This window comes from Alicyclobacillus pomorum DSM 14955, from assembly GCF_000472905.1.
Classification (GTDB): domain Bacteria; phylum Bacillota; class Bacilli; order Alicyclobacillales; family Alicyclobacillaceae; genus Alicyclobacillus_A; species Alicyclobacillus_A pomorum.
This window is the reverse complement of sequence record NZ_AXAR01000001.1, coordinates 1-57,671: the sequence shown is the minus strand read 5'-3', so window position 1 is coordinate 57,671 and position 57,671 is coordinate 1. Positions and strand designations below refer to the sequence as shown.

41 protein-coding genes, 1 rRNA gene and 1 pseudogene (1 of these 43 running past the window's edge) are annotated in these 57,671 nt (G+C 52.6%); 13 read left to right on the top strand and 30 right to left on the bottom strand.

The features are described 5' to 3' along the window. The 4 genes from YWK_RS0100215 to YWK_RS17580 all read right to left on the bottom strand — a co-directional run. On the bottom strand, positions 1-1,232 hold the 5' portion of the coding sequence (locus tag YWK_RS0100215; protein WP_026963181.1) for an ABC-F family ATP-binding cassette domain-containing protein. The gene continues 691 nt to the left of window position 1, outside the view; 1,232 of the gene's 1,923 nt are visible here — the first part of the coding sequence; its start codon is at positions 1,230-1,232; its stop codon lies off the left edge, out of view. Positions 1,233-1,363: 131 nt separating this feature from the next. Continuing rightward, positions 1,364-2,305 (bottom strand): alkaline phosphatase family protein, encoded by a 942-nt coding sequence (locus YWK_RS0100210; protein ID WP_026963180.1) that lies wholly within the window; start codon positions 2,303-2,305, stop codon positions 1,364-1,366. 150 nt (positions 2,306-2,455) lie between these two features. After that, positions 2,456-4,477 carry an ABC transporter ATP-binding protein gene (locus tag YWK_RS0100205; RefSeq protein WP_026963179.1) on the bottom strand — a complete coding sequence of 674 codons (2,022 nt, stop codon included), beginning with the start codon at positions 4,475-4,477 and terminating at the stop codon, positions 2,456-2,458. Beyond that, positions 4,474-6,303, bottom strand: coding sequence for an ABC transporter ATP-binding protein (locus YWK_RS17580; RefSeq protein WP_035465640.1), 1,830 nt, complete (start codon positions 6,301-6,303; stop codon positions 4,474-4,476). Before YWK_RS17580 ends, YWK_RS0100205 begins: the two co-directional genes overlap by 4 nt. A 434-nt stretch (positions 6,304-6,737) precedes the next feature. Between YWK_RS17580 and YWK_RS0100190 the strand changes: the two genes are divergently transcribed. Together YWK_RS0100190 and YWK_RS0100185 are read left to right on the top strand one after the other, a co-directional pair. Then, positions 6,738-7,298 carry an acyl-CoA thioesterase gene (locus tag YWK_RS0100190; protein ID WP_051374814.1) on the top strand — a complete coding sequence of 187 codons (561 nt, stop codon included), beginning with the start codon at positions 6,738-6,740 and terminating at the stop codon, positions 7,296-7,298. Positions 7,299-7,568: 270 nt separating this feature from the next. Further along, positions 7,569-8,357, top strand: a complete 789-nt coding sequence (locus tag YWK_RS0100185; RefSeq protein ID WP_026963177.1) for an ABC transporter ATP-binding protein — start codon at positions 7,569-7,571, stop codon at positions 8,355-8,357. Between the two features lie 155 nt (positions 8,358-8,512). Here YWK_RS0100185 and YWK_RS0100180 read toward each other — a convergent pair whose 3' ends face one another. The 7 genes from YWK_RS0100180 to YWK_RS0100150 all read right to left on the bottom strand — a co-directional run bounded on the left by YWK_RS0100180 (position 8,513) and on the right by YWK_RS0100150 (position 15,903). Then, positions 8,513-9,148, bottom strand: a complete 636-nt coding sequence (locus tag YWK_RS0100180; RefSeq protein ID WP_026963176.1) for a YcnI family copper-binding membrane protein — start codon at positions 9,146-9,148, stop codon at positions 8,513-8,515. 191 nt (positions 9,149-9,339) lie between these two features. Continuing rightward, on the bottom strand, positions 9,340-9,744 hold the full coding sequence (locus tag YWK_RS0100175; RefSeq protein ID WP_156908984.1) for a hypothetical protein: 405 nt from the start codon (positions 9,742-9,744) through the stop codon (positions 9,340-9,342). Between the two features lie 183 nt (positions 9,745-9,927). Beyond that, positions 9,928-10,245 carry a PadR family transcriptional regulator gene (locus YWK_RS0100170; protein WP_026963174.1) on the bottom strand — a complete coding sequence of 106 codons (318 nt, stop codon included), beginning with the start codon at positions 10,243-10,245 and terminating at the stop codon, positions 9,928-9,930. A 214-nt stretch (positions 10,246-10,459) separates the two neighbouring features. Then, positions 10,460-11,968 (bottom strand): S53 family peptidase, encoded by a 1,509-nt coding sequence (locus YWK_RS17575; RefSeq protein ID WP_051374812.1) that lies wholly within the window; start codon positions 11,966-11,968, stop codon positions 10,460-10,462. A 292-nt stretch (positions 11,969-12,260) separates the two neighbouring features. Beyond that, positions 12,261-13,181 (bottom strand): DMT family transporter, encoded by a 921-nt coding sequence (locus YWK_RS0100160; RefSeq protein ID WP_026963173.1) that lies wholly within the window; start codon positions 13,179-13,181, stop codon positions 12,261-12,263. Between the two features lie 319 nt (positions 13,182-13,500). Further along, positions 13,501-14,223 carry an EcsC family protein gene (locus YWK_RS0100155; RefSeq protein WP_026963172.1) on the bottom strand — a complete coding sequence of 241 codons (723 nt, stop codon included), beginning with the start codon at positions 14,221-14,223 and terminating at the stop codon, positions 13,501-13,503. Between the two features lie 210 nt (positions 14,224-14,433). After that, positions 14,434-15,903, bottom strand: coding sequence for an aldehyde dehydrogenase family protein (locus YWK_RS0100150; protein ID WP_026963171.1), 1,470 nt, complete (start codon positions 15,901-15,903; stop codon positions 14,434-14,436). Positions 15,904-16,160: 257 nt separating this feature from the next. Between YWK_RS0100150 and YWK_RS0100145 the strand changes: the two genes are divergently transcribed. The 3 genes from YWK_RS0100145 (at position 16,161) to YWK_RS0100135 (ending at position 19,423) form a co-directional block, all read left to right on the top strand. Continuing rightward, positions 16,161-17,897 carry a phospho-sugar mutase gene (locus YWK_RS0100145; protein ID WP_026963170.1) on the top strand — a complete coding sequence of 579 codons (1,737 nt, stop codon included), beginning with the start codon at positions 16,161-16,163 and terminating at the stop codon, positions 17,895-17,897. Between the two features lie 205 nt (positions 17,898-18,102). Continuing rightward, positions 18,103-18,909, top strand: a complete 807-nt coding sequence (locus tag YWK_RS0100140; protein WP_026963169.1) for a COG4705 family protein — start codon at positions 18,103-18,105, stop codon at positions 18,907-18,909. 223 nt (positions 18,910-19,132) lie between these two features. Next, positions 19,133-19,423: a putative quinol monooxygenase gene (locus YWK_RS0100135; RefSeq protein ID WP_026963168.1), complete on the top strand. Its 291-nt coding sequence runs from the start codon at positions 19,133-19,135 to the stop codon at positions 19,421-19,423. Positions 19,424-19,575: 152 nt separating this feature from the next. On the opposite strand, the gene YWK_RS0100130 is transcribed toward YWK_RS0100135, so the two are convergent. Next, the gene (locus YWK_RS0100130; protein WP_026963167.1) at positions 19,576-27,642 is read right to left on the bottom strand and encodes a glycoside hydrolase family 94 protein; all 8,067 of its coding nucleotides are present in this window, start codon (positions 27,640-27,642) and stop codon (positions 19,576-19,578) included. 197 nt (positions 27,643-27,839) lie between these two features. On the opposite strand from YWK_RS0100130, the gene YWK_RS0100125 reads away from it, so the two are divergent. After that, positions 27,840-28,292: a GNAT family N-acetyltransferase gene (locus YWK_RS0100125; protein ID WP_342664222.1), complete on the top strand. Its 453-nt coding sequence runs from the start codon at positions 27,840-27,842 to the stop codon at positions 28,290-28,292. Between the two features lie 166 nt (positions 28,293-28,458). Here the strand turns inward: YWK_RS0100125 and YWK_RS0100120 are convergent, their stop codons facing one another. The 5 genes from YWK_RS0100120 to YWK_RS21705 all read right to left on the bottom strand — a co-directional run bounded on the left by YWK_RS0100120 (position 28,459) and on the right by YWK_RS21705 (position 33,057). Next, the gene (locus tag YWK_RS0100120; protein WP_156908983.1) at positions 28,459-29,226 is read right to left on the bottom strand and encodes an MltG/YceG/YrrL family protein; all 768 of its coding nucleotides are present in this window, start codon (positions 29,224-29,226) and stop codon (positions 28,459-28,461) included. A 198-nt stretch (positions 29,227-29,424) separates the two neighbouring features. After that, a complete protein-coding gene (locus tag YWK_RS0100115) occupies positions 29,425-30,291 on the bottom strand; it encodes a MurR/RpiR family transcriptional regulator (protein WP_035465639.1) in 867 nt (288 codons plus the stop codon). 320 nt (positions 30,292-30,611) lie between these two features. Next, positions 30,612-31,625 carry an aminotransferase class III-fold pyridoxal phosphate-dependent enzyme gene (locus YWK_RS17570; protein ID WP_245578460.1) on the bottom strand — a complete coding sequence of 338 codons (1,014 nt, stop codon included), beginning with the start codon at positions 31,623-31,625 and terminating at the stop codon, positions 30,612-30,614. Positions 31,626-31,764: 139 nt separating this feature from the next. After that, complete coding sequence (locus YWK_RS17565; RefSeq protein WP_169727108.1) at positions 31,765-32,832, bottom strand: FUSC family protein; 1,068 nt, start codon at positions 32,830-32,832, stop codon at positions 31,765-31,767. Positions 32,833-32,880: 48 nt separating this feature from the next. Beyond that, a complete protein-coding gene (locus tag YWK_RS21705; RefSeq protein ID WP_156908982.1) occupies positions 32,881-33,057 on the bottom strand; it encodes a hypothetical protein in 177 nt (58 codons plus the stop codon). Positions 33,058-33,505: 448 nt separating this feature from the next. Here YWK_RS21705 and YWK_RS0100095 point away from each other — a divergent pair, with 448 nt between their 5' ends. From YWK_RS0100095 to YWK_RS0100085, 3 genes are all read left to right on the top strand, one after another. Beyond that, complete coding sequence (locus YWK_RS0100095) at positions 33,506-35,392, top strand: PrkA family serine protein kinase (protein ID WP_026963162.1); 1,887 nt, start codon at positions 33,506-33,508, stop codon at positions 35,390-35,392. 62 nt (positions 35,393-35,454) lie between these two features. Then, a complete protein-coding gene (locus YWK_RS0100090; protein WP_026963161.1) occupies positions 35,455-36,582 on the top strand; it encodes a DUF444 family protein in 1,128 nt (375 codons plus the stop codon). Further along, a complete protein-coding gene (locus tag YWK_RS0100085; protein WP_026963160.1) occupies positions 36,579-37,973 on the top strand; it encodes a SpoVR family protein in 1,395 nt (464 codons plus the stop codon). The genes YWK_RS0100090 and YWK_RS0100085 overlap by 4 nt, the downstream gene beginning before the upstream one ends. A gap of 86 nt (positions 37,974-38,059) precedes the next feature. On the opposite strand, the gene YWK_RS0100080 is transcribed toward YWK_RS0100085, so the two are convergent. The 3 genes from YWK_RS0100080 to YWK_RS0100070 all read right to left on the bottom strand — a co-directional run bounded on the left by YWK_RS0100080 (position 38,060) and on the right by YWK_RS0100070 (position 41,377). Then, positions 38,060-38,854 (bottom strand): IclR family transcriptional regulator, encoded by a 795-nt coding sequence (locus tag YWK_RS0100080; protein WP_026963159.1) that lies wholly within the window; start codon positions 38,852-38,854, stop codon positions 38,060-38,062. 186 nt (positions 38,855-39,040) lie between these two features. Beyond that, entirely contained in the window at positions 39,041-40,222 is a 1,182-nt protein-coding gene (locus tag YWK_RS0100075; RefSeq protein WP_026963158.1) for a CaiB/BaiF CoA transferase family protein, read from the bottom strand. A gap of 3 nt (positions 40,223-40,225) precedes the next feature. Then, positions 40,226-41,377 carry an acyl-CoA dehydrogenase family protein gene (locus YWK_RS0100070; protein WP_026963157.1) on the bottom strand — a complete coding sequence of 384 codons (1,152 nt, stop codon included), beginning with the start codon at positions 41,375-41,377 and terminating at the stop codon, positions 40,226-40,228. 292 nt (positions 41,378-41,669) lie between these two features. On the opposite strand from YWK_RS0100070, the gene YWK_RS21700 reads away from it, so the two are divergent. Beyond that, on the top strand, positions 41,670-41,807 hold the full coding sequence (locus YWK_RS21700; RefSeq protein ID WP_156908981.1) for a hypothetical protein: 138 nt from the start codon (positions 41,670-41,672) through the stop codon (positions 41,805-41,807). A gap of 89 nt (positions 41,808-41,896) precedes the next feature. Here YWK_RS21700 and YWK_RS0100060 read toward each other — a convergent pair whose 3' ends face one another. The 8 genes and pseudogenes from YWK_RS0100060 to YWK_RS22290 form a co-directional block, all read right to left on the bottom strand. Then, positions 41,897-43,162: a M20/M25/M40 family metallo-hydrolase gene (locus YWK_RS0100060; protein WP_245578459.1), complete on the bottom strand. Its 1,266-nt coding sequence runs from the start codon at positions 43,160-43,162 to the stop codon at positions 41,897-41,899. 214 nt (positions 43,163-43,376) lie between these two features. Continuing rightward, positions 43,377-44,537 (bottom strand): mannitol-1-phosphate 5-dehydrogenase, encoded by a 1,161-nt coding sequence (locus YWK_RS17560; protein ID WP_035465638.1) that lies wholly within the window; start codon positions 44,535-44,537, stop codon positions 43,377-43,379. Beyond that, the gene (locus tag YWK_RS0100050; protein ID WP_026963155.1) at positions 44,534-44,971 is read right to left on the bottom strand and encodes a PTS mannitol transporter subunit IIA; all 438 of its coding nucleotides are present in this window, start codon (positions 44,969-44,971) and stop codon (positions 44,534-44,536) included. The genes YWK_RS17560 and YWK_RS0100050 overlap by 4 nt, the downstream gene beginning before the upstream one ends. A gap of 6 nt (positions 44,972-44,977) precedes the next feature. After that, positions 44,978-47,005 carry a BglG family transcription antiterminator gene (locus YWK_RS0100045; protein ID WP_026963154.1) on the bottom strand — a complete coding sequence of 676 codons (2,028 nt, stop codon included), beginning with the start codon at positions 47,003-47,005 and terminating at the stop codon, positions 44,978-44,980. A 13-nt stretch (positions 47,006-47,018) separates the two neighbouring features. Next, positions 47,019-48,506, bottom strand: a complete 1,488-nt coding sequence (locus YWK_RS0100040) for a PTS mannitol transporter subunit IIBC (RefSeq protein WP_084453347.1) — start codon at positions 48,504-48,506, stop codon at positions 47,019-47,021. A 240-nt stretch (positions 48,507-48,746) separates the two neighbouring features. After that, positions 48,747-49,223 carry a flavin reductase family protein gene (locus tag YWK_RS0100035; RefSeq protein ID WP_026963152.1) on the bottom strand — a complete coding sequence of 159 codons (477 nt, stop codon included), beginning with the start codon at positions 49,221-49,223 and terminating at the stop codon, positions 48,747-48,749. 152 nt (positions 49,224-49,375) lie between these two features. Next, positions 49,376-50,605, bottom strand: a pseudogene (locus tag YWK_RS22295) (MFS transporter). Beyond that, on the bottom strand, positions 50,602-50,760 hold the full coding sequence (locus tag YWK_RS22290; RefSeq protein ID WP_245578456.1) for a hypothetical protein: 159 nt from the start codon (positions 50,758-50,760) through the stop codon (positions 50,602-50,604). The pseudogene YWK_RS22295 and the gene YWK_RS22290 overlap by 4 nt, the downstream one beginning before the upstream one ends. Before the next feature lie 494 nt (positions 50,761-51,254). On the opposite strand from YWK_RS22290, the gene YWK_RS0100025 reads away from it, so the two are divergent. Next, a complete protein-coding gene (locus YWK_RS0100025; protein WP_026963151.1) occupies positions 51,255-51,761 on the top strand; it encodes a hypothetical protein in 507 nt (168 codons plus the stop codon). A 431-nt stretch (positions 51,762-52,192) separates the two neighbouring features. Continuing rightward, entirely contained in the window at positions 52,193-53,617 is a 1,425-nt protein-coding gene (locus YWK_RS0100020) for a Ppx/GppA phosphatase family protein (RefSeq protein ID WP_026963150.1), read from the top strand. Positions 53,618-53,700: 83 nt separating this feature from the next. Here YWK_RS0100020 and YWK_RS17545 read toward each other — a convergent pair whose 3' ends face one another. Further along, positions 53,701-55,830: an RNA degradosome polyphosphate kinase gene (locus tag YWK_RS17545; RefSeq protein ID WP_051374807.1), complete on the bottom strand. Its 2,130-nt coding sequence runs from the start codon at positions 55,828-55,830 to the stop codon at positions 53,701-53,703. A gap of 446 nt (positions 55,831-56,276) precedes the next feature. On the opposite strand from YWK_RS17545, the gene YWK_RS0100010 reads away from it, so the two are divergent. Continuing rightward, positions 56,277-57,254 (top strand): bile acid:sodium symporter family protein, encoded by a 978-nt coding sequence (locus YWK_RS0100010; protein ID WP_026963149.1) that lies wholly within the window; start codon positions 56,277-56,279, stop codon positions 57,252-57,254. Positions 57,255-57,470: 216 nt separating this feature from the next. Here YWK_RS0100010 and rrf read toward each other — a convergent pair. Continuing rightward, positions 57,471-57,587, bottom strand: a 5S ribosomal RNA gene (rrf, locus tag YWK_RS0100005). Positions 57,588-57,671 lie beyond the last annotated feature (84 nt).

The following is a 57,671-nucleotide window of genomic DNA, read 5'->3' as shown; positions in this document are numbered from 1 at the left end:
ACCACGTATTCCACCTCGTCGCGAATATAGTCGATGACCCGCTGCTGCCCGTTCATCTCGTCGTGCTCCTGTGAAAAGTAGCCGATTTTCACGGTGGATCCAATCGTGATAACTCCGCTGTCTGGCGTCAACCGGCCCGCCATCATTTTCATCAGGGTGGTCTTCCCACTCCCGTTGGGTCCCACAATGCCGATTCGGTCATTGCGCATCACAATGTAGCTGAAATCCGGGATCACCGACTTCCCTGCATACGCTTTGGAAACGTGGTCCAGTTCAATCACGGTTCGCCCCAACCGAGAACTTGCCGCGGCAAACTCCAGTGTTTCCGGACCGGTGTCCGGTGTTTGCTCCAAGACTTCGTAGAAGCGTTCCGTGCGTGCTTTCTGCTTCGTACCCCTGGCCTTGGGGCCGCGTCGTACCCACTCGAGTTCATTGCGGAGGAAATTCTGTCGTTTCTCCTCCGAAGCTCTTTGCTGGGCCTCGCGTTCCAGTTTCGCTTCCAGAAACACCTGGTAGTTGCCTGGGTAGCGGTACAACTTGCCCTTATCCAGTTCGAATATCCGATTGACCACGCGGTCGAGGAAGTAGCGATCGTGCGTAACCATCAATAGGGCACCTTTGCGCTTTTGCAAGTACGTTTCCAACCACTGCACACTTTCGTTGTCAATGTGGTTGGTTGGCTCATCCAACACCAACAAATCCGCCGGCTGGATCAAAGCGCTCGCCAACGCGATGCGCTTCCTTTGACCTCCCGACAGCGTCCCCACCACCGCATGAAAATCGGTGATGCCGAGTTTCGTCAAAATGACCTTGGCCTCGTGTTCCAATTGCCAAGCATCCAGTTCATCCAACTGGGATTGGAGCCGAAGTAATTTCGTTTGTAGACCCCTATCCTCCGGCGATTGGGTCAACGCGTCCAAGGTGTGTTGGTACTCTCGGAGCAGCTTCATGACCGGAGCCTCGCCGTGAAACACCTGGTCCAACACCGTGGATGTCGGATCAAACACAGGCTCTTGAGGCAGGTAGTGAACGGTCACCCGACTTCCTAGAATGACCGTGCCGGACTCGGGGTGCTCGACGCCAGCGACCATTTTCAAAAGGGTGGACTTGCCAGTCCCATTGACGCCAATTAGACCAATTTTATCTTGGTCGTCTATGCCAAATGATACGCAGTCCAACAAGACTTTATCCCCATAACTTTTCGACACGTTTTCTGCTGATAAGATGTTCATTGTCACCATGCCCAACATGATTTGTTGCATCCATCATACTTCAGCGAAACGCGATGAGAAAATAGAGGGACATGGCCTGTGGTGAGTCGACCATTTATTCCAACGTTCGCTCAGTCAGTACAGCAGACATCTCAAGCGTTTTTTTGCCACACATCGGGAATCGGTGACACATGCGCACTCTCGCCTAGATGTGGCAAGCCATACATGTCCTCGACGGTGCGGAGGACATTGAAGTGATTGATATACCCGCTGTACGTGCCAGGCTTCACCATGGGACCGACGAAGATAGTGGGAATCGTGTTCTGCTCTGACTGATCATCCTCATCCCACGTGAGAATGAGCAGACTGTTGTGCGTTTTCGCCCAGTCCACATATGGCTGAATGTTGTTCTTCAACCAGATATCCGCGGACTTGACGGTGCCGTTGTGCATATCGTGGTTCAGGTTGGGAATCACGAACGACACCGTCGGCAAGCGCGTGAAATCTGTGGGAAATTGCGAGAACGGGAGGTTGGCGCTGGGCGGGACGTTGGTGAAGGTCACCCAGGGGCAGTGCTTCCGGACATAGGTGGCACCCAACGAAAATACGTGGCCGTTGTTGCAGCCAGTGTATCCGACCGACGGCAAATCTTCCGCGTATCCGGCAAACGTCAGGTGCGCGTCCCGCAGTTCACTGGCCAGATTGGGTGCGGACAGGCGTCGCGGACAAGCGTCACTCGTTACCCCCTGGTTGCTGCCAGAAAACAAGTCGAGGTAATTCGGCTGACTGGGGTGTTCTATTGCATGTGAGTTTGAAAAATACGCTCCCTCATTGCGCAGCGCATTAATGTACGGCGCATCTGGATTTCCAATGATCTCCGAGCGAGAGTGATTCTCTTCCACCACAATCACGATGTGATCCGGTCTCGGCAGGTCAGCACCGGGTGGAGTCGTTTGCGTGACACCGTTTGTGGTATGCACAGTGGATTGCACGGACGGCGCTTGGCGAGGCGTACCACACCCCCACATCAGAATCGCCGCCACGGTTAAGATCACCGGAAGACGAACGCGCGCACCTTCTAAGCGGCTTGACACCTTGGACAATCCATCCACCTCACGTCAAAAGTTTCCAGAATACAATCCATAGTCCTACTGTATCACCAAGGCCGCGTTTCTACGCGAGAGTTTTGTAAGTCGCCGACGCAACATTGTGGGCAAGCATCCGTACGGTCCTCCGCTTGACCGTCACCCCGTTTCCCGTACGCGCTCACCCTGTTGCAACTGATACATCTGATAATAGCGTCCCTTCAAAGCCATCAATTCATCGTGAGATCCGCGTTCGACGATGACACCTTTGTCGAGTACCAAGATCAAGTCGGCGTTACGAATGGTGGACAGCCGATGCGCAATGATGAACGTCGTACGCCCCCGCTTCAGCACCTCGAGTGCGTCCTGAATGACGGCCTCCGTCTCCGTGTCAATGCTGGACGTGGCCTCGTCCAGCACCAGAATGGCTGGATCAAACGCCAGCGCCCGCGCAAACGAAATGAGTTGCCGTTGCCCGGCGGACAGCGTGCTGCCCTTTTCCAGCACAGGCTCATCCCAGCCTTGTGGCAGATGGCCAAGCAGTTTGTCGGCTCCCACATCTCTTAACGCTTGTTCTACACGTTCACGCGGAACTGCTGGATCTCCCAAACTGACGTTGGAGGCGATGGTGCCTGTAAACAGGAACGGATCCTGCAACACGATGCCCATGTGCCTGCGGAGATGTTGCCGCGGAATCATAGAAATGTCTACGCCGTCTATGGTAATCTTACCCGACCGAGGCTGGTAGAAGCGGAACAATAGGTTCATGATGGAGCTCTTCCCCGACCCCGTGTGTCCCACCAAGGCCACGGTCTGACCCTGTTTGGCCGAAAACGAGATGCCTTTTAAGACGTCGTGTTTGCCGTCGTAGGAGAAATACACGTTGTCGAACACGACGTCGCCTCGATACTTGGGCATTTCCCCGTCCACCACGTCAATCCCCGGTTCATCCAGAAGTTGAAACACCCTGTCAGCAGATACGCGAGCCTGTTCGAGGTTTGCCAGCTGGTTGACCACTTGCACCACGGGTTGGAACAGGCGGTTCAAGTAGTCCACGAAAGCGTACAAGGCACCAAACGAGATGGCGCCTGCCAAGTGAAACGACTTCCACCCAAAGTACGCTATCATGGCGACGAAGAACAGGTTGCGCACCATTCCGGCCAGGTTGTAGCCCGTCGCCGAATTGATGCTGAGCAACTGGGTCTGGCTGATATATTGCTCGTGGTTTAACGCCTCAAACTCCTCCAAGGTACGCTCCTGGCGGTTAAACGCGCGAATGACGGGCACGCCTTGAATGGTTTCGTTGATCATCGCATTGATATCGCTGAGCAAGGCGCGAATGCGATGATTGATGGTCACCGCGTACTTCCGGTACAGTGTGATCCACACGGCGAGAATCGGCACGAGCAGCAGACTGATGAGCGCCATGCGCACGTCCAGGATGAAGAGGGCCACGTAAATGCCCACCATATAAATGATGCTGGAGCAGATGTTCGCGAGTACCGTCACGAAGAGATCGCGAATCGCTTCGGTGTCGTTCGTGACCCGCGAGACAATCTTGCCAGCCGGGGTATTGTCAAAGTACTGAATCGGAATGCGGTGAATTTGCCGGAAGACGTCTTGCCTCATTTGCTGTAAAATCCGATTGGCTGAAATTTGAAACAGCAACCGCTGCCCGTACGTGAACAGCACCGACACCATCAGCAGTCCGAAGTAGAGTAGCGCGAGCAGCCACATGCGGGGCAATTCCGGTTTGTAGAATGCGTATAACGCCTGCGTGCTCAAACGAGTCACCGGCAACGTGGCCTCACGACTTCCCTGGTGAACGGTCAACTGTCCATCGTGCACGGTTCTCTCTCCATCAAACGGCAGTGTTCCGTTCACGAAGTAGAACGAGTGACCGACCTGGAGCACACGTGCAGGCCGTCCGCGATGTTCCCCGGCCGAGAAGTAGTCCGCCCGCTTGTACCAGTGTCCCTGGAATGACACCGCGTCCGGACATGGTCCAGACGTCTGATACCAAGGCTGTTCAATGCCGAGGATGTGCCGGTCAATCATCGTCTTGGCGATGAACGGCCCACTCAGCTCGGCGGCCACCGCCACAGCCAACATGGCCAATGCCAGCAAAATGGTGCGCTTGTAGAGCGCCGCGTAGTTGAGTAGTCTCCGACTCACACTCATGGTCTCACCCCACGTTCCGATGCCTCAAGTTGCCCCTCACACGTATCGACGTCTGCCCCGCTTTGGGTCTCCTCATCTATCAATCCATTCAAGCCTTGTTCCGTTTGTTGCCGCAGATACTGCTCAAAATACCAGCCGCCTCTTCGCAACAAGTCTTCGTGGGTCCCCTGCTCGACAATACGTCCTTCGTCCAGCACCACAATCCAGTCTGCATGCTCCACCGCAGACAGCCGGTGCGTGGCAATCAACGTGGTGCGCCCAGCGCGCTCACGGCGAATCTGTTCGATAATATGCGCTTCCGTGCGCGCGTCCACCGCAGACATCGCATCGTCCAGGATGAGGATCTCCGGATCCGTAATGAGTGCGCGCGCCAACGCAATGCGCTGCTTCTGTCCGCCGGACAACGACACCCCTTTTTCGCCCACCAGGGTTTTCAACCCGTTTGGCAACGCTGCAACGTCCTTGCTGAAGCCGGCCATTTCCAGTGCCCGTGCAACCGCTTCGTCCGTCGCCTGCGGCGCGCCGAAACGCACATTCTCTTCGATGGTGCGTGAGAACAGCATCGATTCCTGCGGTACGTACCCTAGCCACCCGTGCAACTGGGAAAGCGAAATTTGCTCAATGGGCACGCCATTGATGCGTATGGTTCCGCGCCCGGTTGGATATTCGCGCAAGAGCTGCCGAATCAATGTGGTCTTGCCACTCCCCGTGCGCCCCACAATTCCGAGCGTGTCGCCACGCCGGATGGTCAACGTAATATCGCATAAGTTGTCTTCTGTAGACCGCGGATACCGGAATGTGACGTACTCAAATTCAATCACCTGCGGGATGGTCACAGGCGTGGCGTCCTTTGCATCCTGCACATCTGGTGGATAGGCGAGCGTCTCGTTCACTCGGTCGAGTGACGCGTTGCCGCGCTGCATGACGTTAATCAGCTCACCGATGGCGAGCATGGGCCAGATCAGCATCCCGAGGTAGACGTTGAACGACGTAAGTTCACCGAGCGTGATTTGGCTGCGAAACACCATGTACGCCCCGTATCCCAGACCAATGAGGTAACTGATGCCGACGAGCAGTTTGATGGTGGGTTCAAAGAGGGCGTCGATGCGTGCGACAGAGACGTTCTTCCGATACACTTCTTCTGTGGTTTCTGCGAAGCGCTGTTCCTCCGCCCGCTCTTGCACATAGGCCCGGACCACGCGGATCCCGGCGATGGTCTCGAGTACCTTGTCGTTCATGTCGCCGAACGCGTCCTGCGCCAGCGTAAATCGGCGATGCACCACCTTGCCGTACTTGGTCACTGCCCAGGCGATGACGGGCAGCGGCAACAGGGACAAGAGGGTTAATTTCCAACTGATGAGCGTTCCCATGGTCAGCAAAATGGTGGCTGAAAAGGTGGTGGAGTCAATCAAGGTCAACATGCCAAACCCTACGGTCTGTGACACCGCGGTCAAGTCGTTGGTTGCCCGCGCCATGAGATCACCTGTGCGGTTCTTTTCAAAGAACGTCGGTGTCATCCTTAAAAAGTGGCGCATCAACCGGGAGCGAAGGGTCCGCTGCAGAATGAAGCCCCCGCCGAACAGCTGGTACATCCATGTGTACCCCATGATGTACGAGACCGCGATGAGCGCCGCGTACATACCCACAATGCCGAGCAGACGGGAAAGGTTCATCGTTCCCTGGTTCATCTGGTCAATCGCATTGCCTACGAGCTTAGGAGGGACGACTTCGACAAAATTCAGGATGAGAAGAATGCCAAGCGCAATCGCGTACCGCCTCTTGTGCTCACGGAAAAACCAACCTAGTTTTTTCAACACAGTAAACATGCATCCAAACCCTCCACATAAAAAAGGTATGCCGCCTGCGCGACATACCTTCGATGCCTCTCAAAATCAGAAACGCAGGTCACGAACGGACGTGACCTGCGTAATCTTCAGTGTCATTGGTTGCGCTGAACCGTTATGAACGTACTCCCTCGGTCACATCCCCATATATGTAGTTGTCCGCAAGAATCCACTGCGTCCTCCAAAGGATGAGTCGCTTGATCATGGGAATGAGACCTCCTTTCAACGTTACATCCTCTTCGCTGACTTTAACATTCCCTTCCTCTTCTGTCAATTGAATTTCAAGTGAAGTAGTCTGCCTGCCACGAAAACGCTCACGTGCTCTTCCCATCCCTTCGTCACGTTTGGGGGGTCTTTCGCCAGGGCTTATAATAGAACTGTTGTCCATCTGCCAGAGAGATGGACCTTTGCATATTATGTTTCAGAATGTGGTAATATTGGTACCTGAGGTGAATCCATTGGAAGCGAAGAAGTGTAGAGAGTCCCGATGTGTAAAAATCAGCCGCGTGTTTCCCCCAGACTTGAATGACCACAATACGTTGTTCGGGGGCAAGCTCATGGCGTATATCGACGATGTTGCCTCCATTTCCGCATCTCGTCACGCACGCGCAGAAGTCGTCACCGCTTCCACAGACTCGGTGGACTTTCTTTCACCCATACGGCAAACAGATTCCGTGTGTCTGTCGTCCTATGTCTCGTGGACAGGCACCACTTCGATGGAAATCTTCGTTAAGGTCGTAGCGGAGGATTTGAAATCTGGGGAGCGCAGGGTGGCTGCCACGGCGTTCCTAACCTTCGTTGCCCTCGACGAGAACGGGAAGCCGATGCGGGTCCCGAAAGTCATTCCAGAAACCGAGGAAGAAAAGAAACTGTATGAAACGGCACCGGCTCGCGCTGAATTGCGAAAGCGTCACCGTGAGGAGAGTAAAAGGCTCGCTGCACACCTCACCGTCGACAAATTTTGGGACGAGATATGATACACGGTGCGGGTGGGATGTTCTCCATGCCCCCCTCAACCGCTTCTAAAAAAGCCTGTTGGTGGAGTGCCAGCAGGCTTTTTCCTGCTTTCCGTGTCTGTCATCCACGCGCCTTCATGTAGACACACAACTGGATGTATATCCAGCCAGGCGAATAGCTTTCCTATCATTATCAAATCGAGATACAATAAACGAAAGTATTCGAATTATTCGAGTGTCACCGTGGCGGTTTTTCATCTGTCACAGAAATGAGAGGAGTTCCGTACAACCATGAGCATCATTCGAATGGAATCTGTTTCTTGCAGGCGAGGCCAAACCACCATATTGCAAGATCTGAATTGGACGGTAGAACCGGGTCAACACTGGGCTATCATTGGCAGCAACGGAGCCGGCAAGACGACGCTCCTCAACATCGTCAACGGGTATGTATGGCCGACCACAGGCACCGTTGAGGTTCTCGGAGAAACGTTTGGCCGTGTCAACATGGCGGAGCTCAGGAAGAAAATTGGTTGGGTCAGTTCGTCCATGACGGAGCGCGTCCATCAATCTCGCCCCGAGGAACGCGCGCTGGATGTCGTGATCAGTGGAAAATATGCCTCCATCGGGATGTGGGCAGACAAATCGGAGGACGACGACAAGCAAGCATTGGAGATTCTTGAAATGTTTCAGTGCGTTCATCTCGCCGACCAACCATTCCACATCCTGTCCCAGGGCGAGAAGCAGCGCATCCTGATAGCCAGGGCATGGATGGCGAAGCCCGAACTGCTCATTCTGGATGAGCCTTGTACTGGACTGGACATCAAGGCACGTGAAACGTTGCTGAGAACCATCGAGTCGCTGTACAAACAGAACCACGGCCCAACATTGTTGTATGTGACACATCATCCCGAGGAAGTCTTGCCCCTGTTCAGCCACACACTCGTGTTGAAGCAAGGCAAGGTACTTGCGAGCGGTGAGAAGGGGCATGTTCTGACCAGCGTGTTGCTGTCGAAAGCGTTCGACGTAGAAGTGGACGTGGCGTGGCAAGCGAATCGGCCTTGGGTTCACGTGATTGCATAATCTCTGAGTTTTCACGCCAGCGATTTGCAAAATCACGACGGACAACGCTTGGGGAATTTTGCAAATCGCTCAATATAAACGGCTCTTCGAGTGCCAGTTCGTTCTTGGAAAAGAAAGAAGGGGGATTTTACCCCCTTCCAATCTATTGTGGAACTTTAGTTTTTCCGTTTTGAACGTGCTGAGACAAAGATAGATCCAATCGATAGCAGAATGGCAACGATAGAGAGCGTGGTAGGTAACCACGTGGATGACTTGCTTGTGCTCGTGGATGGAGCTGGTGAAACGGTGCCCGTTGTAGCACTCGGCGTATTGGCCGATGCTGCCATGATGGTCGTGATGGAGTGAGGCGTCTCTGAATTTTTGTCACCCGTCCACTCTACGATGGAACCGTCCTTGTAGTACTGGAATGCGTTCCACGCAGCGTCTTCTGGTGTTTTTGGGTTTTGAGCGACAAAAGGAAACTCCGCAAACTGGCCCGGGGCAATGCCGCCCGATGTCGCTGTCCAGGTTACCGTTGTTACGTTACCGGACGCATCCTTCTGTTCTGTTACCGACCACCCGGGAACCGCCTCATACTGTTCAAACGTTACCCCATTCGGGATTTTCAACACAACCTTGACGGTTGGGACGTCCTTTTCTGTGGGTACGCGCATGGTGTACTTTTCCCACGCACCAACCGTGGACGTCTGCGGCCAGACGGTGACGTGCGCGCTCGCAATCCCCGCAAACGCAACCATACATGCGGCGACTGAGGCAAACATCGCAGAGAATCGCTTCCAACAACGACGCATGAAGTACCCTCTCCTTTTGTACCTGAGGAATGATTCCTAGTCTATCTCCGACAGTGTTCATTGTAATCGTTATCTGTGTTTATGGAACGAGCCCGAATGAGCGATTTATGACAAGTTATCCACAGGTACCATTCCGGTGGACTACCATCCGGAAACGGTGGAAAGGAACTCCAGGTTCGACTTATATCTGGTTACACTGGATTGCGTCGAACAGATTTCCACGCGAACACAGTCCCCGCCAAACCAATGGAGATGGCCCAAAATAATCCGACCACAATCTCCAACAGCGTCTCGCTGGCTTCCGTTTCTCGCAAGGATCGACCGACCAATACGAATCCCGGATTCTTTCCTGCATGTTGCACGACCACTGCCGCAATGCGCACGCCAGGACGAGGTTGCCAAGTGACCTTTTCCTCACCGTGCTGCCTGGTATATGCAAATACGCCCGACGGTAACATGGGAATTTGTCCATCCAGCAACCCCGAGCTCCCCATTGGAACGCCATGATTGTTGTACACGATGACAAACGGATCCAGACTGGTTGCGATGTCCGTTTGTCTGCTGCGATGGCTGCTACAGCAAATCGAAATTTCCACAAGCCTGCCCGTGGATACGTGAAATAGGCATGGATGATTCCAATGCACAAGTCGACAAAGGTAACCAGCGTCACACGATGGGCTTCGATGACGGACGTTAATTCGTCCTGGTACCGGATACGCCATTGTCGTGGATACAGCTTCAACAACCACTTCGCAAGAGTCTTCACTGGACGTCCCCCCTTATCTCTCAACCGTTCGGAGTCTTGCCTTCCCCACATGAGCGACGCGCTCCAACACTTCCACGCGTTCCTTGAGCACCTGGATTCCGGAAGCTGTAATTCGATACGGTCTTCGACGCGCTTCGGAATCACACGCTTCGATGAGACCTCTTTGCTCCAACCGACTAATCGCGCCATACAACGTACCCGGTTCCAAATGCGTGCCACTAAACTCCCGAATGTCCTCCATCATCGCGTATCCGTGTTTCGGTCCGCTCGCCAAACTTGCCAGTATCAAATACGACGCATCGGAGAACCGTCCTACATCGTGTTTCGGCATGCGACGTCCCTCCCGCAGCAAAATTATAACGTTACACTTACTAAGTATAACTGAATAATACACGCCACGACGGTTGCTTGCAATGTCCTTTTCAACTGCTCGGCACCGCACAAAAAGGGCACCAGTCTACACTGGCGCCCCTTCGTCAGCAATTCACTACGAATGCCTCGTACCTGCAACCGTACGAAACGGTAATGGCACTCGACCGAGCTTGTTACTCGTAGCGTTTGCCTTGGTAAACGACAAACCCGACCGGATGGTGGGTGAAGTGGAGAACCGGATCGCCCGGATTGCCGATAGTGGGGTAAATGTGGTTCTCATCGATGTACTCGCCCTGCAGTTCAATCGCCTGTCCCGCCTGCAAACCGGGAATGGGCCCTGGTAGTCCCAACGAATCGCCATAGCGGATGGCACAAAACAATTCGGGTTTGATGCTTGAGGGATCCACGCCGTCACTTTGAAGGACCTCGATGCGGTGAATCAGCAAGTGGTGATGGGATACACCGTGCTCCACCTTGTCCGATTCAACCGTCTTGATGACCGCTTGGAGGTGGACAACCGGTGCATGTTGACGCTGGAGTGTCGTGGATGTAGCTCCCCCACGGTCCTCGGTCGCCAAAAAATTGATGAACGCCGTAGCATCGAGCGATCCCCATCCGGTACAAGCATCCCAGCCTGGTACCGCGTCATAGCCTTTGACGCCGTTGAATGAATTGTTGCCTACGGTGATATCCCGGTATCCAGCGCTCTTCGGGTTACTGTACAACTTCTCCGTCAGATTGGCCACAGGGGCTAGTCCAAGCTGCGCTCTCCGTTGATTGGCGAGCGCGACAATGGCGGCGAAAACGGGACTGGACACAGACGTTCCCCCTACCACTGCGGGCTGTCCTTGGAAGATGATCTGGTATCCTGTGGCTGGATCTGCGTTCAAGGACACGTCTGGAATGCCTCGCGAAACGACGCCCAGACTCGCCTGGTAATCCGGTCTTGGGAAAAAGGAACTGAATCCTCCACCGGTTGCCCCCCCGTTGTCCGGACCGTTGTACGTCCAAGCGGACTCCGTTCCGTCCGGTTGCAGAGACGTTCCGCCCACGGCCACGGCGTACGGTGCACTGGCTGGGGCATCCGCATGCTGGACCCTCGGGCCACGGGTGTCATGCATGCCATACGCGCCCTGATCCCCCGAAGAAATGCACACCGTCACGCCTTTGGCGCTGAGTTGCTGAATCACGTCGGCAATCTCCTGCATCGCCTGTTGTCCAATATTCAACTCTGCGTCACCGTAGGAGATGGACAGCACGGACGGATGATTCTTTGTATCTTGAAGGACGTACCGCAACGTTGCAAGCACGGCATCGGCGAAGGTCTGGTACGTATCCCCGCCATTGGCTTCATAGACTACGAGTTTCGCCTTGGGTGCGATGGCCCCCGCCCACTGCAAATCTAAGGAAGCCTCTTCATCGTCAGGACTGGTACCTCCGTCGTTTCGGGTGCCATCGACACTTACAAACTCCACCTGGGGTGGCGTAATGCCATGGGCAGCCCAGAAGCTGTGTGCGTCTTGAATGTTGTAGCCGTTGGAGTATTCCAGAATTCCGATGGTCTGTCCTGCCCCGTCCAAATCAGCGGGGATGTTGTACAAGCGCCGGACGTCTTGGGGAAAGTAGCCGCTTCCGTTGTTCGGCAGCACGCTACCCGTCGCGAACAGAATTTTTCGTTTCATGACCATCGTCCTCCCCATTCCAATATTCTATAAATTACGTATGCTTGACTCCATATTAGACCGTAAAGCGCCCTTTGAACAGACAATTTATGGTCCAGATGGATGCTGGGAGATAGTATGATAGACATCAGCGAACGCCAACATCGCGGCAAACAAGGCAAGACGACTCACGCGAATGAATAGTCTACTTCCAAATTGAAAATTTGTGTTCTCCCGAGATAGAGTGAGAGCTTGCGAAAAAAGCGGTCACCTATTCACGGTGACCGCCCCCTCGATATCGTTTGTGATCTTTCTAGTGACGCAATACCTCGACAGACTGTTTTTTCGGACGCAGTGCCGCCCGAGCGGGACGGTTCACGAGGTAAATACTCACCACAATCAACACAATACCCGCGAACAAGTTCAACGTAAACGGTTCATGAAGGAAGACTGTTCCCGTCAATACCGCCACAAGCGGAACCATAAAGGTAAATGACGCCACCTTGCTGGCCTCACCGGATGTCACGAGACGAAAGTACAGGAGCCAAGCGATGGCGACGCCAAACACCGCGCCATACACAAGCCCGATGAGATATGATGGATGCCCCCATCCAATGCGGGTCCATTGTTCTACAACGGTTCCGAACGCTGTCATGGCCAATCCCCCGACGGTGAACTGGACAGCCACAAGCCACAGCGCATCCACGGCGTCTGCAATTTTCTTGGTATACACAGTGCCCATCGCCCAACTGACGGCGGAACCGAGAGCAAACAAGATACCCACCCAGGAAATTTGACCGGACAGGCTTTCCATGCTAATACAAGCCACACCCACGAATCCAAGCAGAAGGCCAACAATTTTCAACACGGACATACTCTCACCGAGCCAAATCCATGCCAGCAAACCAACCAAAACGGGTTGCAAATAGACAATCACGGAAAATAACCCCGACGGCAAATACTGAAGACCGACCGTTTGCAGGACAAAAAACAGGAACGCGTTCAACAACGCTGAAATCAAATAGATGTGCCAGGTTTGTTGCCATCGAATGTTTCGGTACCTGGGCAGTGCCAAAATTGTCAGGAGAAGTCCCCCGAGCAAGCACCGCAAGCCAGCGAACAATATGGGCGGTGTATCATGAAGTGCCATTTTGTAGATGGGCCAACTTAGGCCCCAAATCAACACCAAACAGGCAATCATCCATGCTGTGCGTGTCCGTGATAACTCGCTCATCTTGCAATAACTCCTTATCCATTCTCTGATGTTTTCACTCACTCGGCGTTTGCAACGCGCAGACACTCATGTGGGTAAAGCCACTATGTCTCTCCACTCGGCTCCGCTTTCTGCACGCCAGCACCTTGAGGAGCAAGAAAAAGAGCAGACGTCAACCGCTGCTCATGGAAAATATAGAATACGTGGGATGCTATACAGTGAATGCCCGACATGGGGTGCCGAGCAACGAAATTTATTATAGGCGAAGTACATGACATTGGAAAGACCTGTGTGTGGATTTCCAATCGCGATTTGCAGAATCAATGCAAACGACGCGTTGCTATGCCGTCAGCAACTTTTGCAGTAACCGCAATCGATACGCGTTCATCGCAGTTTGACCCAAATGGTCCAGGAGGTTATAGTTCGCATAGGCACCCACGATGGCACCAATCCCTGGAACCAACTGCAATAGCTTGGCCACATCAATGTAGTCCCTGTATTCCTGCTGAAACATGCGCCAGTCAATTTCTTGTGACTCCTGAATGCACTGGTCCCAGTGCTCAATGCAATCGAGGATGTAGCGCCTCCGTTCGTCGCTGGAAAAAGCCAACTGAAACACATGAAGGATAAACAGGCGTTCGTGATAGTCTGTCACGTCGAACCCATAAATGGCAGCCGCCTCAAACAAAAACTTAAACTTGATGGTGAGCAACAGCGGAAAATCGGCGAGTCCCAATAAGAGACCACCCGCACCGGTTCCGGCGCCTTCGGCAGCGGCCATCTTTTTGTAAGTATTGATGGCCTGTTGCAACATTTCGTCCTTTGCTTCCAGACTCAGATTGCCTACATCCCGTTTCTTCGTCGTAAATTCCGCCCCAGTCAGAACTGCTTGTACCATTTTCTTGATGCTCGCCGTTATCACGACGTGCGCTTTTTCTGGGATCAGCGCGTTCATTTTCGCCTGGGACTTGTTGGCGAGACGCCGAAACCACCCCGACGGCTTTGTGATCTTTCTCTTCCACGCCATCACTTCATCACGGATCTTTTCTTCGTAGGTGCGCATACCATCTTCCCTGCCACAAAGACCTGTTTTGTGTACTCAGCGATTTGCAAAATTACTGTGTCCTTATCTTCAGACGTATATCACATGGGACTGGGCCGCGCAAAAATAGCGGGGGCAACTGCGCATGCAGATGCCCCCGCCAGTGCAGGTGCCCGTTTCCCCGAAAGGGAGAGTATGGCATTCTTTGCGAACATCAACCGACCCGCGCCATCAACTTAAGTTAATCCACACATCCTTGACTTCTGTGTAGTTGTTCAGCGCATAGGATCCCATTTCGCGACCGATACCCGATTGCTTGTAGCCACCGAATGGCGCTGCCGCGTCAAATGCGTTGTAGCAGTTCACCCAAACCGTACCGGCCTTCAACTTGCTCGCAACGTAGTGCGCGTTCCGCACATTTTCGGTCCACAAACCAGCAGCCAAGCCGTACTCGCTGTCATTGGCACGACGAATGACATCGTCCAAATCCTCAAACGGCATCGCCGCCACGACAGGCCCAAAGATTTCTTCTCGGGCAATGGTCATTTCGTCTTTCACGTTCGCAAAGATGGTCGGAGCAACAAAATACCCTCTTTCGAAGGGACGGTTACCGCCTGTCACGAGTTCCGCACCCTCGTTGAGGCCGGAATCGATGTACCGCAGTACGCGATCCTGCTGTTCATCAGACACCAGGGGCCCCATTTCCGTGGTCTCATCAAGGCCCTGTCCCTGACGAATCTTGCTTGCCATCGATGCCAAGTCCGCGACCACGTTGTCGTACGCCTTCTTTTGGATAAACAGTCGCGAGCCAGCGCAGCATACTTGGCCCTGGTTGAACATAATCCCTGAAAATGCACCTGGGATGGCGCGGGACATATCCGCGTCCGGAAGAATGATGTTGGGCGACTTGCCGCCAAGCTCCAGCGTCACGCGCTTCAAGGTGCCCGCCGCTTGCCTCATAATCAACTTTCCGACTTCGGTCGAACCGGTAAATGCAATTTTGTCGACCTGCGGGTGCTCCACTAACGGCGCACCGGCTGTTTCTCCAAACCCAGGAATTACGTTGACAACGCCTTCAGGGAAACCGACTTCCTGAATCAAGCCAGCGAGATACAAGGCGGACAGCGGGGTCTGCTCTGCCGGCTTGAGGACGACCGTACAACCGGTGGCCAGTGCAGCGCCGAGTTTCCACGCGGCCATCAACAGCGGGAAGTTCCACGGGATGATTTGTCCAACCACGCCCACCGGTTCGTGACGCGTGTAGTTGAAAAAGTTCCCACTTACAGGAATGGTCTGTCCTACAATCTTCGTCGCCCAACCAGCGTAGTACCGGAAGTGTTCAATGGCCAGCGGTACGTCGGCATTCAACGACTCGCGGATGGGTTTTCCGTTGTCCAACGTATCTAGTTGCGCCAACTCTTCCTTGTGTTGCTCCATTAAGTCTGCCAATCGATACAGGAGCAGGGAACGTTTCGCGCCGCTGAGCTTGGACCACTTTCCTTCATCAAACGCTTTCCGCGCAGCCTGGACTGCTCGGTCAACGTCTTCCTTCTGTGCTTCGGACACCACAGCCAAAACTTCACCCGTGGCCGGATTTACCGTTTCAAACGTCTTCCCCGACACGGACTCGACAAATTCACCATTGATGAACAACTTCTTCGTGCCCTTTAAGAATTCCGCAACTCTGGGCTTCAATTCCATGTCTCTATCCCCTCCTAATTTAAGCGCTTTCATTCATATGAATGTTTCGACATGATATTCCGAAATCCTTCATCATCACGACAAGTTATCCTGAATTTTCTGTCCCCAAATCCTTCATCGAACGTGCTTACGGCCACGTCGCGAGGGGCGGTCCGGCGAAGGTACAGAATACATCAAAGCTTTTTACACACACTCATAAGCAGGATGACTTACCTTGAAATGTATCGCATGAAATCCCAGAGAAGGAGTTACTGCACTTGAACGGACGGCAGGAATATCAAAAGTGGTTGAATGACTCAGAACTCCCCAAGGCACTTCGCGAAGAGCTTGTCTCCATCCAAGGGAATGAACAAGAGATTGAAGACCGATTCGGGAAAACACTAGACTTTGGCACAGGGGGACTTCGCGGTGTCATGGGGGCCGGTCTCAACCGAATGAACATTTACACTGTCCGCAGAGCGTCTTGGGCCTTTGCGCAGTACATTCTGCGTCAAGGAACCGATGCCACCGCCAAAGGCGTGGCCATCGGATATGACTGTCGCCATATGTCGGCCGAATTTGCTCGCGAAGCGGGTCTCACCATGGCTGCAGTCGGTGTCCACGCATATGTCTCTCCGTACTTGTGCCCGACTCCTGAAGTCTCGTTCAGCGTTCGCCACTTCCAGGCCGCCGGCGGCGTGATGATTACCGCAAGTCACAACCCGCCAGAGTACAACGGTTACAAGGCGTACGGCCCAGATGGCGCGCAGTTGTTGCCAGACGTGACATCGGAAATTCACGCCATTATGATGCAACATCCGGACGTGTTCGAACTGCCAACGATGGCGCTTGACGAAGCGATAAAGCAAGGACGATTTCAATGGATTGCCCGTGACGTCAGAAGCACCTACGTAGACACCGTGGTGCGCACTGTGCAATTTCCATCCATCTCTCAAGACCAACGGAAGGCCCTGACTGTGGTGTACACGCCACTGCATGGCGCGGGCAATGTACCGGTGCGTGAAGCCTTACACGCGGCAGGTTACGAAAAAGTCCACATCGTGCAGGAGCAAGAAGAACCGAACGGCGACTTTCCAACCGTGAAAAGTCCAAATCCAGAGGAACCAAAAGCGCTCGAATTAGGTATTGGCAAGGCACGTGAGGTGTTTGCCGACTTGGTCATGGGGACCGACCCAGACTCAGACCGAGTGGGTATTGCAGTCCGCAGTAAAGAAGGCGAATACCAGTTGCTCACTGGCAATCAGGTTGGGGCCCTCTTAATGGAGTTCATTCTTCGCACGCGCCAGGCCGAAGGCCGCCTCCCGAAGAACGGGATTGTCTTTCAGACCATCGTCTCCTCAGACCTCGGGCGGACAGTAGCCGCGTCATTCGACGTCCCCACAGAAAACACACTCACCGGGTTCAAATACATTGGACATGGCATCACCCGGTACGAACAGACGGGTGAACACACGTTTTTATTCGGGTACGAAGAGAGCTACGGGTATTTGGTGTCTCCCATCGTGCGCGACAAGGATGCCGTACAAACATGCCTGGCCATCGCCGAGATGGTGTCATTCTACAAAAGCCAAGATAAGACACTGCTCGATGCGTTACATGCGTTGTTTGCGAGATTCGGCCACTACCGTGAAGCGTTGATCAGCGTACCCCTTCAACAGAAGGGCGCATCAAACCGGGTGCAGTCGGTCATGGACGGGTTGCGCCAAAGCACGCCAAGCGTCGAAGGTCTCCGCCTTGTCGCCATTGAGGATTACAAGACGTCGAGGCGGTCGCACGTGGACGCTTCGGGACAAGAGACCTCGATGGATACGCTGCAGTTGCCGAAGTCTGATGTACTCAAGTACCTGTATGAAGATGGTTCGTGGATGGCCATACGCCCCTCTGGAACAGAGCCGAAAATCAAAGTGTACCTGGCAGCGCGCGGCCAACATGACGAAGACTGCAAGGCCAAAATACAGCACATGCAACGAACCATTGAACAGCATCTACAATAGCTCGGAAGTCGAAGGCTACTTCTGGCCGCGCGTAGCCCGGTAGTTTTGCAAATCGCTGACATAAAAACAGTTCACGGGAATCCCGATGAACTTTTTTTGTGATTCATTTGTCATTATTGATTGGGTAGCGAACGGCAAATCCGCTGTTTTGCAAGAACTGTCAAGCAAGAAGCCCACGTAACGAATTAGGGGGAAGAATTCGCATATGAATCAATCTTTGTCGGCCACCATGAATGATGCGAAGCAGATCTTCACTAAGGTTCCGGAAATTACGGTCTATTTCTGGATCACCAAGCTGCTGACCACTGGAATGGGCGAAGTGTTCTCTGATTATCTAGTCCAGCATCTAAACCCGTTCATTGCCGTAGCTCTCGCCGGAATCGGTCTGGTAGCGTCGTTGGCACTGCAGTTCTTCGTACGCCAATACGTGGCGTGGATCTACTGGTTCGTTGTCGTCATGGTGAGTATCTTTGGCACGATGGCTGCGGACGTTGTCCATGTTGTGCTTGGAATCCCATACCTTGTATCCACCACGTTCTTTGTGGCGGTGCTGACCATCATCTTCGTAACCTGGTACGCCATGGAGAAGACGCTGTCCATACACAGTATCTATACCCGTCGTCGCGAAGCTTTTTACTGGACCACCGTCATGGCAACGTTTGCACTTGGCACCGCGGCGGGAGACTTGACCGCGTCAACCATGCACCTGGGCTACTTCTCTTCAGGAGTGCTGTTTACCGCCTTGCTTGTTATCCCGGCTCTTTGCTATTGGCTGTTTGGTCTCAATAAGATTTTCGCCTTCTGGTTTGCCTACATCATGACACGGCCAGTAGGCGCCTCCTTTTCGGACTGGCTCTCGGTGTCTCATACCAGTGGAGGTCTCGGACTGGGCAAAGGTCCGGTCAGCCTTGTTTTAACGATGATGATCATTGTCCTTGTCGGTTATCTCGCGGTTACCCGCAGGGATGTGATTCAGCACGAAGCTCGCTCGCCCATGGCTCTTCAGCAATAGCTATATAGGAGCTGCTGAATGTAAGGTTTTTCTCACGAATGCTGGCTCATTCACAAGATATCACCTGGTAAGAGTTCGAGACAGCCATGTTACTGTCGTCGGATGGGGATAACTCGAGCAGAGCGTATGCGGGAACAGAAACAAAGCGGTATACTCTTGCCAACAAAACAACGTGAGCACAGGACGTTCACATCAAAAATTACAGCGCAAGGAGCAGATCCCAGTGATTGTACTCACAGCGAAGTATCAATGTAAGCCGGGGATGGGCGATAAGGTCGAGGAAGCACTGCGTGAAATGATCCGACTCGTCGAGCAAGAGGAGGGATGTATACACTACCTCGTGAATCGATCAAAGGACAACAGAGACGAGTTTTTGCTGTTTGAGCAATACGAAGATGAAGCAGCACTTGCACGGCACTCAGAAACACCCTACTTTCAGCGCATTGTTCTGGATACCGTCATCCCGTTGCTCGAGAAACGAGAGCGCACACTATACACGCCGGTACAAGCATAAACTTGTTGGGGTCAATGGGGCGTCGCACGAGGGCGACGCCTTGGACTCCACTGCCAGCACTTTTGCGCCTTCGGGGACCTTTCCACGACTTGTGGGGGGCGTAGGAAACGGTCGATTCCAGGTGCTCCCCCTTTTCATGCCAATACCGAAGTCTAGCCCACCGTCTCCAGCGGTTTTTGCGGCGCGTACACCGTCACGGTGTGTTCTTTCCCGTCGTCCAACAATTGCAGATACGCCTGGCCCGCCGTTTCACGGCCGTCCACGACCCATGTGGCGGGCTCCCCGCATTTCACCTCGATGTGATACGTGGACTTGCCGAAACGGTAATCGATATTGAACGATTCCCACTCGTCAGGAACACACGGTCGGATGTAAAGCCGATCTTCCCTCCGTGTGACCCCTAACACGTACTCCAACCCCGCTTGGTACATCCAGCCGGCTGCACCTGTATACCAGGACCAGCCCGCCATTCCCCGATGCGGATGGGCTGTATACACGTCTGCGGACATCACGTACGGCTCGTTTCCGTACACCTGAACCTCCCGCGGTGTCTGCGTGTGCGAAATGGGGTTGAGCATGGAAAAGAGCTCAAACGCCTTGTCGCGGGCATCCAACATGGACCAGGCGACGATGCTCCAAATCACGCCGTGTGTATACTGGCCTCCGTTTTCGCGAATCCCTGGCGGATAGCCCTGGATATACCCAGGGCTCGGCCGCGTTTCGTCAAACGCCTTGGTCAACAGTCGAGCCAAGCTCAAGTCTCGCTCCACCAGTTCTCGGTCAAACGAGCGCATGGCGCGCAGTTGACGCTCGGGTGACGTTCCTTGCGAGATCACCGACCACGACTGTGCGATAGCGTCAATCCGGCACTCTACGTCCTGGATGGAGCCGAGCCACGTCCCTGCGTCCGTAAATGCGCGCCGGAACCAGGCTCCGTCCCAGGCGTTTTCGTTCAAGTGCTGCTCCAGTTCACGCGCTGTGTGCTTGAACGCATCGACAATCTCAGGTGGCAAGACCCCTTGTGGCAGTTGTAGAAATCGCTTCAGGACGTCGAGCAAAAACCACCCCAACCAGACACTCTCGCCTCGGCCCTTCGCCCCGACGCGGTTCATACCGTCGTTCCAATCGCCAATCCCTATCAGTGGAATGCCGTGTTCCCCAAATGTCATAGCATGGCGAATGGCGCGCAGGCAGTGATCCAACAACGTTCCTTCCTCGTCGGACACCACCGTGTCTTCATATCGCTCCAGTTCTCCCTCTTTCAGGACATCGCTGTGCAAGAACGGTACGACCTCGTCGAGAATCGCGACGTCGCCGGTGTGCTCCACATATCGCGAGACCGCGTACGGAAGCCAGAGCAAGTCGTCGGAAAACCGCGTCCGTATGCCTTTCTTTGTCTCATCGTGCCACCAGTGTTGCACATCCCCCTCCTGATACTGATGCGCCGCGTTGTGCAAAATTTGCTGCTTCGTGATGGCCGGATCCGCGTGCAATAAGGCGAGCGAGTCCTGGATTTGATCCCGAAATCCAAACGCACCCCCCGCTTGGTAAAACGCGGTGCGTGCCCACAGTCGGCAAGCGAGCGCTTGATACAACAGCCACCCGTTCAACATGAGGTCCATCGCCCTATCGGGTGTTTTCACCTTCACTTGCCCGCACATGCGCTCCCAGAACTGTGTCACTTTGGCCAGTGCATCTTCGTAGGCGGAGACAGTGCTGTACTGGTGAACCAGCGCCCGCGCTTCTGCTTTTGAAGCCGCGCAGCCGAGCAGAATGAGCACAGTCGTTTCGGCGTTTGCGGACAGGTCCACCACGGTCTGGATGGCGCCACACGTATTGGCATACGCACCTGCACGTCCCGACAACCTCTCCTCGTACAAGGATGCTGGATGTGCTCGTTCTCCCCCGCGGCCCATAAACTCCGCTCGGTCGCCTGTCCACGAGTACGACGCGGTGTGCGTTTGCTCCAGTTGCGTCAGATGCAGGAAACCCACAGCCTCTCGAAACGCATCCTGGTACGTGTTGTGGGCGAGTAATGCGGAACTCTTCTCATCCCATTCCGTGACAATGAACGGCGCTTGCGCTTCTCGTTGGACACCAAGCACCCACTCCGCGTAGTACGTCACCGAAATCCGCTTCGCCTCTGCAGTGGTGTTGCGCAAGGTGAGTTTGACAACTTTCAACGGGTGGTCTAGCGGAACGGTCGTCTCCATGACATGCGCAATCTCGCCGCTCGTCTGTTCCACCCGCGTGTAGCCCCACCCATGTGTGACCTCGTACGGACGCTGCCCCCCCGCAGGCTTCGGCGTCGCAGACCAGATCTCATTGGTGCCGAGGTCGCGAAAATAGAGGCACTCCCCCGGCTGATCGAGCACCGGATCATTGGTCCAAGGCGTCAATTTACACTCGCGCGAATTGCGCCACCAACTGTAACCGGTGCCTAGTTCCGTCACAAGACAGCCAAACCTCGGATTCGCGAGAACGTTGGTCCAGGGCCTAGGCAGGTAGGCACCCGCCTGCACGTGGATTCGGTAAGCGCGCCCGTCGTCCACAAAGCTGCCCCAGCCGTTGAAGAACTCGCCGTCCGACGTGGCTTGGAGCACTCGGGACCGCCTGGTCGGTCGCACGGACGAAAGCTCAGTCGGCGGCAATGTCGGCAAGTCACTCGGGTCAATGTGCAACTGCGTGCGCACACTGGGGCCACCAGCCCGTAACCACACGCGAGATACCGACTCTAGGAGCGTTCTCTCCTCCTTGGACAGCTGTGATCCCTTGATACTGACGACTCGCTTCAGCTCACCCACGCCGCACGAGGCAAGGTTCTCCCGCAAGCGGTGTATGAGTTCATCCTGGTAACCGCCGACCGTCTCATCCAGTACCACCAAGTCCACCGCCAGCCCCAATGCACACAGGTACTGGTGCTGACGAGCCAGGCGCGTGACAAACGGCAAGTCGGCCAAGTTGTGGATGGCCACCGTCAGAATCGGTGCGTCACCGCTGATGCCGCGCGGCCACAGCCGAGACTGCCCAAGCGTATTGCGCGTGATGGCCTCCCGGCGAGCCCGCGACAGCGGCGGTGTGTACAACAGCCGCCCCGCCAAACGCTGTGCGACCACCGCCTGCGCTGGAGACAGGTGGAGATGTCGCAAATCAATTTGTGCCCGCACCCAGGCCAGATGAAACGCCCGATCCGCCTGTGCAGGCTCCCGCAATTGCTGCACAATGTCGAGCGCCTGCTGCCGACTGGCTGCGACGCCGGTCACGATGTACACCGTAGCCGACGCTTTGGGTGCAAGGTGGATACAGCGCCGCATGACGAACGCGGGATCCGCAACAGACCCGACGGAGCCACGCAGATGGGCCTGCACTGCCTTGGGCGCCTGCAAGGAATAGCCGCGACCGATAAACGATGCCCTGTCGGTTTCAAACTCGTACTCTCCGGACTCAGCCCCATCCACGTACACGGTGTGAACAGCCCACGTCTCCTTTTCATCCTCTTCCCGGGGCCGACGCTTGGCCAGCAGGCACTGCGCATTGGCATCGTGGCTGGTTTGGACGAACAGTTTGCTGAACATCGGATGCGCGCTGTCCGCAGAGGGGCTGGCCAATGCCAGCTCGAGGAACGACGTCACCTCCAAAGTGCGGCCTTCTGCGCTGTGATTGACCAGTTGGAGGCGCCGCACCTCCGCGTCGACCTCAGAGGACACAGTCAGCTCCAACCTGGACGCAATCCCCTGGTACTGCCCCTCGTACGCTGTCTTGTCCAGTCGGAACACGGCGCTCGTATCCTCTAGAGCACGACAAGGGAACCGCGTTGGGCTCCACGTCTCCTCCGAAGTGACGTCGTGGATGTAAACCACCACACCGGACGTGTCAATGACTGGGTCTTCTCGCCATCGCGTGACCGCGAGCCCGTTCCACATGAGCATGCCGTTGCCATCGTTGGTGGCGACGCTCATCATCCGGCCATTGGATAGCACGTTGACTTCTGGCAGTGCCGTCGGTTCCGTGAACCTGCGCTCTGCGTCGTCGGTCTGCCCACCCAGTGTCGGCAACGTAGCGTTGCGTCCCACTGGCTCTTCAATGAGTGCCGCTTTTGCGGGAATTCGCTCCTGTAGGAGCAAGTCGGTGGCGCGAACGCGTGGATCTGCGTGGAATCGCTCCACCATGACGTCGTCCACCAAGAGATTGGCGACGGTCAACAGGCTCATGCCTTGATGGTGGGCCATGAAGCTCTGAATGACTTCATGTCGGCGCCCTTTCGGCAACCTTGATACCGTGAAGTCAACCGCTTCGTAAAAACCGTACGGGCCCTTTGCACCGAGTTCTTCGAACTTGCGAAGGGCTTCCACACCAGCTTCGCCAGCCACCGGTAACGCCAAGATGGTGGCGTACGGCGCCACGACCAAGTTCCGTTCCAGGCCCCTATCCAACCCGAGCCCAGGGACACCAAACGCCCGGTACTGGTAGTTGTGGTCGTAGTCAAACGCGTAGTAGCCGCTTTCGGAAATGCCGAATGGCACGCGATGCACCTGTGCGTACTCCCGCTGTCGCTGCACAACCCCGCGATATGTGGAGTCCCAGACGGTGTTCCGGTACGTCCGCATGAGGAGGGCGGGCATCAGGTATTCAAACATCGTTCCAGACCAGGACAACAAGGTTTTGTGACCGCCCGCAATCGTCATGGTGCGGCCCAGGGTGAACCAGTGCGACACTGGAATTTGCCCTAAAGCAATCGCCACAAAGCTCGCTTGCCGCGCTTCCGAAGCCAGTAGGTCGTAGAGAATGGTTTCCCTTCGGTTTGCATCGACGTGATACCCCAGACACAACAGTCGCTCGTCGGCGTTGTACAGTGACGCGAAGTCGGTCTGTTCAACCAACTGATCTATGTCCTCCAGGAGCCGTTCCACCCGAGACTGCAGTGCTCTGTCCCGCAGACGCCACTCGTGTAACCCTTGGCGAACCACCATGAGGTATGAAACCAGGTTGCCAGAGTCGACGGTGGACACATAGCGGGGCGCCAGCGGTTTTGCAGATTGTGTATCGTACCAGTTGTACAAATGCCCGTTCCACTTCTCCAGAGCGGCCAGGGTTCTCATGGAGGCCTCGAGGCGCTCGACCATGGTCAATGTATCAATAAACCCGAGATCACGCGCGGCCACCACACCTGCGAGATACAACCCAATGTTGGTCGGAGACGTGCGATGCGCGACGACTTCCTTGGGATGATACTGCACGTTGTCCGGGGGCAACCAGGAATCGGTTGCCGTCACGTACCGCTCGTAAAACGACCAAATTTGTCGAGCCAACGCCTTCAGCTCAGGCTGCATCTCATCCAGCCACTTACGGGACGGTTCTCTTCTTGGACGATTCAGCTGTTGAATGACGGGGCGAGCCAGCAGCCACATGACGAGGGCGACCACTGCGCTGACTCTGCCTGTAGTTCCCCCGCCCCCCCACATCAGCGCAACAAACAGGGCTACCACCATGTACCCAATGGGTTCATGCACAAACACGGGCCCGTTTACGGGACGCTGGTCCAGCTGGGCAGACGTCTCCCACTCCAGGAGTTTGCGCCGGCTCACCCACATGCGGAATACACTTCGAACAACGGCATCCACTGCCACCACTGCGACGAAGGGTAATGTCATGCACTGGATGACGCTTTGCAGGAAGCCAGCTCCCAGAGAACGCATGCTGCTGCGTCCGACCAACGCCTGACCAAGCGCCCTGAGAAATGGAAGAAACAATGTCAGGAGCACAATGGCTTCCCATGCGAATGCTCGGCCCGGCAGTACGGTGGCTCCGAGCAGTGCCACCAGCATGAGCGCTGGTGCAACGAGGCTCCGACGCAGATTGTCCAAGATGTGCCAACGCGTGAGTCCGCAGAGATCATTGTGGCGCTTCCGGCCTGTGCGGTCTCGGCAGATTCGCCCCAACCACGGAAGTAGCTGCCAGTCACCTCGAATCCAGCGGTGGGCTCGGCGCTGGTATGCGTAGAACGTGCTCGGGTGCTGCTCAATCACTTCGACGTCGGACGTCAGTCCAGCGCGAAGAAAGCCGCCTTCGAGCACATCGTGGCTGAGCACCTGGTTGTCCGGAATGCGACGGACGAGTGTCTTTCGAAACACGTCAACGTCGAAAATGCCCTTGCCGACAAATACGGCCTGGCCGAAAAAGTCCTGATACGGGTTGGAGGCCGCGAACGCGTACGGGTCAATGCCGGGTTCCCCCGCCCACAGCGCGGCAAACCGCGACTTTTGCGTGGACTCAAAGCTAACACCGATGGCTGGTTGCAACACCCCGTACCCTTCCACGACACTCGTTTCATCCTGGTTCAGCCGAGGCCTGTTGTAGGGCAAGTGGAGGGTGCCGGCCATACGGCCCACCACCCCTATCGGAAGCTGCGTATCGTGATCCACGGTAAATACGTAGCGGATGTTTTTCAGAATGTCCGTTTGTCCAACCACCGTGGTAAAACTGGTATCGGTACTCCCCGACAACAGTTCGACGAACTCCACCAATTTGCCGCGCTTGCGCTCCCACCCCATATAGACTTGGTCGACTGGGTTGTAGCACCGGGATCTGTGAAAGAGGAAGAACCGGTCTGCCCCGTACTTCGCCTGCAGCGCTTCAATCTTTTGGACCGCGTGCTGGACAATCGACTCGTCCTCTGCCAGCGCTTGCGTGTGAGCGTCCGTAAAGTCGGCGAGGACGGCGAAGTGGATGTGCTCCTGTCGGTTGGCCAGGTAGTGGACCAACAGTCTATCCATGACATCGTCCACCTCTTGGATGTCCGACCAGATGACCGGGATGACTACCATCGTGCGGGCATCCTCGGGCAACGCCTTGGAAAAGTCGTATCGCAAGAGCGGTGACGGACGGCAACACCTGCTGATGACCTCGTGCACAATGGCCACAACCCATTCACTGACTGGCAATGCGAGTGCAACAAAGACCGCCAGCCAGGACAACGGGCGGCGGATGGCTCCGAGCGCTGTCCACCCCCCGGCCAACAACATCATGGCCACAAATAACACCGCCACACTCGACAAGTACACGGCGAGCGGGCGCCGGCGCAGAGCAATCTGCGGCAGGCGACGAGGTCGCGTCACCTTGCAGAGTGCCCTGCGCATGGACGTGATGCCGTGTGGATGGAGTAAATAATAGGCGATGCAGACGTTTTGCGGCGGTTCACCGGCTGGAGTGTCGTCCGCCAAGCCACACTTTGCCAACCGAACTGCCGTCTCTGCAACCAACGTCTCTGGCACGCGAAGCTGGCTTGCGATGTCCGCGACGCGCCGTCGAAGCACGTCTCTACTCGCGAGATCCATACGCTCATAGTCACCGCTGGCATCACAGAGGAGGATTTGTTCGACGTGACAGATTTTCGTGAAGGTCAAGCGCCACGGATGACGCTCCAAAATGTGCAGACTTTGCACCAAATTCCCGCACGTGACCTGCAGTTCAGCCTGCAGCTGATGTTCAAAAGAGACCATTTGCTCAAGGCTCGACTCACTGTTTTCAACGTGTGCGGCGAGCCACTCTCGAACCGTGCGGATATCCGGTTCCCACTCGCTTAAGTGCTGTACGAGGTGCACGATTTCGGTTGTGCTGAGTGATCTCCCACGCGTTTCACGCTCCAGCAAGGTGCGAATCTTTTCATCCGTCATGTTCTTCGTACCGAGGCGTTCTAGCAAGGACGCCACATCGCTGCACACCTCGTGGCGTCGACGCACCTCGCGCATAGCCTTCGCGAGTCTACGAATCATCACGACGCGCATGGCGCTGGGCAGCGCCCAGCCTTCTGCAATCTTGAGCACGGAGACTTCCTGGTACGAATGCAGGTACGATTCAAACGAATGGAAGTCATAGCGTCCATCTACACACTCTAAATAGTCGTCGCAAACTGCGTAAATTCGCGGTGTCCCGGTGTCTCTCAACCTCGGCAACTGGTGAAGCGTCGCGCGCGGCAATTCCCGCTGGACCACTTGCGCTTGCGTCTCCAGAAACGCAATATGGTCCAGCAGCCAGTCCTCCGCAGGCTGTGCGCACTCCGACCGACTCAGCGTGAGCCGCTGGGCGAATGCGTGGAGACTGGCTACGTCAGACTGAAAAGCCGGCCAGAAGCGAGCCGTCGAACGCTGGCTCGCCGACAACTCGTGGGTCAGAGCAAACTCGCGTGCCCGGGCTTGTAGTTGTTCGTTGTTGAGAATCATAGGAGCCTCCCGAGCGTGGATCGCCTATCTACGGAAAAACAAAGAATGGCGACCACAAATCAGTAACACATGAAAATATCCCCTGAACACGCGCGTTTTATAAGTCGGCGATTTGACCCCCGTTTCACAGGCAACATACAATCAAATGCGTAGACCAAGTGCAATGCGTTCAATTCGTCTTTGCTGGGAGGATATTTGTGGCCATTTCCATCATTCGTGTCGAAGATCCATCTTCACTGCAAGATGCGTTTGAAGTTCGTCGACAGGTGTTCATTGAGGAACAACACGTTCCGGAGGACATGGAGCTGGACGAGTACGATGACGCTCCGCAAACGATACATATTCTCGCCCGTGATGAGAACGGATCTCCAGTAGGGACAGCCCGCTTCCGCCCCTACCATGATGCTGGCGTTGCAAAAGTAGAACGCGTGGCTGTCGTTGGTAGCCATCGAGGCACGGGATTGGGTCGTTCCCTCATGAAATTCATTGAGGCAGAAGCGAGCCACGAAGGCTTTCGGGAACTTCGGCTCAACGCCCAGACACACGCCCAATGCTTCTATGAACGTTTGGGGTACAAAGCGGTGGGGAACGTATTTTTCGAAGCGGGCATTGAACACATCGCCATGTGGAAACCGCTTTCCACACATTGACGATTTTCAAACTGAGCACGCCATAGTTGGAATTTTGCAAATCGCTCGGGTAAACAAGGGGGGTTTTAAGGAGAATAAAGAAGTAAATCGCTGGATGCCCCGTCCTTCTTTCCCGGATACGGTGCACCCAGCGTAGAGTGGTGATCTCCGTGGTTTGCCCCACGTCTCATTTTTTCGGTCCCTGTTTCAGCACCTGGAGGATTTGACTTTCGTTCATCCCACTTTTGAACGTATATGTCCCTGGGTGTACGTCTTTCTCAACGCCTGTCTTCTTCAGGGTCATGGCAAACCCCATGGCATTGTCTACCAAGTGATGCGCTTGCAGAAACTTGCAGAGGTCGTAGAGAGACATCCCGTGACTCAGGGTGAAGCTGAAGGTTTGTGGCGGCGATGGTTTGCTCGTTTTCGGCTTCGCGGACGGCTCTGCTGCCCGGGTCGCTTGTGCAACGGAAGTGGATGCGCTGGGTACCGCTGCCACTTGCTGCGTCACAACCTTCTCCGTCGGCTGGTGGAGAGCATAGCCAACAACGCCTGCCACGATAACCGCTCCGACAAACGTTGCACGATAAAACCACGGTGAATGTACAATGGGCCGAGAATGCATCGAGATGACTTCTTCGATGTGCCATTCCAAGTTGCGGCATGTCAGTCGCAAATCGATTACGGTCCCCCGGAGAGCACTTCGAACGTACAACACCAACGTATCGTCGTTCCGGACCTCTGTGGCGAAGACCTCACCACGCAGCGTGGATTTCCAAAGCTTAACGCGCGTTGCCTCACTGTCCTCTATCGTACTTAGTGGGTTCCGAAGAAGCGGGCTGATTTCACGGGTGAACTGTTCCTGCGAAAACTCTGGCAGGCCAAGTTCCGTAATCGCGTAAGTGAGTGACTTGTGTATAGCGGATTTTAACAACTCGTTTGAACCTATTTTCAATCCTGTATTTGCTCCTATCACTTTGTGCCACCTTTTCTTACTGAATCCAGGGAAATTGTGGTTTGCATGAGACACACAACCAGCACCTCAATGTGACGGTGCAATACATATTCCTAATAGACTTCGGGCTCAGCCACGATGCTGTGGGGGTCTGTTGTCTAGAAAAACATGACATTCTACCACTTGCGCATACGCCTGCTATCGTTTGTCGTTGCGTGGCTTGAAGTATACGTCAAGGTGCTCCCACATCTGCTCGAGGTTTTTCATCTGCTCTGATGATACATGTTGGGCCATGCAACGTAAAAGTGCTTGAATTAAGGCGAGTGGGGCAACAAATGAATCCATATGCGATGCAATGCCAGTTGGACAATACAGCGTCTCCAGTGCGTACTGGGAAAGTGGAGAAGACGCGTAATCTGTGATGGCAATGGTTGGTACCCCGAGGTTCTTAAAGTAACGCAAGCTGTCAACTGTGAACCTCGAGTATCTTGAAAACCCAATCCCAACGACAACGTCCGATGGACCAAAGCGATTCATGACATCCATGGTTCGTGGTTCCCCAGTGAGCACCATCGGTTGCTTACCGAAAATATTTAAATAAAACTCAAAGAATACTCCAAGGGCAACAGCACTCCGCGAGCAAACCAGCGCAATTTTCTCTGCACGGTCCAGCATGTCCGCTGAACGCCGCAATGAGGCAGCGTCCAGCTGGTGAATCATCAGTTTTAAATTTTGTACATCGTCCTCAAGCGATGAAAAGAAAATGGATGCTTCGTCTTCATGCTGAATAGACTGAGAACGTTCTAAGCGCTCTTTGGTGGTTAAACGCAAACGGACCATGGCCTGCAACTGCTGTGATAGAGCAGGAAAGCCCGTATATCCAAGAAACGTCGAAAACCTTGTGACAGTGGAATCGCTGACACCTGCCTGCTTTGCTAATTGTGCGACGTTGAAAAAAGCGGCAGTTTCAGGATCCTGTAAAATCACATCCGCAATTCGCTGTTGCGAAGCACTCATTGTGGGGTATTTTTCAGTAATGCGTTTTAAAACCTCTGTTTCCTGCACGTGTCAACAAGGTTCCTTTCACGATAAGTGAATGGTTATTCTTTTCAATTCGGAGAAGCTCCGTTCAAACGCGTCTAGTGTATGTTGAACTTCTTTCTCTCCATGAACCGCAGACACGGAGAACCGATTGAATGGTTTCGAAAACACACCAAACCTCATCAGTAAGTAGTCCAATGCTTCTCTCAGATCTTTCGACGGAGTAAAGGCAGAGTCCTCTTCTGGCTTGCTTCGTTCGCTCACCATGAAATTGAAAATCGTCCCGATTCCAAGCACGCGTACGCCAAAGCCGTAAGACTCCCCAATGGCTCGAATCCCTTCTTTTAATTGGTTCGTGGTGTGGAGTATGTGTTCGAAACGCCCTGGTTCCTGAAGAAATTGTATGGTTTTGAGTCCGGCAGACAGGGAGATTGGGTTACGTGCCAATGGGGTTCTGTGATCGTTTTGGGGAGCTCAGTTCCAGGATATCCTTTCTGCCGCCAACGGCACCAATGGGAAACCCGCCACCTAACACCTTTCCGAGCGCAGTCAGATCCGGTTTGACATTGTAATATTCTTGAGCACCGCCCAGGGCAACGCGATCCAGTTTTTACTTCGTCAAATACCAGCAGAATGCCAAGTTCTTGAGTGAGCGCACGAAGTTGCTGAATGAACTCCTGCTCCGCTGGGATATAGCCTGCCTGTACAGGTTCAAGGATGACAACGCCCACCTTTTCTTGTTGCTCACGAAGAATTTGCTCACATAGCGGAAAGTCATTGAATGGTAGCACCACAGTGTGATCCAAAAAATAGTCTGGTATCCCCATCGATTCGGAGACGACGCGTGGACGTTCATGTTGCCCTCCCTGCGTCGAATGCGTGCTAATCAACACACGTTCATGACCGCCATGATAATGCCCGTCAAACTTTGCAATGTGTGTCTTCCCCGTAAACGACAACCCTAAACGAATGGCTAAAAGGGTCGCTTCTAATCCGGAATTGGTGGATCTGACGGCCTCAATGCTAGGGAATAGCGACTGAAGGAGTGCAACCATCTCTGTTCCCAGGGGATAAGGAACGCCAAATGAGGAGGTCCCGTACGTACGCCAAACCTCGTTCACTGCTTCCTTCACGACGGGATGTCCGTGCCCCAGAATCAACGCGCCGAAAGATAGCAAATAGTCCACATAATAATGACCGTCCACGTCGATCAACCAGGCACCGTCAGCCTGTTGGAACGATAGTGGATACGGATCGAAAAACTTTACGTTGCCTTGCACTCCACCCGGAATCATGGTCTCCGCGCGATGAAAAGCCTGCATGGAACGGGGCGTCATTTCTTTATACTGATGTTTCAAGTCACAAAGGTCCAATGGTATGCCACCAATATTGTGTTATGAAATAATAATTGCAGAAACTCAATGTTTCTGCAATTATTATTTCAGCTATGGGATATGACCTAGCAGGTTCGAGAACAAATTTCGTTCGCACTTGCTTTCAGCCAATGTGAGCCGCATCGAGCGCATGACGGCTGTCTACGCGCAAATCCTTTAACTTCCCGTAGTACTCTTTCAAAAACATAAACAGGTGATATTCGGTCGCTTGCTGAACAAAGCGCTCATGGGTAGCGGGCAACGGTCCCCGATAAAAACGCGCTTCCACATTCGCGTATGCAGCATCGACCCAATGGAAATGGCACGGTTTTCCCCAAATGATGCGTCGCTGAATCCGTAGAAGCAACGCGGCCAGCCGAACCAGGTCAGACCGTCTTTGCAGATTGGACAATCTTTGAAGCGTCTTGTTCATATCCCGTACACGCTCCACCATGGACTCTAACGCATGGAAGGCGTCCAGCGTATTTTCCTCAACAACGCGCCCGTACCTCTGGTCTTCACGCACGTACCCGGCAATTCGCTTGCCCTCCTCGAGAGATTCTCGGACGCGGTCTATGGTCCGCCGGAATACTGGATACGGCGTGGCGATTCCTCGTTCCAAGTCCCGATGAACGACGCGAATCAACTGGAAGACAGATTTTTCACAGCTAGCCAGCAAACTCCCAGAGCGCGCCCGATGTGTCGGTCTGAACAGGAGGTTGATGGCATTGCCGTAGCCGATGCCAATCCCGACGAGCGCCAATTGGTTAAGCCCCCCGTGCAGGTAAGACATGCCCTGTGCCCCGATGGTATTCACAGCAATCACAACGGCGACGAGCAGTGAATTTGTCCAGTGCCATCTCACATGCAACCCCATGAGAAGCAAAGGCACAATACAAAATGTCAATGCAGAAGGGCCAAAGGCGTAGAGCGCCAGAACGGCAGCACCAGCCCCCAATAAAGCACTGAGAAGTTGTTGAAAGCCCTGACGGAGAGAACGATAGACGGAGGGTTGAACAGCGAGAACCGACACAATGCCTGCAAATTGCGGAGCGGCGAGGTGGAGGTACCGTGCAGTCATCACGGAGAAAGCGATGGCGACGCAAGTTTTCAACGTCCGCGCTCCAATTTTCGGCACCATCAGGCGCATCCCCGTCACAATTGGAAGCATGGACCCGCGCAAGCGATTCATCACAATCATCCCTCCGGCGAGATTCATATGGATTCATGTACATTTCGCCTATCCCAAAGAACGCCTGCGAAAAACAACAATGAGTTGTTCTTTGTCTCGCTGAATGTCAACAACTTTGATGTCAGATGACTCGACGAGACTGCGAATTTCGTTCAAAATCGCTGGCCAATGAATCAAGTCGGAGCGCGACAAAATCACAGTTTCAAATACATTGAAATTTTCCACAGTGGTACCTCCTGCCCTGTGCACGATTGGTATCAAGTTCGGAATCCCCCCTTCGCTGTGCTCAGATTTGATTTCAACGATACATGGAGACGAGCGGAATGATCAATGGTTTATGTAATGTAAACTAACATCAATTTTAAATTTTCATTTATTATGTAAGTTAATATAACCTTAATACAGAAAGAATGATGACATCCTGGGTTGAAGCAAGCTCTGTCCACAATGGATGCATATGACGCAGGCCCGTAATTCCGTTGATTCAGGGCCATGGCCATCCCGTACGATACACATCGGTCCCACCACTTGTGAAACTTCCTCCACATTCATCTCTTTTTTCTTCTTGCCAGGTTTAATTTAGCTCAAAATTGCGACACTGGTTTATTAACAACATGTCTTTCATTCCCTCTCCCAATGTTGAAATACCTATTCGAATAAGGAGGAGAACACGGTGAGCCTTGCACTACGATTGAGAGAATTTAAGGAACACGAGCGAGAACTACAGTGGGAAGGTACGTTCGAACAATATTTAGGGATTGTGGAGCAAAACCCAGCAGTGGCGAACACGGCACATGCGAGAGTCTACGACATGATTGTCTCAGCCGGCGTGGAAGAAGTGGACGGGCACAAGATTTACCACTTTTTCGAAAATGAACTTTTCGGACTCCAAATTCCTCTCGAGCGGCTGGTGGAAGAGTATTTCCACTCGGCAGCCCGTCGCCTGGACGTCCGTAAGCGAATCCTCCTGCTGATGGGTCCCGTCAGCGGCGGCAAGTCGTCTCTCGTTACCTTATTGAAACGCGGCTTAGAGGCATACAGCCGCACAGACCGAGGTGCCGTCTACGGAATCAAAGGCTGCCCCATGCATGAGGAGCCTCTACACCTCATCCCGCACAAACTTCGGGCTGAGATGGAAAAAGAATTGCACGTGCACATTGAAGGAGACTTGTGCCCAGTCTGTCAATTGCGGTTGGACGAAGAGTTCAATGGAGACATCCTGAAAATGCCCGTAGAACGTGTTCTGTTTAGTGAAGGCAGGCGCGTCGGCATCGGCACGTTCAGCCCGTCTGATCCAAAGTCTCAGGATATCTCGGAACTGACCGGGAGCATCGACTTTTCGACCATCGCCGAATACGGATCAGAGTCGGATCCACGTGCATTTCGATTTGATGGAGAACTGAACAAGGCCAATCGTGGCATCTTGGAAATGCAAGAGATGTTGAAGATTGACAGCAAGTTTTTGTACCACCTGCTCAGCCTGACACAAGAAGGCAACTTTAAAGCCGGCCGATTCGCACTCATCAGCGCAGATGAACTGGTCATTGCACATACCAACGAAACAGAGTACCAGACGTTTATCTCAAACAAGAAGAACGAAGCCTTGCATTCCCGGATGGTCGTCATGCCCATTCCCTACACCTTGCGTGTCAGCGACGAAGTCAGAATCTACGAGAAGCTCGTTGCACAAAGTGACTTGCGCCATGTCCATGTGGCCCCTCATGGTCTCCGTACAGCGGCCATCTTCTCCGTCTTATCCCGGTTGAAGGAATCGACAAAGGCCGATTTGCTGAAAAAGCTAAAACTGTACGACGGCCAATCGGTGGAAGGAAACGACATTGACGTAAAGGAACTGCAAAGCGAACATCCGCTCGAGGGCATGAGTGGGATTGATCCGCGGTATGTCATCAACCGCATTTCCTCCGCCCTCGTCCGCAATGAGTCAACGTGCATTAATGCCCTCGACATTTTGCGGTCTTTGAAAGACGGATTGGATCAGCACGCGAGCATCTCCCCGGCGGATAAGGAAAAGCTCCTCAACTACATCGGTGCCGCCCGCCAGGAGTATGACGAAGTGGTGAAAAAGGAAGTGCAGAAAGCCTTCGTTTATTCCTACGAAGAATCTGCACAGTCCCTGTTCAACAACTACCTGGACAATGTGGAAGCGTACTGCAACAAGCAAAAGCTGAAGGATCCCATCACAGACGAAGAAGTCGATCCCGATGAAACACTCATGCGCTCCATCGAGGAACAGATTGGCGTAAGCGACAACGCCAAGACACAATTCCGCGAAGAGATTCTCATCCGGATGTCTTCTTACGCCCGACGGGGAAAAGTTTTTTCCTACGATTCGCACGAACGGTTGAAAGAAGCCATTGAACGGAAACTGTTCAATGACCTGAAAGACGTTGTCAAAATTACCACGAACGCCAAGACACCCGACCCCGACCAACTCAAGCGGATTAACCAGGTCCACGAGACCCTTGTGGAAAAGCACGGGTACTGTCACATCTGTGCAAATGAGGTCTTGAAATACGTGGGAAGCTTGTTGAACCGTTAAACAGAAAGCCAGCATTCGGAAAGTCAGCGATTTGCAAAATAGCGACAAAAGGAGGGGACACGATGGGTATTTTGGTACACGACGACTGGTCGCTGGACCGACGAGGCCAGCGGGCGCAGGCGCGACACCGTGAGAAGATTAAGGAGGCCATCCGTGGCAACCTCGCAGACATCGTCTCTCACCATGACATCATCCTATCGGATGGCAAACGCACGGTGCGGATCCCGGTAAAACAGCTCGATGAGCCACATTTCCGGTATGACTACGGCAAGCAAAAACACGCGGGACAAGGCCCCGGGCAACAAGGACAATCCATCGGTAAGGCTATCCCGGGGCCGAGCGCCCCTGGAGCCGGTGCGGGTGACCAACCCGGAGAACACAACCTGGAAGTAGATGTCACGCTGGAAGAAATTGAAGACGCCTTGTTTTCCGAACTTTGCCTGCCCAACTTAAAAGATAAGCCACAGACGAAGAACATCATGACCGATGGTTTTGATTTTACGGATATACGCAACAAAGGAATCCGGTCCAATATCGACCGCAAACGAACATTGATAGAAGCGTTGCGCAGAAGTAAAAACAAGGGTCACAGACTGACCATTACCGAAGATGACTTGCGCTTCAAGACGTGGGAAGACACGGTACGCCCGGAAACGGGCGCCGTGGTCATCGCCATGATGGATGTCTCGGGAAGTATGGGCGCATCCGAAAAATACGTAGCGAGAACGTTCTTTTTCTGGATGGAGAAATTCCTGAAAAAGCAATACTCGCACGTGGATATGCGCTACCTCGTCCACCATACTGAAGCGTATGAAACCAATAAGGACACCTTCTACACTGTCAGAGAAAGTGGCGGAACCCTGTGTTCTTCCGTGTTCCAAGCCGCGAAAGACTTGATTCAGTCCGATTATCCGCCGGAACTGTGGAACATCTACCTGATGTATGTCAGCGACGGGGACAATCTGTTCAGTGACAATGAACGAACGGTGACATTGATTGGCGAACTGTGCAACGTAGCATCGATGATTGGCTATCTCGAAGTCAACTCGTACAGCCGCACGACGGTGCTCTCTAAGGCTGTAGAAAGTCTGCATCAACCGGAGTTCCGGTGGACCAGTATCACGGATAATAAGCAAATCCTGAACGCGTTGCGCCTTTTCTTTCAAAGAAAGGAAGTGACCAGTGCATGAAGCAAGAGGACTATGCTCGTTTGGAGGAATCCATTGCATGGATGGAGTCACAGGCGCGGTCCTATGGACTCGATTTCTTCGACATGCGGTACGAGATTTGTCCCGCGGACGTCGTCTACACCATTGCTGGATTTGGTATGCCCACCCGATACAGCCACTGGAGCTTTGGCAAGCAATATTACCGTCAGAAGCTGGACTTCGATCTCGGCCTGTCGCGCATCTACGAGCTCGTCGTCAACAACGACCCATGTTTCGCATTCTTGCTGGACTCCAATACCGTCCTGCAGAATGAGATGATTGTCGCTCACGTGCTTGGGCACAGCGATTTCTTCAAGAATAACGCCCGCTTCCGCTATACCAACCGTCGGATGGTCGATTCCATGGCGGCATCTGCAGAGCGATTTCGGAAATATGAGGAAATGTACGGGATAAACCGCATGGAAGAAATACTGGATGCCGCTCTCTCCATCCAGGAACATGTGGATGCATCCTGGCGTTCGAGAGCCCACGTCCCCGAACAGGAAGTGAAAAAAGCTGGCCGGAGCCCATACGATGACCTTTGGTCCATCGGCCAGCCCAAATCGGAAGAAAACAGCACCCGTTCACGCATCGCGGATGTCATTCGCAACGAACGGTCGACCGGTGCAACTCGCCTCCACTCACCTGAACCAGGGCACTCGAAAGACCTGTTGATGTACATCGTCGAACACAGTCGTCATCTCGAAGATTGGGAGCGCGACGTCATCTCGGTAGTACACGACGAAATGCTGTACTTCTGGCCGCAACTGGAAACCAAAATCATGAATGAAGGTTGGGCGACCTATTGGCACACCGAGCTCATGCAAGCGATGGATCTGGACGGCCAGGACGCCATCGATTTCGCTCAACTCACGGCCGGCGTGACGCAACCGAACCGATACACCCTCAACCCTTACAACGTCGGGCTTGCTATCTGGCGGGATATCGAACGGAAATACGGTAGAGAGAAGATGTTTGAAGTCCGGGAGTGCGAGTCTGACACAAGTTTTCTTCGCAACTACCTGAACCAAGACGTCGTGGATGAGTGTGACTTGTACTTGTACGAGAAGAGAGGTATCGATTGGGTGGTGGTTGAGCGGGATTACGAAGTCATCCGAGACATCCTTGTCCAGCAACGCACCAACGGTGGATTCCCGACCCTGTACGTGACCAACGAGAATCCCAAGGACCCCCGTGGGCTGCGTATCACCCACTCGTTTGAAGGCCAGGAACTAGATGTTGAGTACATTGAACGAACGCTGCCCAACGTGTATCGGCTATGGGGACAGCCCGTGACGCTCCAGACCCTTGTGAATGGCCGCCCCGTCGAATTTGTTTTTGACGGAACCACGACACAGCGGAAAGCCGTATAATCGTCGGATGTCCAGTACCATTCGACCCGCCGCGGCGAGAGGGGTCAGCAATGGCTGATCCCCCGCAGCGGAAACGGATGGACAACTCATCCAAACACGGGCCCGTTTGTCGGTCTGTGTTGAAACCCGTTCCATTCCGACAACTTGCGTGTCTTCTCCACCAACACTGCAATGGCGCGCTGTCCCTGCTCATGGTCCAATTGTGACGTCATGGCAAGGCATGCCAAGACAAATTCCACGTTCCCTGCTTTATCGAAGATGGGTGCAGCAAAGGACGATATCCCAGGTGTCAACTCGCCGTGTGAAACAGCGTACCCCTGTTTCCTGATCTCTTGTAGCTTGCGAATCAACGTCTCCGGATCTGCCGGGACATCCTCCCCACTTCTCAACACGCCTTCTTGGATCAACCTCGGCCACTGTTGTTCATCATCGTACGCTAAGAAGCACCGACCAAACGCCACGCCGCCAATCGGAAACTGTTGTCCGATGGAGACCGATATTTTCACGTCGTCATTGGGAGACTCCTCGGAGCCAATATAAATCAAGTGGTTGTCCTGCAGTCGCTCAATCAACACAGTGGTAAAACCGGTCAGTTCCGCAATGGATTTGAGTTCCCGAAGGATGGTCGCAACCGAGTCGTTGAGCTCTAGGGCCCGGTTCCCTAACGGGATGAGATACGGACCCAGACTATATTTTTTCGTCTCCGGATTGAATTGGATAAAATCCTCTCGCGCCAAGGTCCGAAGAACCCGCAAACACGTGGTCGGATTTGCGTCCAAGAGATCAGATATCTCTTTCAATGAACAGCGCTTGTACTTGTAGCGGCTGAGCAACTTGAGCATGCGCATTGCCAGCGCCACGGAAGGAACTTGATAATCCACAGAGCAGACCCCATTCCATCGTAGGACCGGGCACCGAATGGCATGGACCGGTGCGTCCGGACCACTTGAGTGGTGAAAAACAGGTTCAATGTAATGAACGATGTGACTGCCTGTCCATCCGCCGTTCAGACAGACTCGAATCAAGGTCAGTAGGACCGTTTCCGCATGGTTGGGCCTCTGCAATCTCTACAGTACAATTCCGGCTTGTTTCAATTGCGCAATCCGCTCTTTGGAAAGTCCGAGGTCTGCCAAAATTTCCTCAGCATGCTCACTCAATAGCGGAGGTCGGCGTTCCAACTTCACCTCGGATTCGGAGAACCGAAACGGTGAACGCAACATGCGCACCGGACCCACCCCGGGGTAATCGCACGCAAGAACCATCTCCCGCTCCGCCACCTGCTCGTGGTTCAAGACTTGGTCAATCGTTTGCACGGGCGCACAGGGAACCCCGCTTTGGTCCATCAGTTCCACCAGCTCGCTGGATTCATACTGCCTGGTGCGTTTCTCCAGGAGCTTGGCCAATTCCTTGCGGTTGCGAACACGCAGCGCATTAGACTGAAAGCGCTCGTCTTCGAGCAACGTGGCTGCACCCAGTCCTTTGCACAATTTCGCAAACAGCCTATCGTTGCCGACAGCAATAATGACATACCCATCCTTCGTCTGAAACGCTTGGTACGGTGCGAGACTGAAGTGGGCGGAGCCCAATCGCTGACCAACTTGCCCTGTGGCGAAGTAGGTCGTGGCATAGTACGTCATCAAACCGAGTTGCCCTTCAAACAGGCTGGATTCGACAAACTGGCCCTTTCCCGTCTGGTTCCGTTGCAAAAGAGCAGCCTGAATGCTGAGGGCGGCCCACATTCCGGCTGTCAGATCCACAATGGACCATCCCGTACGGACTGGTGGTCCCTCCTCAACCCCCGTGACAGACATCAAGCCACTGAACGCCTGCATGACCAAGTCGTACCCAGGGCGGTCCTTGAGCGGACCCGTTCTGCCAAAACCACTGATGGAACAGTACACCAACCGCGGATTGATTTCTTTCAGGGCTTCGTACCCCAGCCCCCACTGGTCCATGGTTCCATACCGAAAGTTCTCAATCAGAACATCCGCATCTCTGACCAGTTCACGTATGATGTCCTGCGCCTCGCTCGTCTTCAAGTTCAGCGCGATACTCCGCTTATTGCGGTTGAACGCCAGATAGTAGCAGCTGACTCCATCCACCACCGGCTCGTACCGACGCGTTTCATCACCTTCCAGACTCTCCACCTTGATCACGTCTGCACCAAGGTCACTTAAAATTTGCGAACAAAATGGCCCCGCTAAGACACGACTGAGATCCAATACCTTGATGCCCGTCAGTGGTCGCATGGTTCATCCCTCGTATTCTTTCTTCAACCGCGAAGCAATAATGTTCTTTTGAATTTCCGACGTGCCTTCGTAGATTCTCGTAATGCGCGCATCCCGGTAGAAACGCTCAATCGGGTATTCGGCTATGTAGCCAATCCCACCGTGAATTTGAACGGCCTTGTCCGCCACCCGGTTGTAGACTTCAGAGCCGTACAATTTCACCATGGCCGCCTCTTTGATGACATTCATGCCTTGGTCAGTCATCCAGGCCACTCTGTAGATGAAGGAGCGAAGCGTCTCAATGTCCAGGGCCATTTCTGCGAGGTAGTGTTGGATAATTTGTTGTTCAAAGATGGGTTTCCCGAACTGTTCTCGCTGGATGGCATACGCCAGAGACTTATCTAATAAGTACTGGCACGATCCAAGGCACCTCGCCGCCAATCCCGCACGGCCGTTGGCCAAGATCTTCAATGCGTTGACGTAGCCTTGGCCTGGAACCCCCAGCACATTTTCCTCTGGCACCTCCAGGTCTTCGAAATACAGCTGCGCGGTATGTGAGCCATGCAACCCCATCTTTTTCTCAATACTTCCAACGTGAAATCCAGGGAAGTTCTTCTCGACAATAAAGGACGTGATCCCTTTGGCACCCTGGCTCTTGTCCGTCACGGCCATGACTGTGAACACGTCCGCAATCGGCGCGTTGGTGATGTATATTTTCTGGCCGTTGATGATGTACCTATCTCCTTTTTTGACCGCGGTTGTTTTCAAATTGGCTGCATTCGATCCCGCTTCAGGTTCGGTCAACGCAAACGCGCCAATGTATTCCCCACTCGCCATTTTCGGTAGATACCGTTGCTTTTGCTCTTCATTCGCAAATTCCACAATGCCGACAGAACCGATACCGTTATGCGCACCGAGGATGGTTGTGTACCCGTTAATGGTCTTGCCGAGTTCCTCGAATAACGCACACTTGCCCACCATGTTCAGCCCCATTCCGCCGTACTCCTCCGGAATGCTGAGACCAAACAAACCAAGCTCCTTCGATTTTTCCAGCAACGTGTCCGGCACTTGGTCGTTCTCTTCAATCTGCATCGCGAGCGGCTCAACTTCGTTGTCAATGAACTCGCGTATCGTTCGCTTCATCTGCACTATCTCTTCCGGTAATTCAAAGTTCATTCGAATCCCCTCCATTAACACAAACTTAGAATTGGTAAAGCGCTTACAACATGAGCTGGAGCCTTTAGGACAAGTCCATCATGTGCCTTCGTGCGTCGGTCCACTATTTTAGATTTCTTATTTGAAAATAATATTCATATAAGAAATTCAGAATATTGTCATTCTACAACAAACCTCCGGACGTTTCAATACTCGAGATATATCAGGAATAACGGCACCTACTCACGGCCAATACTCTAAAAGGAACACAGCGAAAGCGTACAGACTGGTTTCGCATGAATGGGGGGAAAACATGACACAAGACAAGGACCAGACCCACGAGCAAACCATCTGGGAGTTATATAAGAAGAAGTGCAGGCAAGAAGGTACGACGCCATCGGTAGAAGGTTTCAAGGCTTGGACCACATCGCTCCTCAAAAAGTTGAAGTGAGTGGTTCTCCTCAACGAAAAAACCAAATTCACGTTCTTCTCACAGTGCGAACATCACGAGAAAAGCCTGCCGTCATGGTGCGGCAGGCCTCACTTCGTTGGCTTCAGTAAAGGGTCACTCACATCCTTGACGCCAACCAATCCAAGAACGGTGAGTAGCACCTTTTGGACACCGTAGTGCCCATCGGTGGGATCGTAGAATTCTTGTAAGGTGTGCAAGCCTCCGCACTGGCCCCCGCCCCCAAGCGTCACTGCCGGAATCCCTAAACTGATGGGTACGTTGGAATCGGTGCTGCTGGGACCATCCAGTGTAGGCTCGAATCCGATGGCTTTAGCAGAGGCCAAGGCTGCCTGAACAATAATGGCGTCTGAAGACTGGGAACCTGCCGGGCGATTGCCTACCAGTTCAATATGGATCGTGATGGCATCACTGTTCCACCGTTTGTTCTCCTCTTGTGCAGCTTGGCGAACTCTCCGTAACACCTCTTCTTCAAGTTGCAACAGTGCCTGTTCCGAATTGGAACGCATGTCAATCATCATTTGTGCTTCCGCTGCGATGGTGTTGACGGATGTTCCGCCACTGACAGTGCCAACCGTGAACGTCGTTTTCGGGACTTCAGGCACGGTAATATCGGAGATCATGGCGATGGCTCGTCCCATGGCGTGTATGGCACTCGGAATGCCGAACGCACCAAAACTGTGTCCTCCTGGACCATGGTATGTAATTCGATACCGATGGCTGCCCGTCGCCAGATATGTCACCCTGGCTGGTGAATCAGGCTCTATGGAGATGAATCCATCGACGTGATGGTCCCGGAAGAACGCCTTCACGCCTCGCAAGTCCCCCAGTCCCTCTTCCCCGACGGTCGCACCAAAGATGATGTCCCCTTGCGTCTGAATGTTGGCGTGGTTGAGGGCACGAAGAACGGCCAGGGTCACAGCGAGTCCCCGGCCATCATCGGCAATCCCCGGCGCGTATAGTATCCCGTCTCGTTCTTTCACCGTGGTATCCGTTCCCTCAGGAAAAACCGTATCCAAATGCGCCGAAACAAAGATCCGCGGTCCGTTTCCCGAGCCTTTTCGAACACCAAACACGTTTCCTTCTGCGTCAGTGGTCACATCTTGTAACCCCAGTCCCTCCAAGCAGGCCTGGTAATAGAGCTTGCGCGTCTCTTCCATAAAAGGGGGCGCTGGAATCTCCGTGATGCGAATCTGATCTTCAATGGTCGTCTGATGATCCCATTCAGTGAACTGCAGTGCAGCTTTCACCTGAACGTCTGCCAGCAGTGTTTCATATGTCTTTGCGACCTCGTCGGAAATGACATAAGGTACACTCTTACCATGACGTGCGTCCACGAAGATGTGACCTCCCATACATGTCATATGTTTCTGCGTGACTGTCCGACGTGCCGACACACGACCATGTTCAATGGCTCCGTACATCAGAACGTGATTTTTCAACTATACCACGACACGCTTGACCTTCCAATCCAACGTACGCGCCGGACGGGGTGGGCGACCGTATCTCGTATCATCACCTCATCCCCGTCCTGGCCACATACCTCCGCCATTACGCAAGTTGCTTCGTCACACGTAAGTACGCCATTGTCATTTCGTCGAGCAAATCTTCATCTTCAATCCCAGTGACTCTGGCCAGCGTAGCACCAATACCCTTTTCTTTGATCCCCTGTTGAAGCCGAGTCGCCGCCTCATCATCGGGATTGTTATACGCGAAACCCATGGCGATGGCGGTCACAAGCCCCGGGGTTTCGTGTGTCACCTCCCGCGCCAATTTCAGCGGACCGACGAGTCGGTCATTTGCAGACAACTTTCTCAAAGGATCCCGACCAACCCGCGCGACATCATCGCGAATGTGCGGGTTGAGAAACCGTTCCCGAACACTTTCCGCATATTGGGTTAACTCACTTTCCCGAAACTGCGGATAGCGGTGCATGAGTCCGAGAATCGCTTCGTGCTGAACATCGGACACAATCTGAAAAATTTCCGGATCCTGCATGGCATCTAAAATCGTCTCATAATTCTTGTGGAATCCTGCATAGGCGGCAGCGGCATGCGCACCATTGAGTACGAATAATTTGCGTTCCAGATATGGATCGAGCTGCTCCACAAGGGTGGCACCTGGAATGTCAACTTGTCCCTTCAGAGCAGGTTTTTCGATATCCCACTCAAAATACCGTTCCACCACGGCGTCCAATGGCTGCGTTGCATATCCTTCACGGTTCGGCGCAATCCGATCCACCGCAACATCGGCGAAGCCCACCGTGGACTCAATCCAGGCACGCAACTCATCGTCACAGCGGCTCAGGATAGCCTCCTTCAATGTGGTGGTGGCCCGTATTGCATTTTCGCACGCCATAATGTTTACCGTTTGACTTGGATTCTGCCGGTAGCGCATGCGCAATGCTTCCGCAATGATCTCGGCCACGCTCACCAAGTTTCTCAGTCCCACGGCTGTTGTAATGATGGAAGCATCAACGATTTCTTGTTTACAAGCAGCCGAATCAAGCCGTACGGCTCGTACGTGATTTACCACTTCTGTTTGAACTTCGGAGTCCAAAGTCACCACGCGATACGAATTCGACACGTTGAGCTCGTCCACGAGCGTGTCCACGACGTCGGCAAATACCACCTCGTAGCCAGCTCGATGAAGCAGCAGCCCGATGAAACCGCGGCCAATGTTTCCCGCCCCAAAATGTACAGCTTTTCTCATAGTGATCCTCCTTGAGAAATGACCTCCAGGACTTCACGAGCGGTCGTCGCGTGCACCAGTTTGTCGATGTTTTCTTGTTCTTGGCAGACAATCGCGATTTGAGAGAGAACTTGCAGGTGGTCATCCCCCTTGCCAGCGATACCTATTACAAGATGCGCAACGTTTCCATTTCCAAAGTCAACACCCTCTGGATACTGAGCAATCACGATACCGGAATGCCGAATATATTGGACATATTCCGGCATGCTGTGAGGAATAGCTACACCATTGCCGATGTATGTGGTCATGGATTCTTCTCTCGCAAACATACCTTCTATATAAGGAGCTTCGACATATCCGTTCTCCACAAGTTTTTTGCCGACGCGTTCAATGGCGGCGCGTTTATCTTCTTTGCCAACATTCAGCATGACGTTCGATTCTTCAAGGATCTTCATTATCTCTCACTCCTCTGTTTGATTCATTGCGTCCAAGACGCTCCGGCGAACCTCTTCAACGGGCGCTGTCCGCAATGTTTCAACGATGGATGGATCCATGACGAGTGCAGAACTCAACCGCCCGAGCAGGTGCACCACGGCTGGTTCTTCTTCTTTGCGTGCCAAGAGCACCAATGCGCTGTCTACCGCCTCGTGCGTCTCACCCACACTTTGCATCGCAATGGGCGAATGAAGCCGATAAACAGCCACATGACAGCGGTTGAGCACAGAAGTACGAGCATGTAAGACAGCGAATGCCTTCCCCGGCAAGACAATGCTTCCCAGTCGTTCACGTTCCTCAATCGCGGAGACGACCGCCTTCACGTCGGTCGCGTCCCCCGTGAGGACAGCAGTCTCGGAAACCCACTTGATCAGCTCTGTCACGTCATCCGGACCCGCACGATAAACCTGAACTCGCCTCGACAACTCTTCCGCCAGTTGTGTGGTGAGATCCACGGGATCTCGTTCCAACTGAGCGTAGCGCTGCTTCATCGGTGTAAATGTACGTTCCAAATCTTGTATGACATTTTGTACGCGCAGTACGTCTTCTTCGTGCAGAAAAGGGGACACAGTGATTGTGGGTCTCATGCGAGCTTGAATGGGCACTGTCGAAACAATAAAATCACAGTCCTGGTCATTGATTGTGTCTATGGCATTAATACTCACGACTTGAACCTGTGGAAACTCATTGCGTATACGACTTGCAAGCAGTTCGGCTGAACTAATACCGTTTGGACAAACAATCTTCACCCGCCAGACATTACCAGACTTCCATCGTTCCAGGGCCGCACCAAGGTGCATTGTAAGATACCCGATTTCTGCATCAGGAACATTCAGCCCATGTAGTTCAATGACCTGCTGACTGGCAGCACGCATCGCGTCAAACAAAAATGGATAACGACGCTTCACTTCATCCAAAAGTGGATTGCGTATGGTAAGCCCGTGTTTCATCCGATAAATGGCAGGTTCCAAATGCTGCGCCAGGCCAAGTAACAATTCGCGGTCCTCAGCCAGCGGCACTTGCAGCGTCTCACTCAGGTTGCGGGCTAAGTGATAAGCCAAGTCCATTGTGGTGATGTTGAGCGGAAGAATCCGGCTGTCTTCCGTCATCTGGACCTTTGCACCTCGCAAATGTTTGGCGAGATACATGGCTTCAGCCTCAACCTGTTTGGCATCCGGCACAAGTTGTTGCAGGATACGCGTGCACAGCGCAATCTCCGCGGACAAGCCTTGTTGCCCATCCACGTGATCCATCTGGACTCCCGACTCAATGCGTGAGCACGTGAGGAGAACATGCAACATGAATCCATAAAATGCTGCCTCGTCCAATGGCGGGACCATGCTTGCAAGTTCTTCAGAGAGCACAGCGCGGACTTCCTCTAAACGCTCGAACCCGAACCATTCGGTGAGCCACACATCGAATGGATGCACATCGACCTCGTCGGCCTGCCCCCGTAATATAGACATGAATTCATTCATCGACAGCTGCTGATGAATCAGCTCAGCCATCGCTTCTAAACGTGATACCTCATCGCCAGCGACTTCAATCCCGTACCCTTGCCGCCGGATCAGCGTCATCTTTCGGGATCTTAGCCAGTCCGATACCTGGTCCAAATCATGGCTGATACTCGCGCTGGTAACATGAAATTTCTTTCCAAGATAACTGAGTTTTAAAGGCCCATGGCTCAACAGTAGTTCCAGGGCTACGTATAGCGCACGATTTTTCGATGTGAAGGCGAGCGTTGAGGGGAGCTTCCCGGTGGCGTCAATGGCCCGACGAATCTCTGTATCAAGCCCCGACAGTCGAACCACGTCAGCCCCAGTTTCCAGTTCCACATCAAACGGGCTCAGGTAGCGTTGCAACGCTGTGAGATCTCGCTGAATGGTACGTCGACTCACCTCGAGTCGACGTACCAATTCATCGATGCCGACGTCCACACGTTCGGACAGCAGATGAAGTATATATTTTTGTCGGGAATTTAACCCTTGTGCCATAGACATCCCAGCTTTATTTGAGCTGATTTAGGTCCTCAACAAATGCTTCGTACGTAGTCTTATCCAAGAAGTTATCTACAATGTAGATTTTTGCTCTCGGAGCCACTTGGCTGGCCCGTTCTGATAAGCTCTTTTGGGTGAACACCACTTGTGCGTCAGAGGGCAACTGATTGACGGGCATGTGGTCTACCGGGATATTATAACCCGCATCTGTCAGCCTCTTCCGCAACAGAGACGCCCCCATCGCACTTGACCCCATCCCTGCCTCACAGGCGAAGATGACTCGGTCCGGGAGAGCGGACAATGTGGTGCTACCGGGTTGTGACGGTTTAGCTTCAGGCGTTGCAGCTTGAGCCGCCGTCGCCAGACCTTTACTTTGTGCCTTCATGGTTTGGACCATGCTTTTTGCCTCAGCCAGTGAGTCACCGCCGATTTCGTCCCGCGACCGCATTAAGATCAAGGACGCGATGATGAAAGAAACCGCTGCACCAACGAAGATACCGGTAAGTACGGGAATGTATCCGCCGCGTGGCGACATCATCATTTCTGCGATGATACTCCCCGGTGACGCCGTAGCGACCAGTCCGGCATGCAACAGCATAAACGTTCCATCGGCTGCAATGCCGCCGGCAATGACAGCAAGAATCAGAATCGGTTTCATCAACACATACGGGAAATAAATCTCATGAATCCCACCAAAGAATTCAATCACGATTGCACCCGGTGCTGATTGCCGAACCGTCCCTTTACCGAACAACCAATATGCTATCAAGATGCCTAGCCCCGGTCCAGGATCAGTTTCCAAAAGGAAAAAGATTGATTTTCCGGTGTCCTTGGCTTGCTGAAGGCCCAACGGGTCCAAGATGCCATGGTTAATCGCGTTATTGAGAAACAATACTTTACCCGGTTCAATGAAGATGGCAATCAACGGGAGAAGGTGAACAGATGTAATCCACGTTGCTGCTGCACCCAACGCGTTGGAGACCAAAATCATGACAGGCTCTACTATCTCAAATCCAAGAATGGCCAAGCCGCCACCGATGATGCCAGCAGAAAACGTATTGACTAGCATTTCAAACCCAGAGGGGACTCGGTCCTTAATCATCCGGTCAAGCGTTTTCACGAGGTAACCGCCGAGCGGACCCATAATCATTGCACCAATGAACATCGGCTGCGAGGAACCGACGGCGACACCTGCGGTGGCGAGCGCACCGACAACAGCCCCTCTATCGCCGTGAACTAATTTACCACCAGTGAAACCAATGAGTACTGGAATGAGGAAGTTCACGAACGGTCCGACAAGCTGCCCCAAGTGTGCGTTCGGCGTCCAACCAGTTGGAATAAAGAACGCCGTGATGAGACCCCATGCAATAAACGCTGGAATGTTTGGCATGACCATTCCAGCCAGGAATCCACCGAACCTTTGCAACCCGGCCTGCGTCTTGCCTCTGGAAGCAACGGTTGTGGAGTTTTTGTGAATTGAGCTTTCCACGGTTGCCATTCCTCTTTCCTCCTTGTCCTATCGTCTACGTTGGCTACTTTAAAGTGTTCAAATGACCGTTTCAATCGCAAGAAATTCACGTGTGACACCGCCCAACGTGACAAAATTTAATAGTCCTTGTGCTACAAGCTGCCCGTGTTAAGCGGTTACATGAATTTTCCTCACGTCAAGTACACGGCAGAACCCATTTTTGATACAAAAAAGACACCCTTTCGGGTGTCGCTACAGGTGAAATTGTCATTAACCTCCGTAAAATAGACCGGTTTCTTTGAGGGTCAGCGGATCTCCGGTACGATGAACACCAGCATCGACGACTTCACCCGTGACTAAGGCGTGATCGCCCCGTTCGTTCACGTCGACCACGCGGCATTCAAACCACGACAAAGCATCTTTCAAGATTGGGCTTCCTGTTGTGGACGTGTAGAACTCGATGTCGCCAAACTTATTGCCGACTCTAGAGACGGGTTTGAAGAAAGCAAAAGCCAGATCCTTTTGCCCAGATTCCAACACATTCACCGAAAACACACGGCTTTCCAAAATTCCGTCATACGACGTTGTGCCCTTTTTCACGCCGATGGCGACCAACGGCGGAGTGAAAGAAGTCTGGGTTACCCAGTTCCCGGTGAAGGCGTTCACATCATCCCCCACCTTCGTGCCAATCACATACAGGCCATAGGTGATGCCACGCAATGCCGTCTTTTTCGCTTGCTCGTCCATGTTTTTGCCCCCGTTTCGTCGTGATTGTTTCGGTTTCTTGCGCCGTTACAATCATTCTATAATATGTTCATGGGCAACATCAAAAACTCCCTATGAATACTGTAAAACCGTACACCTGCGACTTCGCCACACATGTAAAATGGGATTACAACTCACATCGACATCGTCGTATCGTTTGCATTTGGATTCACGAGTTTGTTTTCATTCACACGCTCCAAAGCCAATCCTGTTGTTTTCGGACCAAAAATTCCAATGTCGAGCATAATGATCACCATCGCAATAGCAACCACAGAAAACATTGCCGTGGCACCATCTTGCTTCAATACTGGCAACAGGATAAATGGCATCAATCCACTCATGAGACGACTTAAGCTGTATGCACTCCCCGTTGCAGTGGCCCGAATCGAAGTTGGAAATATCTCAGCTTGAAACACGTGATACACATAGGAAAAGATGTTGCTACTCAATGTGTAAAGGAAGCCAAATAGCATAATGGTTGTAGAGGAATCTGACATACCGAAAAGAATCCCGAACAGTGCCATACAGAAAGCCTAAGCGACAATCATCCACTTTCTCTGAACGCGTTCGATAATCGGGAGCGAGAGCAATGAACCAATGGGATATCCAATGTAAGAAATCGCAGCGTATTCCAGGGAGTGAACCATCGTATATCCCTTGACCGCCAGGACGATTGGAACCAGTGTACCAAAACCGTAATAACCAATGGTCTGCAGAATGTGAAATGTCCACAACATGAGGGTACGACCAACAAGCTCTTTCCGGAAAAGTGTTGAAATCGGCAATTTCTCCGGATTCACCGTCCATCCATCGTCTTCTCGAATCACTGTAGCCAACGTCCCGGCCTTTTCCGCAAAATATTTGAAGACTTTCTCTGCTTCCGTGCGTCGTCCTACAGCCTCCAACCAGCGCGGTGACTCAGGAAGGTTTTTCTGCATCACCCAAGCCGCCAATGCACCAAGTGCTCCGATAATGAACAACCATCTCCAGCCGGCCATCCCCAGATGCGTCGGCACAATCCAACGGGCCAGGAAACCTTCAAGAGGTACGGCACACACTTGTATCGTGTAAGCCCACCCTATAATGCGTCCTCGGTTTTTAGCAGGAAGAATTTCAGTCAGATACACATCGCATAAAGCTGGTTGCGAACCAATGCCAACGCCTGCGAGGAAATGACATACAATCAGAAAAGCAATGTTGGGACTAAAGGCCCCGAAGAAAGTGAACACGGAGTAAACTAGTAAATTCAGAAAAAACGCCTTTTTCCTGCCAATCCGGTCACTGAGAGTATTAATTCCCAATGCACCTAAGAACATTCCCAAAAAAGCTGATCCCAAGAGCAATGGTTGAACCGAACTGCTCACATGAAATTGTTCTGTAACACAGTCCCCAGTACGCCGGACAAATTCACATCAAAAAATTCAAAGAAAAGTGCAAATCCAATGACAAACGCAGCCACCTTGTGGCGGCTTGTCAACGGCAGACCATTTAGCATGACAGCGATAGACGCGTTCGACACACAAATCACTCCCCATTTTGTCATTTACTCGGTATCTGATTTTTATAGAAATATGTGATAACGTTTTCATTTTAAGATGGTGATTATTCAAGAGATAGATTAAATAAGTAATGAGAGAAACATAATTTGCTTCATTTTGTGCATTTTGTTCACGGTTTGGATGAAGCAGCAAGTACCGAGGCGGCTTATGCCTACCGTCTTCAAATGACCTCTGCGCATCAACATTTGTCTTTGGATCATGAAAAGGAGCAAAATAGAAGGTAGGTTTTCAACGATTACAATATTCTAGGGACCAGTTGTTCCCCAGAGTATCCGCGAACGTGTCCAATGGCGTTGTTGGACGCCCTGAAAGGGTTTATCGAAGTGTCACGACACATGTGTAATGGCATGAAAAGGTTTGGTATCATGTTAGCGTAATTGGGTATGTACTAACCTGTGCGTTATCGAGGATGACTCAGATTGAAACTGCGTTCAACGTAAAGGGTGAGTGCGGAATGACTGTGATACTCCTTATCATTATTGTCGTCTTATTGGTTGTCCTGTTGGTTCAAAGGGGCCGTAGTGGATACCGGAATGAACCATATTATCGTGAACACCCTTATTACGATGTGACGCCACCGCAGTACGATCCGCCGTACAATCCGCCATCTCCACGATTCGGAGTTGGCAGTTTCTTGGGCGGAATGGCAGCCGGCGCACTGTTGGAGTACCTCCTCGAACAAGGGCGCATTGACATGACGCAGTACGACTACTTTAACAGTCTCGACCAACAGCGGATGATGGAGGAGTTAATGCAACAAAACATCATTCAGCAGCATGAAATTGACGAGTTGCAGCGGCGTTTGGATGACAATCACTTCGGCAACGACTTTGGGAACGGAAGTTACGACCATTCCGATGGTCCAGGACATGACACCTATGCCGATAACGTCAACTATGACGTCGGCCATGATGACTACAATGATTTCAATGACAATAACGGAGATGGTGGTTGGGTCTAATTCAACACGCATGATGCGGAGTACCGCTGCCGTCCACTGACCTATGATGTCGGCCGCGCGTCGCCAAGAACGCTTAACCCCAATGGCTTGACCTCCCCTCATCATCATTGGCGGCGGTCTCCGCTACTGCTTAGCCTTGTCTCCAACAGGTACACCCGTGACTCGGACAAAACGCTTCCCGCACAACTGAATTCGTAATAGACCTTCAGTCCATGTTTACAAATCCTGCAATTTGAAGATGATACAAATGAGCGATTTGCAAAATTTCTCCTGAGCGGTTCAGCACGGCGAGATGTTGCCTGCGTTTTGCACATTTCCACTTGGAATGGTCCAGCACACATCTTGGATGGTCTGTTTGATGCCAGCTTTTGCAAATCACTGTAATAAGAGTCGCTTCCGCGGACGAATACATGGGAAATCGTGGTGTGAGAATGAATAGAATTGGAATCATTGACATGGGCTCAAATTCTTCGCGCCTAGTGATTTATGATATCCATCGTAACGGGAGCTATCGGGTATCGTACCGCATGAAGAAAAATATCCAACTCGCTAAGTACATAGCCGATGGACGATTGTCCCAAGAAGGTATCCGTATAGCCACCGTCAGTGCGCGTGCGTTCCGAAACGTGGGTCGGCTGTACCATGTCCAGGCATGGATTGCAGTGGCTACTGCCGCAATGCGCCAGGCGGAGAATGGAAGAGATGTACTTGATCTACTGCATGAGGAAACGCGCATCCAGTTTCGCCTTCTGACTGGTGAACAGGAGGCGTGGTACGGCTATTTGGGTGTTATCAATACGATGGACATCGAAGATGCCGTGCTTGTGGATATCGGTGGCGCGAGTACTGAGGTCACTCTCGTCCGCGATAGAGAGTTGGTGAAGTCGGTAAGTCTTCCGTATGGGGCTTTAACGCTGGCTAAGAAGTTTCATCATGTCGAGCCCGCACTTCAAAGCGATGCAGTGTTTCAATTTATGAGTGAAGAATTGTCGAAACTCGATTGGTTAAGAGCAATTAGCGATTTACCTTTGGTAGGCATCGGTGGGACCATGCGGGCCATTGGAAAGATTTCGAGTAAAATGCAAGGCCACGTGCTGAGTCGATTGCATGGATATGAATTGGAATCGAGTGTGATGAAACAGATTTACGAGAAAATGAAAAATTTAACTGTAGGTCGGCGCAGAAAGTTGGGCGGCCTTTCAGACTCCAGGGCGGAAGTTATCCATGCAGGGGTCGCTGTGGCTTGGGCATTGACCAGTATCACATCCGCAACGCGTCTTCTCATCAGTGGAAGTGGATTGCGCGATGGGTTGTTTTACGAGTACCTTTTATGCGGTCAACCCGCGCCTGTACTGCCTTCGGTCAAGGAGCACAGCCTGCACAATTTTATGCAATTGTACGATGTGAATTTGGCGGCCGCGTATGAATCTGCGGAGTGCGCGGAAAAACTTTTTGATGATTTAGCGCCCATTCATCGGCTGTCTGAAGATCACAAAAGGCTGCTGCGGATTTCAGTACTTGTCTATATGACCGGAGCATTCGTGAACGTTGAGAAGTGCGCAAAACACACGGACTATCTCATCCGTTCTTCACACCTCTATGGATTGACTCAGGAAGAAATACATACCGTGAGCAGCGTGGTGTTAGGAAAAGGCCCAAAGTCGGCGAAACAGTTGCATCTCATCCTTCAACTTGCAAATTTCCTGGTTCACGATGCAGGTCTCCGGTATGACGATGTTCTGAATGCCATGAATCATAAATTAACTACCACATCATCCGGAAAGGCTTTGAAAGATTTAGACGCCGATTTCAAATCCATTCTCAAGGGATTTAAAAAGCACTTTCCTTTATCGTGAAGAGCGCTTTATCACTTCAATCCAGAGATATCCGGAACAACCGGATATGAAATTGCAGGCCGTCGTTCATTGCGTACGACGGTTTACTTGCCGTGGCTCGTGATAGGGGTAATGTGATGATGCTGGTCTTCTGTGAAATAGGCATAATTTATAGCCTCTTCGTGAAAATACAGTTGGCTGGCCACAGAATGAGACTTGCCCTGCCTGGTCACTTTCCGGTATGTGCCCTTCGCGTTCAACTGATAGCGATTGACATTGTCCGAGAGTTGGACGTGCAAGATATGCTTTAATCGCTCCTTTAAGTTGTCCTGCACTACCGGGAAGAGAATCTCAACTCGGTTCATCATGTTGCGAGTCATCCAATCTGCGCTGGATAAGAACAACAGTTCATCGCCGCCGTTTCGAAAGTAAAATGTACGGCTATGCTCAAGAAATCTGCCCACGATGCTGGATACCTGAATGTTCTCGCTGACACCAGGTATGCCTGGGCGCAGGCAGCAGATGCCGCGCACAATTAAATCGATTCGAATACCGCTGCAAGATGCTTTATACAACGCCATAATCAGGTCCTTGTTTGTTAAAGAGTTCATTTTTGCGATGATTCGACCCGGATTCTCTGGTGTACTCGTTTCAATTTCGTTCTCAATCAGTTCTAAGAACTTGGCTTTGAGTCCTGTTGGGGCAATGGTAATCTGCTTCCATACAGGTGTAGCACCAAAACCAGTTAAGTGATTGAAGAACTCGGAAGCGTCGTACCCGAAGTCTTCTCGTGCGGTAAACATACCGATATCTGTGTAAATACGTGCCGTCGTATCGTTATAGTTCCCTGTTGAGAGATGGACGTATCGTCGGAGTATCGTGCCTTCCTTGCGAACCACTAAAGTAATCTTGCTGTGTGTCTTGAGGCCAACGAGCCCGTAAATCACGTGGCACCCTGATTCCTCCAACTTTTTTGCCCACACAATGTTATTTTCTTCATCAAAACGCGCCTTCAATTCCACGATAACAGTCACTTGTTTCCCGTTTTCGGCCGCACGCACCAATGCATTGACTATCGGGGAGTTCTTACTGACGCGATAGAGCGTCTGTTTGATGGCGAGTACGTTTGGGTCATCGGCGGCTTGACTCACTAAATCAATAACAGGTTCAAATGATTCGTACGGATGAAACAGCATGATATCTTTTCGTGCAATGGCATCAAATAACCCAACTTCTCCAAGCAGGTCTCTTGGCGTTTGCGGGACAAGGGAATCATACCGCAGATGGTCGTATCCTGGTAGACTCGTAATCTTTGAAAGGAACGTAACATCCAGTGGACCACGTATAGAGTACAGATCATCCGTTTCCAACTCAAGCCAATCACACAGAGTCTCGACGAGGGTCATGGTCATGTTGGATGCTACTTCTAAGCGAACAGCTGCACCTTTCCTACGGTTCTTCAGTTCTTTCTCGATTTCCTCCAAAAGGTCCTCTGCGCTTTCCTCATCTACATCAATATCGGCATTTCGGGTAATTCGAAAAGGAGCGGACTCCAGAATCTCGTTTCCGGGAAACAACGTGCCGATAAACTCCTGAATGACGTCTTCCAACAATATGTATTGGAGCTTGTCAGGTCGAGACGGAAGCTCGATAAATCGTGGAAGTACGGAAGGTACCTGAACGACAGCGAATAGGTTGTCCTCTCGCTCTTCCATTTCACGGTCTATTGGCTTCAAAAGGACAGCCAGGTTCAGTGTCTTATTCCCCAATTTTGGAAACGGATGGCTCGCATCGATGGCAAGCGGGGTTAACACAGGGAAGATGTGATGGTGATAATAGTCAGACAGAAAGTCCTTCTGTTTCTTAGACATGTCTACAGGGCGAACAAAAGAAATCCCTTGCTTCTTTAAGGCTGGCAAGATGGAAAGGGTCAACAGGGAATAAAGCCTCGCAACGTGTGCGTGAACTCGTTTTGAAATGGCCCGCAACTGTTGTACTGGCATCATCTGGGTTTTGTTCTCAGGGCGGTTGTATCCGATTTTCACCTGGTCTTTAAGCCCGGCTACACGCACCATAAAAAACTCATCCAGATTGGAGGCCGTAATGGAGATGAACTTCAAGCGTTCAAACAAAGGAATTCCTTTGTCCATGGCTTGTGCTAGGACCCGCTCGTTAAACGCTAACCAACTTAGTTCACGGTTAATGTAGTACGATTTATCGTCAAAGTTTTTCATGGCGACAAAACCTCATTTTCATCACAGAGTCCTCATGCGTAAGCATTATGGAATTGTGCCCCAAAATCGGTCTAAACGTACTCGGTCTAAACGTACACTGTACCCGAAATGGTCCGGTTACCCCTTCCCATACTCCTGTACAATGTGCCGTTGTATCGTGACACCGTCGATACCGGCGCTACACCTTCCTTCCGCCTCAACCCGTTTCCATGCTTCCCCCACGACCTCTGTCCTATACGCCTTGTTATACATGGCATGTAACCTGCGTTCGGCTCGCTTCGTTCTAACCTTTTCCATTCTACATTTCTGGGATTTCTAGCCATCGAGAACGCTTTCTCGGCGTGCAACACGGTCTGTGCATGCAGCAGATATCACGTGAATCTTATTGCGTATTCCGAAATTTCATTTTAGTATGTTTATCAATCATTTGAAGGGGACTGATACATTTGAAAGCGTTAGAGTCAGTAAGTCGATTTGTTGGGAACACGTTTGCGTGGTGGGTTCTGCTGTTTGCGGTTGTCGCATTCTTCTTACCACATCAGTTTGTATGGCTTGGAAAATACACGATTTACTTACTCGGTGTTGTCATGTTTGGGATGGGGTTAACATTGTCTCCATCGGATTTTAGGGAGGTGCTTCGTCGCCCAAAGGATGTCGCAATTGGAGTGGCGAGTCACTTTATCGTGATGCCGCTATTGGCGTATCTGATCTGTCTGGTATTGCGCCTGCCACCCGATATCGCAGTGGGTGTCATTCTAGTGGGCAGCTGCCCAAGTGGTACATCGTCCAATGTGATGACCTTCTTGGCGAGAGGAGATGTGTCACTTGCCGTATCGATTGCTTCGGTGTCGACGATTTTGGCTCCCATTGTGACACCAGCGTTAATCTACCTGTTTGCGAGTAAATGGGTTGCGGTGAATCCATATTCACTGTTCTGGCAGATTGTACAGGTCATCATCATTCCAATTGCACTTGGATTGATCATCAAGTCCATTTTCCGTGGCACTGCCAAAGCAAGTAGCAAAGTCCTACCACTGGTATCCGCGATTGCCATCATCGCGATTGTGGCGGGCGTGGTTAGCGGCAGTCACAAACAAATCGCAGCCACCGGCTTCCTCATCTTCGTTGCGGTTGTGTTGCACAACGTATGTGGCTTCTTGCTAGGTTACCTTTTGGCCAAACTGATGCGTATGGAACTCCCAAAACGCGTCGCTGTATCTCTCGAGGTTGGCATGCAAAACTCCGCTTTGGGCGTCGCGATTGCCAAGGCACACTTTAATCCCGTTGCCGCGGTGCCTAGTGCCATCTTCAGTGTTTGGCATAATATTTCTGGCGCAATTTTGGCCAACATATACAGCCGCATGCAGAAGCGCGAGCAAGCGGCCACTGTACAATCTGATCTCAACTTGCATGCAGATTCATAAGTGAGCGAAAGGGTAAATCCCTTGTTTGGCTTAGAAGTAACTGATAGCCATGACTTGATGAACATAGTTCGTAAACGGCCTCTCGCATGGCGCCGTTAAACGCTGAGGTCGGCATAACTGAGCCCGCTTTCACGCGACACGGACAGCAGTGTGCCGTATGCACTCAGCCAAACAAAAGAGCCCAGTGCATGTAGCACTGAGCTCTTCTGCTCTCTTGCCTGGCGGCGTCCTACTTTCCCAGGGGCTCCCGCCCCAAGTATCATCGGCGCTGGAGGTCTTAACGGTCGTGTTCGGGATGGGTACGCGTGTTTCCCCTCCGCCATTGCCACCAGACCCGGTTCGTGGGTGTCTGCTCACTCCTGCGCTGAAGCGAGCCGTTCGCAGACACCCCGCGAACCTCTATATGTATCTCATCGC

Excerpts from the sequence above, each read along its gene's own strand:
- YWK_RS0100205 (WP_026963179.1), bottom strand. The coding sequence starts at position 4,477 with ATGAGTGTGAGTCGGAGACTACTCAACTACGCGGCGCTCTACAAGCGC.
- YWK_RS17580 (WP_035465640.1), bottom strand. The coding sequence starts at position 6,303 with ATGTTTACTGTGTTGAAAAAACTAGGTTGGTTTTTCCGTGAGCACAAG.
- YWK_RS0100190 (WP_051374814.1), top strand. The coding sequence starts at position 6,738 with ATGTTTCAGAATGTGGTAATATTGGTACCTGAGGTGAATCCATTGGAA.
- YWK_RS0100185 (WP_026963177.1), top strand. The coding sequence starts at position 7,569 with ATGAGCATCATTCGAATGGAATCTGTTTCTTGCAGGCGAGGCCAAACC.
- YWK_RS0100180 (WP_026963176.1), bottom strand. The coding sequence starts at position 9,148 with ATGCGTCGTTGTTGGAAGCGATTCTCTGCGATGTTTGCCTCAGTCGCC.
- YWK_RS0100170 (WP_026963174.1), bottom strand. The coding sequence starts at position 10,245 with ATGCCGAAACACGATGTAGGACGGTTCTCCGATGCGTCGTATTTGATA.
- YWK_RS17575 (WP_051374812.1), bottom strand. The coding sequence starts at position 11,968 with ATGAAACGAAAAATTCTGTTCGCGACGGGTAGCGTGCTGCCGAACAAC.
- YWK_RS0100160 (WP_026963173.1), bottom strand. The coding sequence starts at position 13,181 with ATGAGCGAGTTATCACGGACACGCACAGCATGGATGATTGCCTGTTTG.
- YWK_RS0100155 (WP_026963172.1), bottom strand. The coding sequence starts at position 14,223 with ATGCGCACCTACGAAGAAAAGATCCGTGATGAAGTGATGGCGTGGAAG.
- YWK_RS0100150 (WP_026963171.1), bottom strand. The coding sequence starts at position 15,903 with ATGGAATTGAAGCCCAGAGTTGCGGAATTCTTAAAGGGCACGAAGAAG.
- YWK_RS0100140 (WP_026963169.1), top strand. The coding sequence starts at position 18,103 with ATGAATCAATCTTTGTCGGCCACCATGAATGATGCGAAGCAGATCTTC.
- YWK_RS0100130 (WP_026963167.1), bottom strand. The coding sequence starts at position 27,642 with ATGATTCTCAACAACGAACAACTACAAGCCCGGGCACGCGAGTTTGCT.
- YWK_RS17565 (WP_169727108.1), bottom strand. The coding sequence starts at position 32,832 with ATGAATCGCTTGCGCGGGTCCATGCTTCCAATTGTGACGGGGATGCGC.
- YWK_RS0100090 (WP_026963161.1), top strand. The coding sequence starts at position 35,455 with ATGGGTATTTTGGTACACGACGACTGGTCGCTGGACCGACGAGGCCAG.
- YWK_RS0100085 (WP_026963160.1), top strand. The coding sequence starts at position 36,579 with ATGAAGCAAGAGGACTATGCTCGTTTGGAGGAATCCATTGCATGGATG.
- YWK_RS0100075 (WP_026963158.1), bottom strand. The coding sequence starts at position 40,222 with ATGCGACCACTGACGGGCATCAAGGTATTGGATCTCAGTCGTGTCTTA.
- YWK_RS0100070 (WP_026963157.1), bottom strand. The coding sequence starts at position 41,377 with ATGAACTTTGAATTACCGGAAGAGATAGTGCAGATGAAGCGAACGATA.
- YWK_RS21700 (WP_156908981.1), top strand. The coding sequence starts at position 41,670 with ATGACACAAGACAAGGACCAGACCCACGAGCAAACCATCTGGGAGTTA.
- YWK_RS17560 (WP_035465638.1), bottom strand. The coding sequence starts at position 44,537 with ATGAGAAAAGCTGTACATTTTGGGGCGGGAAACATTGGCCGCGGTTTC.
- YWK_RS0100050 (WP_026963155.1), bottom strand. The coding sequence starts at position 44,971 with ATGAAGATCCTTGAAGAATCGAACGTCATGCTGAATGTTGGCAAAGAA.
- YWK_RS0100045 (WP_026963154.1), bottom strand. The coding sequence starts at position 47,005 with ATGGCACAAGGGTTAAATTCCCGACAAAAATATATACTTCATCTGCTG.
- YWK_RS0100040 (WP_084453347.1), bottom strand. The coding sequence starts at position 48,506 with ATGGCAACCGTGGAAAGCTCAATTCACAAAAACTCCACAACCGTTGCT.
- YWK_RS0100035 (WP_026963152.1), bottom strand. The coding sequence starts at position 49,223 with ATGGACGAGCAAGCGAAAAAGACGGCATTGCGTGGCATCACCTATGGC.
- YWK_RS0100025 (WP_026963151.1), top strand. The coding sequence starts at position 51,255 with ATGACTGTGATACTCCTTATCATTATTGTCGTCTTATTGGTTGTCCTG.
- YWK_RS0100020 (WP_026963150.1), top strand. The coding sequence starts at position 52,193 with ATGAATAGAATTGGAATCATTGACATGGGCTCAAATTCTTCGCGCCTA.
- YWK_RS17545 (WP_051374807.1), bottom strand. The coding sequence starts at position 55,830 with ATGAAAAACTTTGACGATAAATCGTACTACATTAACCGTGAACTAAGT.